This window comes from Ruminiclostridium papyrosolvens C7 (assembly GCF_000421965.1).
In the GTDB taxonomy this organism is placed as follows: Bacteria; Bacillota; Clostridia; order Acetivibrionales; family DSM-1351; genus Ruminiclostridium; species Ruminiclostridium papyrosolvens_A.
In genome coordinates this window covers 230,351-288,021 of sequence record NZ_ATAY01000088.1, presented here as the reverse complement: position 1 = coordinate 288,021, position 57,671 = coordinate 230,351, and the positions used below count along the sequence as shown (strand labels likewise).

At 38.3% G+C, this 57,671-nt stretch carries 56 protein-coding genes and 1 riboswitch (2 of these 57 running past the window's edge); of the genes, 55 read left to right on the top strand and 1 reads right to left on the bottom strand.

Going from position 1 to position 57,671, the window contains the following annotated elements; genetic code table 11:
• From L323_RS38070 to aspS, 47 genes are all read left to right on the top strand, one after another.
• Positions 1-408, top strand: partial view of an extracellular solute-binding protein gene (locus L323_RS38070; protein ID WP_020816923.1) — the end only. The gene continues 1,308 nt to the left of window position 1, outside the view; the window shows 408 of its 1,716 coding nt (coding positions 1,309-1,716); its start codon lies beyond the left edge, outside the window; its stop codon occupies positions 406-408.
• 132 nt (positions 409-540) lie between these two features.
• Positions 541-1,443, top strand: a complete 903-nt coding sequence (locus L323_RS38065; RefSeq protein WP_020816922.1) for an ABC transporter permease — start codon at positions 541-543, stop codon at positions 1,441-1,443.
• Between the two features lie 13 nt (positions 1,444-1,456).
• The gene (locus L323_RS38060; protein ID WP_020816921.1) at positions 1,457-2,341 is read left to right on the top strand and encodes a carbohydrate ABC transporter permease; all 885 of its coding nucleotides are present in this window, start codon (positions 1,457-1,459) and stop codon (positions 2,339-2,341) included.
• A gap of 27 nt (positions 2,342-2,368) precedes the next feature.
• Positions 2,369-4,162: a family 43 glycosylhydrolase gene (locus L323_RS38055; protein WP_020816920.1), complete on the top strand. Its 1,794-nt coding sequence runs from the start codon at positions 2,369-2,371 to the stop codon at positions 4,160-4,162.
• 45 nt (positions 4,163-4,207) lie between these two features.
• Positions 4,208-5,686: an alpha-N-arabinofuranosidase gene (locus tag L323_RS38050; RefSeq protein WP_020816919.1), complete on the top strand. Its 1,479-nt coding sequence runs from the start codon at positions 4,208-4,210 to the stop codon at positions 5,684-5,686.
• Positions 5,687-5,782: 96 nt separating this feature from the next.
• Entirely contained in the window at positions 5,783-6,037 is a 255-nt protein-coding gene (locus L323_RS38045) for a DUF6171 family protein (protein ID WP_020816918.1), read from the top strand.
• Positions 6,038-6,085: 48 nt separating this feature from the next.
• A complete protein-coding gene (locus L323_RS38040) occupies positions 6,086-7,597 on the top strand; it encodes a glycoside hydrolase family 43 protein (RefSeq protein WP_020816917.1) in 1,512 nt (503 codons plus the stop codon).
• A gap of 115 nt (positions 7,598-7,712) precedes the next feature.
• The gene (locus L323_RS38035; protein WP_020816916.1) at positions 7,713-9,218 is read left to right on the top strand and encodes a GH39 family glycosyl hydrolase; all 1,506 of its coding nucleotides are present in this window, start codon (positions 7,713-7,715) and stop codon (positions 9,216-9,218) included.
• 46 nt (positions 9,219-9,264) lie between these two features.
• A complete protein-coding gene (locus L323_RS38030; protein WP_020816915.1) occupies positions 9,265-10,059 on the top strand; it encodes an alpha/beta hydrolase in 795 nt (264 codons plus the stop codon).
• 51 nt (positions 10,060-10,110) lie between these two features.
• The gene (locus L323_RS38025) at positions 10,111-12,309 is read left to right on the top strand and encodes a hypothetical protein (protein WP_020816914.1); all 2,199 of its coding nucleotides are present in this window, start codon (positions 10,111-10,113) and stop codon (positions 12,307-12,309) included.
• A gap of 38 nt (positions 12,310-12,347) precedes the next feature.
• A complete protein-coding gene (locus tag L323_RS38020) occupies positions 12,348-14,213 on the top strand; it encodes a sialate O-acetylesterase (RefSeq protein ID WP_020816913.1) in 1,866 nt (621 codons plus the stop codon).
• Positions 14,214-14,287: 74 nt separating this feature from the next.
• Positions 14,288-14,499, top strand: a riboswitch (cobalamin riboswitch).
• A 168-nt stretch (positions 14,500-14,667) separates the two neighbouring features.
• Positions 14,668-15,414, top strand: a complete 747-nt coding sequence (locus L323_RS38015) for an energy-coupling factor ABC transporter permease (RefSeq protein WP_020816912.1) — start codon at positions 14,668-14,670, stop codon at positions 15,412-15,414.
• Positions 15,415-15,428: 14 nt separating this feature from the next.
• A complete protein-coding gene (locus L323_RS38010) occupies positions 15,429-15,722 on the top strand; it encodes an energy-coupling factor ABC transporter substrate-binding protein (RefSeq protein ID WP_020816911.1) in 294 nt (97 codons plus the stop codon).
• Positions 15,719-16,498: a cobalt ECF transporter T component CbiQ gene (gene cbiQ / locus L323_RS38005; protein ID WP_020816910.1), complete on the top strand. Its 780-nt coding sequence runs from the start codon at positions 15,719-15,721 to the stop codon at positions 16,496-16,498. The genes L323_RS38010 and cbiQ overlap by 4 nt, the downstream gene beginning before the upstream one ends.
• A gap of 12 nt (positions 16,499-16,510) precedes the next feature.
• Positions 16,511-17,350: an ATP-binding cassette domain-containing protein gene (locus tag L323_RS38000; protein WP_020816909.1), complete on the top strand. Its 840-nt coding sequence runs from the start codon at positions 16,511-16,513 to the stop codon at positions 17,348-17,350.
• Between the two features lie 10 nt (positions 17,351-17,360).
• Positions 17,361-18,515, top strand: a complete 1,155-nt coding sequence (gene cbiD / locus L323_RS37995) for a cobalt-precorrin-5B (C(1))-methyltransferase CbiD (RefSeq protein ID WP_020816908.1) — start codon at positions 17,361-17,363, stop codon at positions 18,513-18,515.
• Positions 18,516-18,519: 4 nt separating this feature from the next.
• On the top strand, positions 18,520-19,200 hold the full coding sequence (cobI, locus tag L323_RS37990) for a precorrin-2 C(20)-methyltransferase (protein WP_020816907.1): 681 nt from the start codon (positions 18,520-18,522) through the stop codon (positions 19,198-19,200).
• A gap of 2 nt (positions 19,201-19,202) precedes the next feature.
• Positions 19,203-19,958 (top strand): precorrin-4 C(11)-methyltransferase, encoded by a 756-nt coding sequence (cobM, locus tag L323_RS37985; RefSeq protein WP_020816906.1) that lies wholly within the window; start codon positions 19,203-19,205, stop codon positions 19,956-19,958.
• Position 19,959: 1 nt separating this feature from the next.
• Entirely contained in the window at positions 19,960-20,982 is a 1,023-nt protein-coding gene (locus L323_RS37980; protein WP_020816905.1) for a cobalt-precorrin 5A hydrolase, read from the top strand.
• Positions 20,979-22,013, top strand: coding sequence for a glutamyl-tRNA reductase (gene hemA / locus L323_RS37975; RefSeq protein WP_020816904.1), 1,035 nt, complete (start codon positions 20,979-20,981; stop codon positions 22,011-22,013). The genes L323_RS37980 and hemA overlap by 4 nt, the downstream gene beginning before the upstream one ends.
• An 18-nt stretch (positions 22,014-22,031) precedes the next feature.
• Positions 22,032-22,766 carry a precorrin-3B C(17)-methyltransferase gene (gene cobJ / locus L323_RS37970; RefSeq protein ID WP_020816903.1) on the top strand — a complete coding sequence of 245 codons (735 nt, stop codon included), beginning with the start codon at positions 22,032-22,034 and terminating at the stop codon, positions 22,764-22,766.
• A 30-nt stretch (positions 22,767-22,796) separates the two neighbouring features.
• The gene (gene cobK, locus L323_RS37965) at positions 22,797-24,005 is read left to right on the top strand and encodes a precorrin-6A reductase (protein ID WP_242835330.1); all 1,209 of its coding nucleotides are present in this window, start codon (positions 22,797-22,799) and stop codon (positions 24,003-24,005) included.
• Positions 24,002-24,871, top strand: coding sequence for a hydroxymethylbilane synthase (gene hemC / locus L323_RS0121160; protein WP_031342457.1), 870 nt, complete (start codon positions 24,002-24,004; stop codon positions 24,869-24,871). The genes cobK and hemC overlap by 4 nt, the downstream gene beginning before the upstream one ends.
• A gap of 22 nt (positions 24,872-24,893) precedes the next feature.
• Positions 24,894-26,408 (top strand): uroporphyrinogen-III C-methyltransferase, encoded by a 1,515-nt coding sequence (gene cobA / locus L323_RS37960; RefSeq protein WP_020816901.1) that lies wholly within the window; start codon positions 24,894-24,896, stop codon positions 26,406-26,408.
• The gene (hemB, locus tag L323_RS37955; protein WP_020816900.1) at positions 26,401-27,378 is read left to right on the top strand and encodes a porphobilinogen synthase; all 978 of its coding nucleotides are present in this window, start codon (positions 26,401-26,403) and stop codon (positions 27,376-27,378) included. Before cobA ends, hemB begins: the two co-directional genes overlap by 8 nt.
• Entirely contained in the window at positions 27,375-28,679 is a 1,305-nt protein-coding gene (gene hemL / locus L323_RS37950; protein WP_020816899.1) for a glutamate-1-semialdehyde 2,1-aminomutase, read from the top strand. The genes hemB and hemL overlap by 4 nt, the downstream gene beginning before the upstream one ends.
• The gene (locus tag L323_RS37945; protein WP_020816898.1) at positions 28,676-29,038 is read left to right on the top strand and encodes a sirohydrochlorin chelatase; all 363 of its coding nucleotides are present in this window, start codon (positions 28,676-28,678) and stop codon (positions 29,036-29,038) included. The genes hemL and L323_RS37945 overlap by 4 nt, the downstream gene beginning before the upstream one ends.
• On the top strand, positions 29,035-30,243 hold the full coding sequence (locus L323_RS37940; RefSeq protein WP_020816897.1) for a bifunctional cobalt-precorrin-7 (C(5))-methyltransferase/cobalt-precorrin-6B (C(15))-methyltransferase: 1,209 nt from the start codon (positions 29,035-29,037) through the stop codon (positions 30,241-30,243). The genes L323_RS37945 and L323_RS37940 overlap by 4 nt, the downstream gene beginning before the upstream one ends.
• A gap of 4 nt (positions 30,244-30,247) precedes the next feature.
• Positions 30,248-31,624 (top strand): cobyrinate a,c-diamide synthase, encoded by a 1,377-nt coding sequence (locus L323_RS37935; protein WP_038276149.1) that lies wholly within the window; start codon positions 30,248-30,250, stop codon positions 31,622-31,624.
• A 12-nt stretch (positions 31,625-31,636) separates the two neighbouring features.
• Entirely contained in the window at positions 31,637-33,154 is a 1,518-nt protein-coding gene (locus L323_RS37930) for a cobyric acid synthase (protein WP_020816895.1), read from the top strand.
• 3 nt (positions 33,155-33,157) lie between these two features.
• Complete coding sequence (locus tag L323_RS37925; protein WP_020816894.1) at positions 33,158-33,784, top strand: precorrin-8X methylmutase; 627 nt, start codon at positions 33,158-33,160, stop codon at positions 33,782-33,784.
• Positions 33,785-33,792: 8 nt separating this feature from the next.
• Positions 33,793-34,755: an adenosylcobinamide-phosphate synthase CbiB gene (cbiB, locus tag L323_RS37920; protein WP_020816893.1), complete on the top strand. Its 963-nt coding sequence runs from the start codon at positions 33,793-33,795 to the stop codon at positions 34,753-34,755.
• Between the two features lie 20 nt (positions 34,756-34,775).
• Positions 34,776-35,846: a pyridoxal phosphate-dependent aminotransferase gene (locus L323_RS37915; RefSeq protein ID WP_020816892.1), complete on the top strand. Its 1,071-nt coding sequence runs from the start codon at positions 34,776-34,778 to the stop codon at positions 35,844-35,846.
• Between the two features lie 71 nt (positions 35,847-35,917).
• Complete coding sequence (mtnK, locus tag L323_RS37910) at positions 35,918-37,147, top strand: S-methyl-5-thioribose kinase (protein ID WP_020816891.1); 1,230 nt, start codon at positions 35,918-35,920, stop codon at positions 37,145-37,147.
• Positions 37,148-37,160: 13 nt separating this feature from the next.
• On the top strand, positions 37,161-38,249 hold the full coding sequence (gene mtnA, locus L323_RS37905; RefSeq protein WP_020816890.1) for an S-methyl-5-thioribose-1-phosphate isomerase: 1,089 nt from the start codon (positions 37,161-37,163) through the stop codon (positions 38,247-38,249).
• Positions 38,249-39,043: a class II aldolase/adducin family protein gene (locus L323_RS37900; RefSeq protein ID WP_020816889.1), complete on the top strand. Its 795-nt coding sequence runs from the start codon at positions 38,249-38,251 to the stop codon at positions 39,041-39,043. The genes mtnA and L323_RS37900 overlap by 1 nt, the downstream gene beginning before the upstream one ends.
• Positions 39,044-39,075: 32 nt before the next feature.
• The gene (locus tag L323_RS37895; protein ID WP_020816888.1) at positions 39,076-39,564 is read left to right on the top strand and encodes a VanZ family protein; all 489 of its coding nucleotides are present in this window, start codon (positions 39,076-39,078) and stop codon (positions 39,562-39,564) included.
• Between the two features lie 51 nt (positions 39,565-39,615).
• Positions 39,616-39,984, top strand: coding sequence for a nuclear transport factor 2 family protein (locus L323_RS37890; protein WP_020816887.1), 369 nt, complete (start codon positions 39,616-39,618; stop codon positions 39,982-39,984).
• 234 nt (positions 39,985-40,218) lie between these two features.
• Positions 40,219-40,335, top strand: coding sequence for an aminoglycoside 6-adenylyltransferase (locus tag L323_RS42175; protein WP_431602538.1), 117 nt, complete (start codon positions 40,219-40,221; stop codon positions 40,333-40,335).
• Entirely contained in the window at positions 40,298-41,083 is a 786-nt protein-coding gene (locus L323_RS37885; protein WP_242835329.1) for an aminoglycoside 6-adenylyltransferase, read from the top strand. Before L323_RS42175 ends, L323_RS37885 begins: the two co-directional genes overlap by 38 nt.
• Before the next feature lie 47 nt (positions 41,084-41,130).
• Entirely contained in the window at positions 41,131-41,682 is a 552-nt protein-coding gene (locus tag L323_RS37880; protein ID WP_020816886.1) for a class I SAM-dependent methyltransferase, read from the top strand.
• 306 nt (positions 41,683-41,988) lie between these two features.
• Entirely contained in the window at positions 41,989-42,354 is a 366-nt protein-coding gene (locus L323_RS37870) for a YkvA family protein (protein WP_020816884.1), read from the top strand.
• Between the two features lie 429 nt (positions 42,355-42,783).
• The gene (locus L323_RS37860; protein WP_020816882.1) at positions 42,784-43,356 is read left to right on the top strand and encodes a DUF6144 family protein; all 573 of its coding nucleotides are present in this window, start codon (positions 42,784-42,786) and stop codon (positions 43,354-43,356) included.
• 275 nt (positions 43,357-43,631) lie between these two features.
• Complete coding sequence (locus L323_RS37855) at positions 43,632-44,144, top strand: GNAT family N-acetyltransferase (RefSeq protein WP_020816881.1); 513 nt, start codon at positions 43,632-43,634, stop codon at positions 44,142-44,144.
• 631 nt (positions 44,145-44,775) lie between these two features.
• The gene (locus tag L323_RS37850; RefSeq protein WP_020816879.1) at positions 44,776-46,212 is read left to right on the top strand and encodes a glycosyl hydrolase family 8; all 1,437 of its coding nucleotides are present in this window, start codon (positions 44,776-44,778) and stop codon (positions 46,210-46,212) included.
• Between the two features lie 154 nt (positions 46,213-46,366).
• Positions 46,367-46,723: a BlaI/MecI/CopY family transcriptional regulator gene (locus tag L323_RS37845; RefSeq protein WP_020816878.1), complete on the top strand. Its 357-nt coding sequence runs from the start codon at positions 46,367-46,369 to the stop codon at positions 46,721-46,723.
• Positions 46,724-47,352: 629 nt separating this feature from the next.
• A complete protein-coding gene (gene aspS / locus L323_RS37840; RefSeq protein ID WP_020816877.1) occupies positions 47,353-49,101 on the top strand; it encodes an aspartate--tRNA ligase in 1,749 nt (582 codons plus the stop codon).
• A gap of 89 nt (positions 49,102-49,190) precedes the next feature.
• Here the strand turns inward: aspS and L323_RS37835 are convergent, their stop codons facing one another.
• Positions 49,191-49,733, bottom strand: coding sequence for a TetR/AcrR family transcriptional regulator C-terminal domain-containing protein (locus tag L323_RS37835; RefSeq protein WP_020816876.1), 543 nt, complete (start codon positions 49,731-49,733; stop codon positions 49,191-49,193).
• 100 nt (positions 49,734-49,833) lie between these two features.
• Between L323_RS37835 and L323_RS37830 the strand changes: the two genes are divergently transcribed.
• The 8 genes from L323_RS37830 to L323_RS37795 all read left to right on the top strand — a co-directional run.
• Positions 49,834-51,816, top strand: coding sequence for a CotH kinase family protein (locus tag L323_RS37830; protein WP_020816875.1), 1,983 nt, complete (start codon positions 49,834-49,836; stop codon positions 51,814-51,816).
• Complete coding sequence (locus tag L323_RS37825; RefSeq protein WP_020816874.1) at positions 51,800-52,474, top strand: polyphosphate polymerase domain-containing protein; 675 nt, start codon at positions 51,800-51,802, stop codon at positions 52,472-52,474. Before L323_RS37830 ends, L323_RS37825 begins: the two co-directional genes overlap by 17 nt.
• 23 nt (positions 52,475-52,497) lie before the next feature.
• A complete protein-coding gene (locus tag L323_RS37820; RefSeq protein WP_020816873.1) occupies positions 52,498-53,163 on the top strand; it encodes a DUF4956 domain-containing protein in 666 nt (221 codons plus the stop codon).
• 48 nt (positions 53,164-53,211) lie between these two features.
• Entirely contained in the window at positions 53,212-53,871 is a 660-nt protein-coding gene (locus tag L323_RS37815; RefSeq protein WP_038276146.1) for a phosphatase PAP2 family protein, read from the top strand.
• A 204-nt stretch (positions 53,872-54,075) separates the two neighbouring features.
• Entirely contained in the window at positions 54,076-55,041 is a 966-nt protein-coding gene (locus L323_RS37810) for a glycosyltransferase family 2 protein (protein ID WP_020816871.1), read from the top strand.
• The gene (locus L323_RS37805) at positions 55,038-56,477 is read left to right on the top strand and encodes a glycosyltransferase family 39 protein (protein ID WP_020816870.1); all 1,440 of its coding nucleotides are present in this window, start codon (positions 55,038-55,040) and stop codon (positions 56,475-56,477) included. The genes L323_RS37810 and L323_RS37805 overlap by 4 nt, the downstream gene beginning before the upstream one ends.
• Positions 56,478-56,558: 81 nt before the next feature.
• Positions 56,559-57,353, top strand: coding sequence for a thymidylate synthase (locus L323_RS37800; protein WP_020816869.1), 795 nt, complete (start codon positions 56,559-56,561; stop codon positions 57,351-57,353).
• On the top strand, positions 57,350-57,671 hold the 5' portion of the coding sequence (locus tag L323_RS37795) for a dihydrofolate reductase (protein ID WP_020816868.1). It continues 164 nt past the right edge of the window; only the first 322 of its 486 coding nucleotides appear in the window; its start codon is at positions 57,350-57,352; the stop codon falls past the right edge of the window. The genes L323_RS37800 and L323_RS37795 overlap by 4 nt, the downstream gene beginning before the upstream one ends.

Genomic DNA, 57,671 nt, shown 5'->3' with positions numbered 1-57,671 from the left:
CTTGAAGCATTTGTAGCAATCGATGATGCAAGAAAGAGCAATGACTTCAGCAAATTGAAAGACGAGCCTAAGATTATACAAGGTAATATCGATGCTTATGCAAAAGGCGATAAATCACAATGGGGATGGGAAAAGATTTACGGTAAAGACGGTGCATTCCGTAATATGGTTGAATACAAGAAGAATGATCAGCTGTTAAAAGAAAAGTTTGTTGGAGCTCCAACAGTAACAATGGCTGAAAAGAAAACAACACTTGAAAAAATGGAAAAAGAAGTATTCATAAAAATTATAATGGGTGCTGCTCCTATCAGCGATTTTGATAAATTCGTAAGTGATTGGAATAAACTAGGCGGTGCTGATATGACAAAGGAAGTTAACGAATGGTATGATTCCGTTAAATCCAAGTAATATTAACTAGTTAACAGAGAAGGAAAGGATACAGCCGTTTCATATCCTTTCCTTCTCGTTTCTAGGCCTAAATTTTTTACTTACAGTTTTATTCTATTTTTATCTATACACCTTAAAAGGGGAGGAATAAGCTTGAAAAATCTAAATATAAAAAAACAACTACCCTTGCACCTAATGATCCTTCCGGGTTTCATAACTTTATTGTTATTCAGTTATCTGCCAATGGCGGGTATTGTAATTGCCTTTCAAAAATTTATTCCCGCAAAGGGCCTGTTTGGTCATCAGAAATGGGTAGGTCTTAAAAACTTTAAATATGTTTTAGATATGCCTAATTTTAACAGCATAATGTGGAATACAATATCCATATCTATGGCGAAAATTATACTGGGACTTGTTGTTCCAATAATATTTGCAATTTTAATTAATGAAGTCACAAATAACGCTTTAAAAAGAGGTATTCAGACACTAATATATCTTCCTCACTTTTTATCCTGGGTTGTATTGGGAGGAATATTGATTGATATACTTTCTCCGTCCGGCGGAATATTAAATTCTCTAATAAAATCACTTGGTTTTAATCCCATATTTTTTCTGGGAGACAATAAGTGGTTTCCTTCCACAATGGTATTGACAGAAACATGGAAAGAATTCGGCTATGGTACCATAATCTATCTGGCGGCAATCACCGGGATTGATCCAAGTTTGTACGAAGCTGCCCATATGGATGGAGCCAACAGATGGAAACAAACCTTACACATAACTCTTCCTGGAATGAAGATGGTTATTGTGCTTCTGATGGTATTAAGTCTCGGTAATGTTTTAAATGCCGGATTTGACCAGATCTTTAATTTATATAGTCCCCCTGTTTATCAAAGCGGAGACATTATCGACACCTTTGTTTATAGAATAGGCCTGCTGGAAGCCCAATACGGAGTTGCCACAGCGGTAGGACTGTTTAAATCAGTAGTCTCTTTCACACTTATTTCAGTATCTTACTTCTTTGCCTATAAATTTGCAGATTACAGAATTTTTTAAGGGGGTTTATTAAATGAAACGTAGAAAACTAAAGAAAGTCAGTGTGTTTACAATAGTAAATAACTGTTTTCTGGTGTTAGCGGCATTACTTTGTATCATACCGCTAATTCACATATTAGCCGTGTCATTCAGCTCCAGTTCGGCTGCTGCAGCCGGTAAGGTTGTATTCTGGCCGGTTGAGTTTTCATTAAATTCATATGCTTACGTTGCAAAAAGAGCTGCATTCTGGCACTCTATGTTGATTTCAGTTGAAAGAATCGCACTGGGTGGATTTGTTAACCTGGTACTTACTATATTATGTGCTTATCCATTATCAAAGGAAAAGAAAGAATTTCGTTTCCGTACATTTTACGCATGGGCGTTTTTTATAACTATGTTGTTTAACGGAGGCTTGATTCCGTGGTATATTGTAATTAAGCAAATGGGATTGCTGGATAAGATATGGGCTTTGGTTCTTCCGGGAGCCGTTCCTGTTTTCAGCGTAATATTATTGCTTAACTTCTTCAGAGAAATACCAAAAGAATTAAATGAAGCTGCCTTTATTGACGGAGCAGGACACTGGACCACACTGTGGAGAGTAATAGTACCTGTGTCAACCCCGGCTTTGGCTACAATAACTCTTTTCTCATTGGTAGGCCACTGGAATAACTGGTTTGATGGTATGATACTTATGAATAAGGCAGAAAATTATCCGCTTCAGAGCTATATTCAGACTATTGTAGTGCAGAGATCATACAGTATGCTTTCAAGACAGGAAATTTCCGAGTTGGCAACTATTTCAGACAGGACATTAAGGGCATCTCAGATTTTCCTTGGAACATTGCCTATAGTTTTGGTATATCCTTTCCTTCAGAAGTATTTTGTAAAGGGAATAGTTCTCGGTGGAGTAAAGGGATAAATCAAAAATAGAGAGGTGATAGTCTTAATGAAGGAAAAATATCTCTTGTGCTATACGAGGGAACCTCAGGATGAAATGGTATATTCTGGAAAGCTTGCTTACAGTATGCATTTGGCATATTGTGAAGACGAACAGAACTTTGAAGCGCTAAATCATAATTCTGGAGTTCTGTTCGCTAAAGCAACGGATAATGCAAATAAAACAATGAATGCAAAGTGCCTGAAGAGCCCGTACATTTTTACTTTGGCAGACGATTCTTTTGGAATCGTTGCCATTCGTACTGAGGCTGAAGGCGAAAATGATCCGGAAAGTAAAGGGAAAATTTTATTTTTTGAAACAAAGGACTTTATTCAATATACTGAAGTGGGATTAATAAACCTTCATTCAGACAACTTTATTCAAGACGTTGTATGCAGCTTAGATAATACTAAAGGGACATACACAATTTGCTGGAGTGAAGAAGGAAAGTGGTTTAAAGCAGAAACAGAAAATCTCCATCTGCTGGAAATAAGCTCTACGCCTGTTGCTGTTGAACCTGTTAAATTACAGAGTATTAATACTGATATCGAAGGAATAATTCCTCGTAATATCATCTCTGTTTCCGAAAAGATTGGAAACAGGCTTAAATGTAGACTATCAACACCATTAAATATCGGAATGGAAGTACCGGAGGAAGTTGCGGTAAACTCATTTGAAGAACTTAAATCCATAAAAGCAAAAGCAGTGTATAATGACGGAACTACTTCTTTAAAAACAATTGATTGGGATACTACCGGAATAAATTGGAGTAGGCCGGGTAAATATGAAATTACGGGCACTGTTCATCAGGAGCATTTTGAATTTCCTATAGCTATAAACAGAGCTGATCCTTGCATTACAAAATGGAAGGACAAATATTACTTTATTGCAACAAATGACGCAGACGGAAATAATTCATTATATATCAGAGAAGCGGATTCAATACCTGAGTTGATTAATGCAGAGGAAAAATTGTTGCTGGATGCATACACTTATGATCATATTAAAGGTTTCCTTTGGGCACCAGAATTTCATCAAATAGGAGAAGACCTGTATATTTTTCATGCTGCCACATCAAGTGAATTTTTGTTTATTGAATCACATGTTATGAAACTCAAAAGAGGCGGAAATCCATCAAAAAAAGAAGACTGGTCCATGCCTCAACGTGTTCTGAAAAAGGATGGGACATTTTTGTGTGAATCAGGAAAAGTTATTTCCCTTGACATGACTGTCATCCCATGGAATGGCGAATACTATGCTGCGTGGTCGGAAAGACAGTTTGTTCCGGTTGATTTGGGAGCGTGGATATATATTGCTAAAATCAATCCTGAAGAGCCTTGGAAATTGATTTCGGATCCGGTTATTCTAACAAAACCTGATTACGGTTGGGCGAACAATCATGTTTTCGTTGACGAAGGTCCGTATGCAATAATAACGGATAAAAAACTATTCCTTACTTTTTCCAGTGCTCTTGTTGATTCCACCTATGTAGTAGGACTGTTGACGGCTGAACACGGTGCAGATCTTCTTGAACCTAAGAACTGGACAAAAGGAAACTATCCGTTACTAACCAGCAGGAGTGTACCAGGAGAGTTCGGACCCGGGCATAATTCATATGTTACGGATAATGAAGGTGTAGTTTGGAATGCATACCATGCAAGGCCGGGAATAGAGGCACCAAGAAGCTCCGGCCTGCGTCGTGTTCATTTTGATATAGACGGATATCCTGTACTCGACCTTACCGAAGAAAGAGATTTAGACCCTTATTTAAGGAATGTAAAAACTAATTTAATGGTAAAATAATACTTAAAAATAAAATGTTTCGGTTTAAGGAGAGTGATTTATTAAATGGTAAAAATGGTACTAAATGCCGATATAAAAAGAGGCAGAATAAATAAAAACATATACGGACACTTTTCAGAGCACCTCGGAAGGTGCATATACGAAGGGCTGTGGGTTGGAGAAAACTCTGAAATACCAAACATAAACGGATTCCGTACAGATGTTGTGGATGCCCTGAAAAAAATGAAGATACCTGTTCTGAGATGGCCGGGAGGCTGCTTTGCAGATGAATATCACTGGGTGGACGGAATAGGACCAAAAGAAAACAGACCTTGCATGGTAAATACCCATTGGGGCGGAGTTGTAGAAAATAACCATTTTGGAACCCATGAATTTCTTGAGCTGTGTGAAATGCTGGGCGCAGAACCGTATATATGCGGTAATGTGGGAAGCGGCACAGTACATGAAATGCAGCAGTGGGTTGAATACATGACCTTTGATGGAAAATCTCCCATGGCTGATTTAAGAAGTGCAAACGGTAAGGACGAGCCATGGCAGGTTAAGTATTTCGGTGTCGGAAATGAAAACTGGGGCTGCGGCGGAAACATGACTGCTGAGTTTTACGCAAATCAATATAAAAGGTATGCAACATATGTAAGAAACTTCGGTGAAAACAAAATCTACAAAATAGCAGGCGGTGCATCGGTAGATGACTATCATTGGACCGAGGTACTTATGAGAGATGCAGGAAAGCAAATGGATGGTCTCAGCATCCACTATTATACAAGAATTTCAAAAGATTGGTCTGAACAAGGGTCAGCAACTGAATTTGATGAAAATCACTGGTTTTCAGTAATGCAGAATGCTTTGTTTACGGAAGAATTAGTGGTACGTCATTCAAACATTATGGATAAGTATGACCCTGAGAAAAAAGTAGGCATGATTGTTGATGAATGGGGTACATGGTTTGCAGTTGAACCCGGAACAAATCCGGGATTTCTGTACCAGCAAAACACCATGAGGGATGCCCTTGTTGCCGGAATTCACCTGAATATTTTCAATAACCACTGCGACAGGGTTCAGATGGCAAACATAGCACAAATGGTAAATGTCCTTCAGGCAGTTATTTTAACTGAAGGTAAAAAGATGATTCTGACGCCTACTTACCATGTATTTGATATGTACAAGGTTCATCAGGATGCAGAGTTGCTTTCACTTGATTTTGAAAGCCCTGAATACAACTATAATGGAGAAAAGGTACCTCAGCTGAGTGCATCTTGTTCTATAGATAGCGAAGGAAAAATTCATGTAACCATTTGCAACCTCAACCCGTCAGAGGATATGGATATTGATATTGATCTTCGAGGTATAGCAGCAAAGAGCAGTACAGGTGAAATAATTACTTCCAATGCTATGAATGCAAAAAATACATTTGAAGAAACAAATAACGTAACTATTAAGAATTTTGAAGGTATACGCCTTGAAAATAACCATATATCAGGTATAATACCTTCAAAATCAGTTGTAATGATAGAAATTGTATAAACAAAAATATGTGAAAATAGAATATATAATCAGACTTAAATGTCCCGGCAGAATATAATTAATGCCGGGATATTTAGCAGTTAAAGGAGGGTGGCGGTGAAGGATAAATGCATTAAATGTCATAGAAATATCCATATTACTGATATTGATATTGAAATGGAAGTAAATAGAGTAATTCAATCAGGAGTGCCATTGACAGGTAATGAACAATATGAAAAGAGATTGGAAGCCTGTAAAAACTGCAAGCATTTAACAGACGGAATCACTTGTATGATTTGTGGGTGCATTGTAAAGGCAAGGGCTATGAATGCTTTGCGTATTTGTCCCCACCCTTCCGGAAGCAAGTGGTAATGTCTTAAAGTCGTAAATCAAAATCCTAATAAAAAAAGAGGACTTTACATGAAAATTCAGAACCCTATTATATGGGCGGATATGCCGGACCCGGACGTTATACGTACAGGTGACACTTATTATATGGTATCTACAACCATGTTTGTAATGCCTGGAGCTCCTATATTAAAATCAAAGGATTTATGCCATTGGGAATTGGTATCGTATGTTTTCAATACTATTGAAGATAATGACATATATCAGCTTAAAAATGGCAAAAACGCATATGGCAAGGGACAATGGGCAACTAGTCTGAAATTTTACAACGGTCTGTACTATGCATGCTTTGTGTGCCATGATATGCAAAAGACATATATTTATTATACGGACAATATAGAAAAAAGCGGTTGGAATCGTTATATCATTAATGATGTTTTCCATGATATGTCTTTTTTGCTTGATAACGGTAGGCCCTATTTGATATATGGCAACGGAGATATTAAAATAGTGGAACTAAAAGAGGATTTATCGGGAGTAAAAGATGCAGGAATCAACCAACGCCTGTTCAGTACCCCTTCTGAAAATATAAGGCTTCGTTGTGAGGGCTGCAGAGCCTATAAAATTTACGGCTATTATTATTTGCTTTTCATTGAATGGCCCGATGACGGTAATAGTCGGAGACGTGTTGTGTGTTACAGATCAAAAGAGTTGGTGGGAGAATACGAGAGAAAAATACTTCTTGATGATGATATGGGATACCAGAATCAGGGGATTGCTCAGGGGGCTCTAATTGATACACTTGAAGGAGAATGGTATTCTATTCTGTTTCAGGACCATGGAGCAGTAGGAAGAATTCCATATTTACTTCCTGTTTCATGGGAAGCAGGCTGGCCTAATTTGGGGATTAACGGAAAGGTGCCGGAAGAGTTTGAGATTCCTTTAAAAGAGTATGATGCCAAACCATTAATAACATGTGACAGCTTTAACCATAATGAAAATGAGCTGGATTTAAGATGGGAATGGAATCACAATCCTGAGGAGGAGTGTTGGACATTCACCGAACATCCGGGCTATTTGAGATTGCGTACTAAATCTTTGGCAAAAAATCTTTTAACCGCCAGGAATACATTAACCCAAAGAACAAGCGGTCCTAGATGTGCATTTTCAGTAGAGCTTAAGACTGAGGGAATGAAAGCAGGGGACTATGCCGGACTTATTGCGTTACAGGGTGATTATGGAGCTATAGGAATAAGAGCCGACGAGAATAATTTGAAAAGAATTATTGTTACTAAAAAAGCCAGTGACGGAAGACAGAAAGAGGAAGAATATAGGCTATTTACCGACAATAGCATATTTTTGAGAATCGAATTTGATTTTAAAAACAGCAGGGATATTGCAGAATTTTATTATTCCCAAGATAGTATTAATTGGGTAAAATTGGGAAGTGATTTGCATATGACATATACCCTTGACCTTTTTATAGGTTATCGAGTTGGTATATTCTATTATTCCCAGAAAACAGCAGGAGGGTTTGCTGATTTCAGAGATTTTATATATGAATCAATATTAAAGGTGTTCTAATGGGTGAAGTTTCGGTTAAGCATTTATAAAAGTATTTTGAAATATATAGAATCTTATAATAAAATATACAAAACAGGAATTTTAATTTTTCGTACATAAATTAAAGGAGGATTATATGAACAAAATAAAGATCTCAGATAAGGTGACAGGAACTTTCAGGGATAACTGGAATTTCTGTGTAGGCACAGAACGTATGGGAATCGCTCTTCAAAAGGAATATCAGGATACTCTTGAATTTGTTCAGAAGGCAATTAATTTCAAATATATAAGAGGACATGGTCTGTTCCATGATGACACTGCCATCTATAGGGAATATGAAATAGACGGAGAAATGAAACCTTTCTATAACTTTACGTACATAGACAAGATTTTTGATTCATTTCTTGAAAGGGGTCTCAAACCTTTTGTTGAGCTGGGCTTTATGCCATCACAGCTGGCATCGGGAGAGCAGACTGTTTTTTATTGGAAAGGAAATGTAACTCCTCCTAAGGATTATAGTAAATGGAAGGAGCTTATACAAGCTTTAATTAAACACTTTATAAGCAGATATGGAATTGAAGAAGTTCTCCAGTGGCCATTTGAAGTCTGGAACGAGCCAAATTTGAAGGCGTTCTGGAAGGATGCCGATGAGACAGAATACTTTAAGCTTTATAAGGTATCGGCTATGGCAATTAAGGAAATTAATAAGGATTTACAGGTTGGTGGCCCTGCTATATGCGGAGGAGCCGATTACTGGATAAAAGATTTTCTTGAGTTCTGTAAAAAGGAAAATGCGACCGTCGACTTCGTCTCCCGTCATTTATATTCAGCACATTTGCCAAAAATTCAGACACATGAATTTTGTTATCAGGATCTCAAGGAACCTGAAGAAATGCTTAAAGAATTGCAGACAGTAAGGCAAATGATTGATAATTCACCATTTCCACACCTGCCATTCCATATAACAGAATACAACACTTCATACAATCCTTTGAATCCTGTACACGATACATGCCTCAATGCTGCATATCTGGCGCGGATTATAAGTGAGGCTGGAGATATTGTAGATTCATTTTCATATTGGACCTTCAGCGATATATTTGAGGAGGCAGATGTTCCAAGAGCTCAGTTCCACGGAGGGTTTGGTCTTGTTGCTCTTAACAATATTCCAAAGCCGACTTTCCATATGTTCAGCTTTTTTGAACAAATGGGAAAGGATATCTTGTACAGAGACGAGAATATGCTGGCAACAAGAAAAACTGACGGTACAGTGACAATAACCGCATGGAATCCGGTAATGGAGAAGGGTGAACATTTTGATAAGCATTTCTCACTGGAGCTAAATTTGCCAAAAGGTGAATACTTTATTAATAGAACTATTGTAAATGAGGCTTATGGTAACCCATGGAAAACGTGGATACAAATGGGGCGACCTAGATTCACAAGTAAAAAGCAGGTTGAAATACTGAGAAATGCAGCACGACCTCTGGTAATATCCGATAGGGCAAGCTGTGTTGAGGATATTCTGCTGCTTGAGTTTACCCAAAGCAAAAACGAAGTATCTTTTTTTGAAATCATTCCTGTAACAGATGAGACTGACACCTACTATAAACTTGATGACAGTATGATTCCGGGGTATTAAAATATATTATGTATTTAAATACAAATTTTTTAAAAGGAGAATTATTATGGCAATTTTTCAAGTAAACTTTTTCGCTAAAACAATGAAAAGACCTGTATGTTTCAATGCTTTGATACCAAATGATAAATATGAGGCACCCGGACAGGAATCTCAAGGGCCAATAGAACCTTTAAAGTCCATTTATCTCTTGCACGGTTATTCAGGCAATCATATGGATTGGTTGACTTTCACAAAAATACAGGAGGTTTCTCTGAAATACAATATTGCGGTGTTTATGCCATCCGGGGAAAATTACTTCTATTTAGATGACGAAGATGTTGGAGCATATTACGGCGAACTAATCGGAAATGAGCTGGTTGACTATACACGTAAGACATTCCATTTATCAGATAAAAGAGAGGACACATTCATTGGAGGACTATCCATGGGTGGTTATGGTGCAATAAGAAACGGCTTGAAATACTCTGAAAGGTTCGGCAGGATTATTGCGTTGTCTTCAGCACTTATTACCAATCAGATTGCCGGGATTACTCCTGATTTCAAAGGCCCTGTTGCAGATTATCCATATTACAGAAGAGTCTTTGGGGATCTTGACCAGCTTTTGGGAAGTGACAAAGACCCGGAGGCACTAATACGAGGCCTTAAGGAGAGAAAAGTAGATATACCCAAGATATACATGGCTTGCGGAACAGAAGATTTTCTTATAAAGGAAAACAGAGGCTTGCATGAATTCCTTGTTTCAGAAAACGTAGAGCATACCTATGTAGAAGACGTTGGTGTTCACGATTGGAAATTCTGGAACGAGTATATAGACAAGGGGCTGGCTTGGGCTACTGAATAATGATCAGATGACGAAACCGGAATTTACATAAATACCAAGGGGGAAATTACCATGAAGCTGGAATGCGGCGAATACACACTTATATTTAAAGACGGAGGTCTGGAGGTTCAAAAAAACCATAAGACCATATATTTCAACAAACGCCCCATGTTTGTTACTATTAAGACAGCAATGGCTATAAACGAATTTTATGACAAGGCCTACACCGAGGTAGATGTTTTCGGTAATAGTATAATTGCAAAGGGTACCCTGACTGTAAACTCCGGTTCTGAGTTTTCCTTCTCAGATGTATATGAAGCGGGAGCTTCGGGGTTCAAGGTAAGCAGAAATGTCAAGGTATTAAAGGCCGGGGATGACCTTGGCTTTTCAACTAAAATATCTTTTACAATGACTGAATCAAATGATACCCATGATTATAATTGTTTTGCACCGGGTGTATGGTACAGACAAAACCAATTTGCACCTGATTTTGCATTTGGAAAGGACTTGGATTGCGAATACTTCTGGCAAATGGAAACACGGTATGCTATGCCTTTATTCGCCATGCAGAATATAGAATCCGGAGAAACAGCGGCTATATCCCGTTGGGCCCCGGATGTAACTATGCGGTCTTTGGATATTTTGCAATCTGAAAATAATATAGATGCAAAATTTACAATCGGCTCAATAGGTATGAGCAAACCGCAAAATAAGACCATGAACTATATGTATTATGGCTTTGAGGTACGAAAAGAAATCGAAACAAAAACCGACGGGCTTTCAATAGATTATGTTTATCCCGGCTGTGACGGACAAATGCCCGGAGTTAACCACTATGGAGGACTTGACTACAACGGAACAATAAAAACCTTTCAACGTATTAATCACCCTGTAGAACCGGGCTTTCAGCAAAATTATTCTGTTGCCGTGAATTTTGGTAAATACGACGGCTTTCGGCTTATGATGAGAGATATCTGGAGATTGACTTATGACAGACTGAGAGACAAGTTATTTAATGTGGACAATGAACTCTTTTTCCATAACTGCATGAAGATACTTGACAGGTATACACGGCAATATGGTGATTCCTTCGGGCTTCCCTTTGCCTGCCAGCTTCCCCATATGGATATAAATTGCGTATCCTTTCAATTCGGTTTTGTAGGGCAGCAGCCGGGAATAGGCTATCAGCTGTTGAGGTACGGCGACAAGGAAAACATGCCCGAAACCTTTAATAAAGGTGTGAACCTGATTGATTTCTGGGTCAGAACGTCTATGACGGAATCTGGACTACCAAATATGTGCTACAATCCGGGTATAAGTACTTTTGAACCGTATCCGTATTATATAAGAATGCTTGCAGACGGCATTGAGGCAATTTTGGACGCATACCTTTATATGAAAAAGAAGGGGGACGAGCGGTCTACATGGAGAGAATTCTGCCAAAAAACAGCTGATTGGCTTATTAGTATTCAAAATGAGGACGGCAGCTTTTACCGTGCATACAATACAGATGGCTCTGTAAGGATGAAATCTAAGTCAAACACTCCAAGCGTAATACGTTTTCTGGTTCAGTTTTACCTAGTGACAGGTGACGAAAGGTATAAAAAAGCAGCCTTAAAGGCCGGAGACTGGTCTTATGAAAATGCTTACCTGAACATGGAGTACAGAGGCGGTACATGCGACAACACCGATATACAAGATAAAGAAGCAGGCATTTATGCAATGTTTGGCTTTCTTGCTCTGTATGATTTGACAGAAGAAAAGAAATGGCTTGAAGGTGCCGTAGGTGCTGCAGATTACACTGAGACCTGGACCTATGCATGGAAATTTCCTGTACGTGCTCCAATGGAGAAGCATCCCTTCAACAGGTATTCCATAAGTGGGCAGAGTATTATAACAATCGGTGGTGCAGCAGATGTATATATGGCCGCTTGTTCCTACACATACTACAGATTGTACGTTATAACCGGGGATGAGCATTATCTGGATTTTGCCGAGTTTATTCACAAAAATACCAGACAATCCAGTGATATAGACGGAAGCATAGGTTATATAATGCCGGGGTTGGGCCATGAAAGCGGAGACTTTACGAGGCAAACTCTACAAAGTCAGTACCATTGGCTTCCATGGTGTACTTTTGTGGAAGTTGACCCTTCATCCAGACTTTATGATACTTTTGGGGGCTATGAGATTGCTGATGCTCAAAAACTCAGTCCTGAGGAACGCATCAGGAGAAACCGAATATATGATAATTATGTTGATAGTTTATAAATAAAGTAGTTAATATTAGATTGAAAGTAGGAATTATATTGGACTATACTGGTTCTAAAATAATTTTGCCTCGGATTATCAGCGACGGCATGGTGTTACAGAGAAACACAGATGTAAAGGTTTGGGGATGGGCGTCAGCGGGTGAAGCTGTTATTGTCCGCTTTATGGGCAAAGTCTACCATGCTTCGGCAAATGATAGTGGAGAGTGGTTTGTTAAACTTGAATCCGCAGAAGCGGGTGGGCCATATGATATGGTTATTGAGTCGGAAGAGTCTATTGAAAAGATAACTGTAAAGAATATTCTTCTGGGCGATGTCTGGCTATGTTCAGGACAATCAAATATGGAAATGAAAATGGATTCTTTGAAGGATACATATCCTGAAGAAATCGCCCGTTGCTGCAATGATTATATAAGACATTTCTGTGTTCCCGTGAAATATGACTTTGAAAGACCTGAAATTGATTTTGAAGCAGGAAGTTGGGAGGCTGCCAATCCTGAAAGGGTCTTGGATTTTACTGCTGCTGGCTATTTCTTTGCTTTAAAGCTGTTTGATAAGTACCGTATTCCAATAGGCTTGATTAATGCTAGTTTGGGAGGCTCACCTGCAGAAGCATGGCTTAGTGAAAATGCATTAAAGGAGTTTCCGGAACATTATGAATCAGCAAAAAAACTAAGTAACCGGGATTATCTGGATAAAGTTTTAAGAGAGGATGAGGCTACCACCGAAGCTTGGTACTCTGCTCTAAATCAAGACGATAAGGGTATAGAAAACAATACTGCCTCCTGGCAGAATATAAAAGTACCTTCATATTGGGAAGACGAGGGCTTGGGCAGCTTCAACGGTGTCGTCTGGTTCAGGAAGGAAATCGAGATTCCCTGCACGCTTGCAGATAAACCTGCAAGGCTTGTACTTGGAAACATTGTTGATGAAGATACGGTCTTTATTAACGGTATAGAGACAGGAACAACACCAAACCAGTATATTCCGAGAAAATACAGTATTCGAAAGGGCTTACTCAAGGAAGGTAAAAATACAATCCTGCTCAGAGTAGTAAATACGTCCGGTAAAGGGGGATTTTACAAAGAAAAGCCCTACCAACTGGAAATCGGAGATAGTATTATTGATTTAATCGGTGAATGGCAGTATGTGATTGGTGCAAAAAGAAGTCCGATGCCTGAACCTGCCTTTGTTCAGTGGCGGCCCTTAGGTTTGTACAACGGAATGATTGCTCCTGTTACAGATTATGCAATCAAAGGTTTTATATGGTATCAGGGCGAATCCAACACCAAGAATCCCGGAGAGTATGAAAATCTCCTAAAGGCATTGGTTTCAGACTGGAGACAGAAATGGAAAATGGGAAATCTGCCGTTTTTGTATGTTCAGCTGCCGAACTTTATGGAGGCCTCAGAAATACCTATGAAAAGCAACTGGGCGGAATTGAGGGAAGCCCAGCGAAGGGTACTTTCCGTACCGGGTACGGCAATGGCTATTGCAATTGACCTTGGGGAATGGAATGATATTCATCCTGTAAATAAAAAAGATGTGGGAACCCGCTTGGCACTTGCAGCCATGAGAACTGTCTATGGAGACAAAACCATTGTCGGATACGGGCCAATGTATAAGTCATACAGAATAGACGGAAACAAAATAATATTATCCTTCACTGATACAGGAAGCGGTTTGGTTGTTAAAAAGGGAGAACGGCCAGGAGCTTTTGCTATAGCAGGTGCAGACAGAATATTTGTCCGTGCTGATGCAGAACTTACAGGGAATGATGTGGCAGTCTGGAGTGAAAAGGTTTCTCATCCGGTTTACGTAAGGTACGCATGGGCCGATAATCCTATGGATGCCAACCTGTATAACAGTGAGGGTTTACCTGCGTCGCCTTTTACAACGGAATAGCTTGTTATGCTGTTAGAATATGTAGTAAAAGGGTAATTGACGTTATAATTTAAATGGTATATAATGTAAACAATTTAATAATTAACAATACTGGTTTGCTCAAAATTATGAGTAACTAAGAGGGAATCAGGTGAAAATCCTGAACAGTCCTGCTGCCGTAAGATGGAGCGGTTCTCTAAAGCATGAATTTTTCTGCTTATGTATACCACTGGGTATCAGTCCCGGGAAGGCGAGAACTTTGCAATGATGTCTGAGTCGGAAGACCTACCAGTATTTCTGCAGATGCCAAAAATGCAGAGTACTATGACTTCACAGTGTATGAAGTGTGTAGTTTGTCAAAAGAGAAAAACGGTATAAAACTATATATTCTTTTTTACAAATAAAACCTTTATTGCTAAAAATATGAAGGTTTTATTTTTTTGGCAATTATTATTAATTCGGAGGTTCATTATATATGAAAAGTGTAAAGGTTAAAAATTTTCTTGTTTGTCTTTCAATTGTGGTTTGTGCTATTTTTGTTTTTTCTGAAAATGCTTCAGCAATGCATATTATGGAAGGATACCTTGCACCCGGCTGGTGTATTAGCTGGGGAGTACTTTGTATGCCATTTCTCGTCATAGGATTCTTCTCAATAAAAAAGAAAACCGAAATATCCTCAAAAAACCTGACTCTGCTGGCAATGTGCGGTGCTTTTGCCTTTGTTCTCTCAGCACTCAAGATGCCGTCAGTTACCGGGAGTTGTTCACATCCAACAGGAGTGGGACTGGGTGCTGTTTTGTTCGGGCCAACCGCCATGTCTGTCATAGGAGCTATAATTTTATTGTTTCAGGCTATTTTACTGGCACATGGAGGTATTACAACCCTGGGAGCTAATATATATTCCATGGCTATAGTAGGGCCTTTGATTTCCTTCGGAGTGTTCAAGCTATCTAAAAGATTGGGTGCAAAAGCAGGGCTCGCAGTATTTTTTGCGGCATTTTTCGGGGATTTGATGACATATGTAACAACCTCTGTGGAGCTTGCCATGGCCCATCCTGATGCTACAGGCGGATTTATAGTCTCTCTTGGGAAGTTTATAAGTATTTTTGCTTTTACCCAATTTCCTCTTGCTGTTTGTGAAGGACTGCTTACAGTGGTTATTTATAATGTTCTTGCAAAATACAGTACCAAAGAGCTGAAGGCACTGTCGGCAATTTATTAAAAGGAGAGAATGTAATGAAATTATGGAAAAAGAATTTAATTTTGATTGCAGCGGTAATTATAATTCTTGCTGCACCACCCATTTTCATAAAGAATGCTGAATTTACCGGCTCAGATGGTCTGGCGGAAGAACAGATAGCTAAAATAGACCCTGACTACAAGCCATGGTTTGAATCCCTGCTTGTACCAAAAAGCGGAGAAATAGAGTCACTGCTTTTTGCATTACAAGCCGCAATTGGTGCAGGAGTGGTGGGTTTTGTACTTGGAAGAATGACTTCTGTTAAAGCAAAATCCGGAGCAGAAACATGATATTGATAGATAAGTATGCTTACGATTCTAAACTTGCCTGTGTCAGCCCAAAGGCAAAATTAATTTACACAATGTTACCGTTATTATTGTGCATTTCCCTTAACTCACTTGTTGTAAGTTTAGTGACCATAATTGTCATGGCAGTGACTACGGTAGGGGTCGGTAAAATTAAGCTTACAGCATATGTAAAGTTGCTTTTTATTCCTTTTGGCTTTTTAATGGTTGGAACAATAACAATACTGATAAACCGTTTTGCTCCAAATCATATTTATTTGCTGGGGGTTAAAATCGGTAAATATGCTTACGGTATCGACTGGGGAACTCTTACAAATAGTTTAAAACTGGTGCTCAAAGCACTGGGGGGAGTGAGTTGTATGTATTGCCTGTCTTTGAGTACTCCTATGACTGACCTGTTTCAGGTTCTGAGAAGAACAAAAATACCAACTGTTATTGTTACACTTATGGAGCTGATATACAGGTATATATTTGTGCTGTTGGATGAAGTAGAGAGAATGAACATAGCAAAAAATTCAAGGCTGGGGAACCATAATTTCAGAACTTCTTTAAAATCGACGAGTGAATTGATAAGTATGCTGTTCATACGTGCATACAACCGTTCCGACAGGGTTTATGCAGCTCTTGAATCCAGAGGCTACAACGGACAATTTGTTACGCTGGATGAAGAATACGTACATGGTAAAAAGATGTATATGCTTTCAATCCTGTTATGCCTGTTGCTTTTAAGTGCAGGAATTGCAGAAAGGTATTTATTGTAGGGGGTAGTTCTATTGTACATAATTGAAACGAAGAATCTGAGTTATTCATATGACGGCGAACACCAAGCTCTGGAAAACGTCAGTATATCAATAAAAAAGGGCAAAACTACAGCAGTTTTGGGGGGCAACGGTGCAGGAAAGTCAACACTGTTTTTGAACCTTAATGGTGTTTTAACACCCGACAGAGGAAAAGTTTTTTTTGACGGCAAAGAGGTGGAATACAACAAAAAAGGTATAACTGAAATGAGAAAAAGGGTGGGTATAGTATTTCAGGACCCAAATGATCAATTATTTTCCTCCAGTGTTAAAAAGGATATTTCCTTTGGGGCTATAAATCTTGGACTTGGTGTTGAGGAAGTCAGGGAAAGAGTTGAAAAGGCGGTTGTTCAAACCGGGATTGGGGAATATGTAGACAAGCCTACACATGCATTAAGCTTCGGACAGAAAAAAAGAGTTGCCATAGCCGGGGTTTTAGCTATGGAGCCTGATGTGATTATTCTGGATGAACCTACTGCGGGACTTGACTCAAAAGGGGCAAGCGAAATTCTTAATCTGTTGACAAAGATAAAAGAAGAAACGGGAGTATCGGTTATATTGGCAACACATGAAATGGATATCGTCCCTGTATATTGCGATGATGTATTTATCATGGACCATGGGAAAGTGGTATTGGGGGGGAACGTAAGAGAAGTAATTTCAAAGCCCGGGATTCTGAGGGAACACTCATTAAGGCTCCCTAGAATGGCACACCTGATGGAAATATTAAGTCAACGGGACAAGCTGAATGTTGACAGGACGGCAGCTACAATATCTGAAGCAAGGGCATCCATTTTAAGTCTGATGGACGGTTGAGGGCAAACGTATGGATGAATTTATTGTAAAAAATGGGAAGAGACTGAAGTGCGGATACACAACCGGAAGCTGTGCCGCAGCGGCAGTAAAGGCATGTACGTTAATGCTTTTAGGAAACACAACCATTGATGAGGTTATAATTACTACACCGAAGGGTATCCGGTTAACTTTGCAAATCGATGATATTGTTAAACAGAAGGAATGGGTCAGTTGTTCAGTAGAAAAAGATGCAGGGGACGATCCTGATGTTACAAATGGTATAAAAATTTTTGCAAAGGTTCAAAAACTGGAAAAAGAAATATTAATTGAAGGTGGCAGTGGTATTGGACGGATTACAAAATCAGGACTGCAATGTGCAGTTGGTGAGGCAGCCATAAATCCCGTACCCAGGCGGATGATACATGAGGTGTTAAGAGAGGTGTCCCAAACATACGGGTATAAAGGAGGATTTTCTGTTGTAATATCAGCAGAAGACGGAGAAGAAATTGCAAAAAAAACCTTTAACCCACGGCTTGGAATAATCGGAGGTATATCAATACTGGGGACAAGCGGGATAGTTGAGCCTATGAGCGAAAAGGCTTTGATAGAAACTATTCATAAGGAGATAGATATAAGAACTGCTCAAAACAGAGAATATTTTCTTATAAGCCCCGGTAACTTTGGAAGGGATTTTGCACTGAAAAGATTTGGATTGGACATAGACAGAGGTTTAAAGTGCTCCAATTATATAGGGGAAACTATTGATTATGCAGTTTATAAAAATATCAAAAATATTTTACTTATAGGGCATACAGGTAAACTGTGCAAAATTGCCGGCGGTATTATGAATACCCATTCAAGGACAGCAGATTGCAGATGTGAAATATTTGCGGCTTATTCAGCACTTTGTGGTGCTTCCAAAGAGTGTATAAGTAAAATAATGCAGGCTATGACTACGGACGAAATAAACGGCATACTACGAGAGGAAGGCCTAGAGGAAGTTGTTAATATGAGTATTCTTGAAAAAATAAAAATTCATCTTAATCAAAGAGCAAACTTTAAATGCGGTATAGAGGTTGTCATGTTTACCGATTTAAACAGGCAACTGGAAGACAGAGTCTATTATCAGACCTCAGGTGCTGAAGACATGATTAAAGAACTGTGTAAGGAATCAGATAAGGGGTAAATATATGAATGGAGTTTTATATGGAGTTGGTGTAGGGCCGGGCGATCCTAAAATGTTGACGCTTCAGGCGGTTGAAGTTCTGCAAATGGCAGATGTAATAGCTGTACCCGATACAAAAGGTGAAAAAACTGCTATGAAAGTAGTTGGGGAATACATAAAGGACAAGGCGGTGGTATATTGTCCTATGCCCATGACCCGAGATTCGGATTTACTTGAAAAAAGTCATGGCATAAGCTGCAGTTTGATAGAGCAGGAATTGTTAAAGGGTAATAATGTAGCCTTCATTACATTAGGTGACCCCACAATTTATTCTACCTATATGAACATTCAGCGGATTATGGATAATAAGGGCTATATTACCCGGACAATACCCGGGGTTACCTCCTTCTGTGCGTCTGCGGGTGCACTGAATATTTCTCTGTGTGACAGGGAGGAAGCTCTGCACATCATACCTGCATCCTACGATGAGACTGAAAAACTTCTGGAATTAAAGGGTACAAAAGTATTAATGAAAAGCGGAAAAAGTCTGACTGATATAAAGGTTGCTTTGAAGAGGAAGGGGCTGTTTCAGTTTTCCCGGATGGTAGAATGCTGCGGTATGGAAAGTCAGAGAGTTTACAAAAGTCTTGATGAGGTATCTGATGATTCAAGCTATTTTTCAATAATAATAGTAAAGGATAAATAAATATGGTGACATTTATTGGAGCAGGGCCCGGAGCCATTGACCTGATTACGGTGAGGGGAAAAACGTTGCTGGAGACAGCTGATATCGTTATTTATGCAGGCTCACTGGTGAATCCGGGCTTGCTGGATTACACAAAAACAACATGTGAAATATTTAATAGCGCGGAAATGACATTGGAACAAGTGATAGCTGTTATGGAACGTGGGGAAAGAGAGAAAAAAACCACCGTAAGACTGCATACCGGCGATCCAAGTATATATGGTGCAATTCGTGAGCAGATGGATATGTTGACAGAACGGGGGATTGAATATACCGTAGTTCCGGGAGTCAGCTCCTTTTGCGGTGCGGCTGCTGCCTTAAAAACAGAATACACACTGCCTGATGTAAGCCAGACGCTGATACTCACCAGAATGGAGGGACGCACCCCCGTTCCTGAAAAAGAAGAAATATCAAAGCTAGCCTCACATAAATCCTCAATGGCTTTGTTCCTGAGTTCCTCATTATTGGAGGAATTGAGCCGCAGGCTTATATCCGGAGGGTATGAAGCAAATACACCGGCAGCCATTGTGTATAAGGCAACCTGGCCCGACGAAAAAATTGTACGGACATGCGTAGGAGAACTTTATACAGCAGCAAAAGAGAATAATATCAACAAGACTGCATTGATCCTTGTAGGAGATTTCCTTGGCACCGGGTATTCAAGGTCAAAGCTCTATGACCCTGCCTTTTCTCACGAATTCAGAGAGGCAGTCAAGTAGTATGAAGATAACTTTGGCTGCATTTACAAAACAGGGCGGTAAGCTTTGCCAGAATCTGCAACAAAAGCTCAACACTCAGGGGTATGATGCCAAGGGTTACAGTAAGTATCAGATTGACGGAGCCGGAGCTTTGGAAGACAGCTTGGATGAGTTTACCCGGAATGCGTTTGGCGTAAGTGATGCTATAGTTTTTATAGGGGCTGCCGGGATTGCTGTCAGGGCAATTGCCCCGTTTATAAGCTCCAAGGACTGTGACCCTGCGGTACTGGTTATTGACGAAAGAGGCAGGTATGTTATTCCCATTTTGTCAGGCCATATAGGTGGGGCAAACGAATTAGCGAAGATTATTGCAAAAATACTGGACGCACAGGCAGTGATTACAACGGCAACAGATATAAATGAAAAGTTTGCAGTTGATTCATGGGCAGTAAATGCAGGCTGCCATATAATGAATATTGATATGGTTAAAAAAGTGTCAGCTGCAATATTAAACGGGGAACAGGTTGGAGTTCATTCCGATTATCCGGTTGAAGGCAGTCTGCCTGATAATGTGATTATTTCAGACAGTACGAAGGTAGGAATTTGCATATCAGACAGCTTCAAGCCGATTTTTTCAGAGACACTTCATCTTATGCCCCGACAATATGCTTTAGGTATTGGATGCAGAAAAAATACAAGGTATGCTGAACTTTTAAATTTTGTCAATTTTATTCTTGATATAAACGGAATTTCACCCCATGAAATAGAGGCAATAGCTTCAATTGACTTAAAGATAGGTGAATCTGCGATACGTTCTTTGAGCATGGATTGGAGAGTCCCGTTTCATACATATTCGGCAAATGAGCTTGCACAGATTCCGGGGGATTTTTCAAAATCGGATTTTGTAAAGGAGATTACCGGGGTTGACAATGTTTGTGAACGGGCAGCAGTGAAGGCTAACAATGGAAGGCTTGTAGTTCCCAAATGCAGTTGGGACGGCATAACAGCAGCATTATCAAAAAAAGATTGGAGATGCAGATTTTGAGTATTATATCAACAAGTTTGGACTATAAATCAGCTGCCATCGATGTCCGGGAAAGATTCAGCTATACATCCACGAGAATCAGAGAAATACTTAGAAGTATAAAAGCTGCTGACGGCGTTTCAGGGGCTGTACTCCTGTGTACCTGCAACAGAACCGAACTTTACATTTCGGGAGAGAACATTGAAAATCTGAATCCTGCCCTGCTTTTGTGCCAGTTATCCGGGGTGGGAGACCACAATTTGTTAATGCCTTTATTTAGTATAAGATATGACTCAGAGGCAATATTCCATTTGATGGAAGTAGCTTGCGGACTTCAGTCCATGGTGTTTTTCGAGGATCAGATAATTACACAGGTAAAATATGCGGCTGCTATTGCCCGGGAGGAGAAAACCATTGATTCAACGCTGGAGACACTGTTCAGACTGGGTATTACAGCGGCAAAGAAAGCCAAAACCGAAATTAAAATAAAGGCGGTTCCTACTTCGGCAGCAGAAAGCGCAATTACAGAATTATCAAAAAAATACTGTTTTTCTGAAAAAAGAGTCCTTGTAATCGGTAACGGTGAAATAGGGCGGTTATGCTGCAAAAAACTCATTGAGCTGGGGGCAGATGTAACAATTACACTCAGAAAGTATAAACACGGAGATATAATTGTTCCTATTGGCTGCAGTACAATTTCATATGATGAAAGGGAAGAGTTTCTTTCCAGTTCAGATGTAGTTATAAGTGCAACTACAAGTCCTCACTTCACCATAACCTGTGATATGGTTGAAAAACTTGAAAGAAGGCCTGAGCTATTTGTTGATCTGGCACTGCCCAGGGATATTGAGCCGGGCATTTCACAAATTCCCGGAGTGGAAAGCTATAATCTGGACAGGTTTTACACCGATTTTTCTGTACTTAATCAAAAGGAAGTAAGTGAAATAAAGGAGATAATACACCACTATAATTTACAGTTTGAAAAGTGGAAAAATTATCATAGGAAAGCAAGACTGGTAAACAACATGAACAGGATAAATGTAAATTACTAGAGGTTGAAGGAGGTTAACTTGAAACTATATGTTGTGGGCATAGGGCCGGGAGAAGATTGCCAGCTTACGGGAAAGGCAATCAGGGCTATTGAGGAAAGTCAGCTGGTGGTGGGATATGACGTTTATATTGATTTAATAAGGCATCTGTTGCCTGACAAGGAGATATTAACAACCCCCATGAAAAGAGAGGTCGACAGGTGTAAATTGGCTGTAGAAGCCGCTATGGCAGGGAAAAAAGTGGCGGTAATATCCTCTGGGGATGCAGGCATTTACGGTATGGCGGGTCTCATATATGAGGTGCTGGGGGAATATGAAACAACTACCATACAGGTTGAGGTTATACCGGGAATCACAGCGGCTTCGTCTGCTGCAGCAGTACTTGGAGCTCCGTTGACTCATGATTTTGCGGTTATATCCCTCAGTGATCTTCTGACACCATGGGAGGTTATTGAGAACAGGCTGAGACTTGCGGTTGAAGCAGGCTTTGCAATTTGCATATACAACCCGTCCAGCAAAAAGCGTAGTGATTATCTCAAAAAAGCTTGCGAGATAATTTTGGCGGTGGCAGACAGGGATACCCCCTGTGGGTATGTACGCAATATAGGACGCGAGGGGCAGACCTCCAAAATATTGACTCTGGCGGAACTATCCCAAGAGCAAGTGGACATGTTTACAACAGTTATTATTGGAAACAAAAATACCCGGGTAATAAATAACAGACTTGTAACTTCAAGAGGCTACAAAGGAATATGAAATCATTGAAAGGCGGAAAACTGTTTGCATATGAAGGTGCTTGTTTTTTCAGGAACAACGGAAGGCAGAGAGATATCACAATTTCTGGCAGATAAAGGAGTATCCGTTACTGTCTGCGTTGCAACCGAATACGGAAATATGGTAATGCCGGCTGACAGTCGGATAGAAGTAAGAACGGGAAGGCTGTCGGAAGAACAGATGGCCCAAATGGTTCCGGATTATTCATTTGTGATTGATGCGACCCATCCATATGCAGAGCTCGTAACTAAAAATATTAGATCTGCATGCAACAGCGAAGGCGTGGAATATATACGGCTGCTGAGACCGTCAATATCAGCCGGAAAAGTAATAGAGGTAAATGATACCGACGAAGCAGTAAAGTATTTGAATACAGTAGGAGGCAATATTCTTGTTACTACAGGCAGCAAGGAACTGGATGCCTTTACAGGTGTGTCAGATTATGGCACCAGAATATTTGCAAGGGTACTTCCTACCACTGAGGTTGTAGATAAGTGCACTAAACTGGGCTTTAAAGGTAAAAACCTTATCTGTATGCAGGGGCCGTTTTCATATGAGATGAATATTGCCACTTTAAAGCAGACAAATGCAAGATACCTTGTAACCAAGGACACAGGCTCGGCAGGAGGCTTCAAGGAAAAAATATCTGCCGCGGAAGCACTTGGAGTGACAGTAGTTCTTATATCCCGTACAGTTGAAAGTGATGGACTTACAATATCTCATTTAAAGACAGTGATTATGAATAAACTTGGTTTATGTAACCACCCTCAATATGGAAGATTCCCTCTATTTATTGAATTAACCGGGAAAAAGGTTCTTGTTGCGGGAGGTGGAGAGATTGCAGCCCGGAGAGTAAAAACACTGCTCAAATTCGGAGCGGATATTTATCTGGTATCTCCAAACCTTACCCCGGAGCTTCAAGAAATGTTAAATCGTAAGCTGTTTACTTACAGAGAAGGATATTATGAATCATGGGACATTCAAAATAAGTTTCTGGCGGTTGCCGCTACAGATGACAGAGAGACTAACCATAAGATATATCTGGATGCCAGGCAAAAGGGCATACAAATGAGTATAGCGGATTGCAGAGAAGAGTGCAGCTTTTACTTTCCTGCAATTTTCGAATTTGACGGTATAGTCGGGGGGCTGGTTTCCAAGAACGGAGATAATCACAGTCTTGTAAAATCCGTTGCTGAAAGGATACGGTGGAATTTTATATGAAAAAAATCAGAATAGGCAGTAGGGACAGCAAGCTTGCAATTATACAATCTGAGATGGTAATGGCTGCAATCAGAGAGTATGACCCTGATATAGAGCTGGAATTAATTACAATGAAAACTACCGGAGACAGGATTCTGGACAAAACCCTTGACAAAGTGGGGGGAAAGGGCCTGTTTGTCAAGGAATTAGATAATGCATTGTACAATAATGAGGTGGATATCACCGTACACAGTTATAAGGATATGCCTCTGGAAGAAAACCCTGAACTGCCTGTGGTAGCACTGTCAAAACGTGAAGACCCCAGAGATGCCTTTATTTTGCCTCATAATGGTGAAAATGGAGAACCTATAGGAAGTTCAAGTCTGAGAAGGCAACTCCAGTTGAAAGAATTGTTTCCGGGTTGTAAAACAGCCCCCATCCGAGGAAATGTGCAAACCCGGCTTAAAAAACTTGACAGCGGTGAGTTTTCAGCCATAGTACTTGCTGCTGCCGGCATTAAGAGGCTTGGTCTTGAAAGTCGTATCAGCAGATATTTTTCAATTGATGAAATTCTTCCTGCGGCAAGTCAGGGCATTATAGCAGTGCAGGGCAGAGCCGGAGAAAAATTTGATTTTCTAAAGCTGTTCCATAGTGAGGAATCCCTTTGTATTTCACTGGCAGAAAGAACCTTTGTAAGAGAAATGAACGGAGGCTGCAGCACCCCAATAGCAGCTTATGCAACAATTCAGGGAAGTGACATTATTCTAAAGGGCTTATACTGCAATGAAACAACAGGAGAGTCAAGGAAGGAATGTGTTTCCGGAAGCAGGCATAATCCTGTGGAATTAGGCTATGGACTGGTTAAAAGATGGAAAGCTGCAGAATGATTTAAGTGTGGAGGTAAAGGTTATGAAGGATGGATTTGTGGCCTTAGTTGGTGCAGGACCGGGAGATAAGGGGCTTATTACATTAAGGGGAGCGGAACTTCTCTCCCAGGCTGATGTGGTAGTGTATGACAGACTGGTATCGGAAGAAATTATTAAAATGATTCCACCTGAGGCAGAAAAGATAGATGTGGGAAAAGAGAATAAATTCCACCCTGTTAAACAGGAAGAAATTAACCGTATACTCCTAAAAAAGTCACTGGAAGGAAACACGGTTATAAGGCTTAAAGGAGGAGACCCTTTCGTATTTGGCAGGGGAGGAGAAGAACTTGAACTGCTGTATGAAAATAATATTCCATTTGAGGTTGTTCCCGGGATAACTTCGGCAGTTGCAGCATTGTGCTACGGGGGGATACCGGCTACCCACAGGGATTTTTGTTCTTCGCTGCATATTATTACCGGGCATGCCAGAGAAGGAGGACAGCTTTCTATTCCATTTCAAGAATTAAAGGAATTAAATGGAACCCTTGTTTTTCTGATGGGATTATCCTCACTATCATATTTGATGAAGGGGCTTATAAATGCGGGTATGGATAAGGACATGCCTGCTGCCATAGTTGAGAACGGAACAAGGCCAAACCAGAGAAAACTGGTTGCCACCGTGGGTACACTGGAACAAAAGGCTTTGGAGATGGGAATAAAATCTCCTGCCATTATTGCTGTAGGAAAGGTTTGCACTCTCTCTGAAAAATTCAGTTGGTTTATGAAAAAGCCTCTCTTCGGTACAAAAATACTTGTTACAAGACCTAAGGCATCTTCGGGTACACTTGTGGAAAAACTTCGCCAACTGGGTGCGGAGCCTGTGGAGTATCCTTGTATAGAGGTGGTACCTATACCGGAGAATGAAGAGCTTTACCGTGCATGTGAAAATCTCAGTGAATATGGCTGGATTTTATTTACCAGTAAAAATGGTATACAGATATTTTTTGATTACTTAAATTCCAAAGGACTTGATGCAAGATTTCTTGCAAATATAAAGATTGGTACGGTTGGAAGTCAGACAGCGAGAGCTTTAAAGGAAGTAGGGCTGATTTCTGATTTTACTCCTGAAATCTTTGACGGTAGTCATCTTGCACAAGGAATTGCCGAGATTATCGGAAAAAATGAAAAGGTTCTGATTTGCGATGCAGCAATAGCAAGTGACGACATTGTTAACATTTTGAAAAGCAATAATATTAAATTTGACCGGGTTCCCTTGTACCATACGAATTATATAAATGAAAACAGTGATGAGATCAGAAAACTGATAGTCGATGGTGAACTTAATTACATAACTTTTACAAGTGCATCAACAGTAGAGGGATTTATAACATCTATGAAAGATACTCCTTTGGAAAGTCTGACGGCTGTTTGCATCGGAAATCAGACGGCGGATGCGGCTGACAAGTATAACTTGAGATATGTAGTAGCTGAAAAATCAACAATTGATTCTATGATAGACAAGCTATTGAAAATGGGAGGCGGCATTATTGATGATTAACAGACCAAGAAGATTGAGAACCGGTGAAGTGCTACGAAAAACAGTCAGGGAAACCAGATTGTCAACTGATTCACTTATTCAGCCTCTTTTTATAATAGAGGGTAAAAACATAAAGAAGGAAATCAGCTCCCTGCCCGGACAGTATCATTATAGCCCTGATATGGTAGGGGAAGCGATTGAAAATGCCCTAAAAGCAGATGTAAAATCCGTAATACTCTTTGGACTCCCGGAGCATAAGGATGAAAAAGGCTCTGAGGCATACAATGAAAACGGAGTATTGCAGCAGGGGATACGTGAAATAAAGCGGAGGTATCCACAGATGCAGGTAATAACCGATATTTGCATGTGTGAATACACATCTCACGGTCACTGCGGGATTTTGGAGGGTGAAAGGGTCAATAATGACAGAACCCTGCCCTATCTTGAAAAGATAGCTTTATCCCATGCAATGGCAGGAGCGGACATGGTCGCTCCGTCTGATATGATGGACGGCAGAATATATGCACTTAGAACGGCTCTGGACAAAAACGGGTTTACAGACATTCCTGTCATGTCATATGCCGTAAAGTATGCCTCGTCATTTTACGGACCATTCCGTGAGGCAGCAGGCTCGGCACCTGCATTTGGAGACCGAAAAAGCTATCAGATGGATTATCATAACAGACGTGAAGCTGTAAAGGAGGCACTTCTTGATGTTGAGGAAGGTGCGGATATATTGATGGTTAAGCCTGCACTAGCGTATCTGGATGTTATAAAGGAGGTCAGGGAAAAAATTCAGCTGCCTCTGGCAGCCTACAGTGTCAGCGGTGAATATGCCATGATAAAGGCTGCTGCTGCTCAGGGACTGATTGATGAATACGGTGTAATGTGTGAAAGTACAGTCAGCATTTTCAGGGCCGGTGCAGATATACTTATAACCTATTTTGCAGGAGAAATTTCCGAAGCAATAAAGAAAGGGGATATAGGATGAAATTAAGTTCAGATTTGTTTGAAAGGGCAAAAAAAATAATTCCCGGTGGTGTTAACAGCCCGGTAAGAGCATTTCGTGCAGTGGACTCAAACCCTTTATTCATAAGCCGTGCAAAAGGTTCAAAGATTTATGATGTAGAGGAAAGAGAGTACATCGATTATGTATGTTCATGGGGTCCCATGATTTTAGGCCATAGTAATGAACTTATACTGAAAAGTGTTGAAAAGGTAATGCATAACGGACTTAGCTTTGGAGCCCCTGTTGAAGCCGAGGTACAAATAGCAGAGATGATAGTTTCCATGGTGTCCGGGGTTGAAATGGTCAGAATGGTGAACAGTGGAACAGAAGCGGTTATGAGCGCTATCCGGCTGGCGAGGGGCTTTACAAAGAGGGACAGGATTATAAAATTTGAGGGCTGTTATCACGGACACAGTGACAGTATGCTTGTAAAGGCAGGCTCAGGTGTACTGACTGCCGGAGTCCCTGACAGTCTGGGAGTACCACGGAACGTAGCGGGAGATACATTAACTGCAGTTTATAATAATATTTCCAGTGTTGAGCGGTTATTTGAAGAAAATAAGAATCAAATAGCAGCTGTAATTATAGAGCCTGTTGCAGCAAATATGGGAGTTATTCCTCCCCAAGAAGGTTTTTTGAAGGAGTTGGCCTGTATTTGCCGTCAAAACTCTACATTGCTTATTTTTGACGAAGTTATTACAGGTTTTCGTCTTGGGGCAGGAGGAGCACAGGAGTATTTTGGAGTTGAAGCTGACATTGTGACCTTCGGAAAAATAATAGGCGGTGGTATGCCTGTGGGTGCCTACGCAGGAAGAAAAGAATTAATGGAATACGTGGCACCTTGCGGAGGAGTTTATCAGGCAGGAACACTTTCAGGGAATCCAGTTGCAATGGCGGCAGGACTTGCACAGCTTGAAATTTTGAACAGCAGTCCCGGAATATATGAGGATATTAATAACAAGGCTGAAGTATTGAGTTACGGATTGGAAAAGATAGTAAAAAAATATAAGGCGCCAGTTACATTGAACAGAGTTGGTTCTTTGCTTTGTATGTTTTTCTCTCAAAACCCAGTTACCAACTATCAGGAGGCTAAACAAAGCAATACCAAGTGTTATGCAGCCTTTTTCAAGAGTATGCTAAGCAAAGGAATTTATCTCGCACCGTCGCAGTTTGAGGCCATGTTTGTAAGCGCCGCACATACTTGTGAGGATATTGACGCTACCTTGAAAGCTGCTGAAGAAAGCTTGGTTGAAAATATAGCTTTAATGGAGGAACTATTATGAAGGCAATACTGATTCTTGCTCATGGAAGCCGTGAAAGAAAAACTCTGGAAACTTTGCATAAGATAACAGATATGACTAAAGCACAGCTCCCCGGAGTTATGATTGAGACTGCATATATGGAATTTTGTGACATAAATCTGGAAAAGGGACTTGATATGCTTATTAAAAAGGGTGCTGACAATATAACAGTAGTACCGTATTTTCTTTTTGAAGGAATACATATCAGAGAGGATATACCCGGGGAGATAAAGGAATACATTGAAAAACATCCCGGGATTAAGGTGACTTTAGGAAATACTCTGGGAGCTGACCCAAGACTTGCAGATGTTCTGGCAGACCGAATCAGAGAGGCTTTATGAAAAAGAAACTGTATATAATCGGTGCAGGAACGGGCGCGGAGGATTTTCTCACCCAGAGAGCTTTGAAACTGATGGAAAGCTGTGATGTTATATACAGTACTGCACACAGATTTTTATCGGATTCCAGGAGGAAGGTTATAGAGTGTCCTGTAACAGAAATACCAAAGTTGATTGAGGTTTCAGAAGGTCAGAATATAGCATTGCTGGTTTCAGGTGATACCGGGTTTTTCAGTATTGCAGGAAGCTTGTCAGATAAACTGGAGAATAAAGTTGATATTGAAGTGGTATGTGGTATAAGCAGCCTGCAATATTTTTGTTCAAAAACAGGAAACAGTTATGAGAATATAAAGGTGGTCAGCCTCCATGGACGGGAAAAAAACATACTGGGGCAAATCTCATACAATCCAAAGGTGTTCGTGCTTACCGGAGGAGAAAATAGAGCACATACAATATGCAAAAGCCTGTCTGACGGTGGGTTGACAGAAATAAAAGCAATCATCGGAGAAAATTTGTCAATGCCGGAGGAACGGATAATAAGTGGAACAGTGAAAGAATTAGCCGGGTATACCTTTGATAATCTTGCAGTTATGCTGCTGGAAAACCCGAATTATGTTAACTGTCATATTCCACTCAGGGATGAGGATTTTCAACGTGGCAAGGTTCCAATGACCAAGGAAGAGATACGTGCCATCACTCTTGCAAAGCTGGCAATTGAACCTAGTGATATTGTGTTTGATATTGGAGCAGGAACCGGCTCGGTTGCAGTTGAAATGGCAAGAAGAGCATTTGACGGCAGTGTTTATGCCATAGAAAAGAATCCGGAGGCTATGGAGCTAATATATAAAAACAGAGTAAAGCTGGGTGCATATAATGTCAAGGTAGTTTCAGGAACTGCACCGGATATATTTGAAGAACTTCCCGTACCTGACAGAGCATTTATAGGTGGGAGCAGCGGAAATATGGCTGATATAGTCGGACGCCTCACGGAGATAAATCCCGGAATTCATATTGTGGCCAACACAATTACGTTAGAAAGTCTCAATGATGCTATTAATTCATTCCAAGAAAATGGATTTGAAACAGAAGTGGTATGTATTAATTCGTCTGTTTCCAAAAAGGTTGGAAGATACCATATGATGAATGCAAATAATCCAGTATATATTATTACAGGCAAAAAAGTACATAAAGAGGATAAAATCCTTTAGGGGGGTGGCTATAATCAAGACATGCAAAACTGCCAGAATTATGATTGCAGGAACAGGAAGCGGATGCGGTAAAACTACGGTTACCTGCGGAATACTTAATGCACTGGTCAACAGGGGGATAAGAACCTCTGCTTTCAAGTGCGGGCCTGACTACATCGACCCCATGTTTCACACGGAAATAACAGGTATCAAGTCCCGGAATCTGGACACATTTCTTTTGGGAGAAAATAACCTAAAGCATCTTCTGGACAAAAATTCTGATGGAAATGACATAGCTGTTATAGAAGGGGTTATGGGGTTTTATGACGGACTCGGAAATGATGGCAGACATTCGTCTTATTCAATTAGCCGTCTTACAAGGACACCTGTGGTATTGGTGGTTGACCCCAAGGGGATGGCTCTTTCCATATCCGCAGTAATAAACGGATTCAGGGATTTCATGCCTGAAAACAATATTAAGGGTGTTATTATAAATTCGGTTTCACCCGGACTTTATCAGATGTACAAGCCAATGATAGAGGAAAAGACCGGAATCCGGGTATTGGGTTTTTTACCGTCTATGCCGGAGGCTGTCATTGAAAGTAGACATCTGGGACTTGTCACAGCCGATGAAATAAAAGATATCCGAAAAAAGCTGAATATAATGGCAAAAAATGCAGAGGAGTTCATTGATATTGACGGGCTTGTGAGGTTGGCACAAACAGCCGGAGCTATGGAATATGACCCTGTTTCTGTTGAGAATAAATATAGCTGTAATATTGCTGTGGCAAAGGACAGGGCATTTTGCTTCTACTATGAGGATAGCCTTGAGCTGCTGAGGGAAATGGGAGCAGAGCTTACATATTTTTCACCTCTTGAAGATAAAAGACTACCCGGTAATATACACGGACTAATATTGGGGGGCGGCTATCCCGAGTTGTATGCAGGAAAATTAAGTTCGAATAAAACCATGCTAAAGAGCATAAAGGAGACCGTTTTAAAAGGGTTGCCGACATATGCCGAGTGCGGAGGCTTTATGTATATTCAGCAATCAATCTCAGATAAGCAAAACAACAAATATTCCATGTCGGGGGTTCTTGACGGAAACAGCACAATGAGTGAGAGGCTGTCCCGATTCGGTTATACAACTCTTATTGCGAAAGAGGATAATCTGTTCTGTAAAAAAGGTGAGAGTATTAATGCTCACGAATTTCATTACAGTGACAGTGACAACAATGGAAACAGTTTTGAGTCAGTAAAGCCGGAGGGCAGAAGAAAATGGGAATGCATTTTTGCATCCGATACACTGTTTGCAGGTTATCCTCACATACATTTCTATGGCAATATTAAGTTTGCAGAAGGTTTTTTGCAAAAATGCTGTAATTTTAGTAAATACATTTAGGAGATGATTTCTATGGCAAAACCAATTATGATTCAGGGAACAATGTCAAATGCAGGCAAGAGCTTACTGACAGCAGGGTTGTGCCGCATATTTGCACAGGATGGTTATAGAGTAGCACCTTTCAAATCACAGAACATGGCCCTGAACTCATACATTACGGCTGACGGCTCAGAAATGGGGCGGGCACAGGTAGTACAGGCGGAAGCGGCAGGAAAGGCTCCTGACGTAAGAATGAATCCCATTTTGTTAAAGCCTACAAGTGAAAAGGGTTCACAGGTGATTTTGGAGGGGCAGCCAATAGGAAACATGACGGCTACGGAGTATTATGCATACAAGCATAATCTGCTGCCCCATATAAACAGGGCTTATGAAAGCCTTTCAGAGGAAAATGATATTATAGTTATTGAAGGAGCAGGCAGTCCTGCTGAGATAAATTTAAAGCGGGATGATTTTGTAAACATGGGACTGGCAAAGATGTTGAAAGCTCCTGTACTAATTGCAGGGGATATAGACAGGGGAGGTGTTTTTGCATCTTTATACGGAACAGTTATGCTGTTTGACGAAGATGAGAGGAAACATGTCAAGGGAACAATAATCAATAAATTCAGAGGAGATGTAGAAATTTTAAAACCGGGTCTTGATATGCTTTGTGAACTTATACATGTTCCGGTTGTTGGTGTTGTACCATATCTTCAGGTTGATATTGACGATGAAGACAGCCTCACTGAAAGGTTTTCCAAACAGGGGTCTTCTTTAGGCCTAATTGATATTGCCGTAATCAAATTGCCCAGAATTTCTAATTTTACTGATTTTAATGCACTTGAACATATTGAATATGCAAGTGTGAGATATGTATCAGGTGTCAATGAGTTGAAAAATCCTGATTTGATAATTATTCCGGGCAGTAAGAATACCATGGGTGATTTGAAATGGATGAGAGAAAACGGACTGGAAGCATGTATTCTAAAGCACGCAGCTGAAAATAAGCCTGTATTCGGAGTCTGCGGGGGTTATCAAATGCTGTGTGAAACACTCAAAGACCCGTATGGAGTTGAACATGGCGGAGAAATGAAGGGGATGGGTCTGTTAAAATCCGGCACTGTATTTGAAAAAGAAAAAACGCGTACAAGAGTTACAGGTGCTTTTAGTAAAGTGGGAGGAATATTCAAGGGGCTTAGCGGAAAAATATTTGAAGGCTATGAAATACATATGGGTTATACTGCTTCGGAGGCAGGAAACGAAGGTGGTTCATCCCTTAGTAATCTGACCGAAATCAATGGGAATGAAAAGCCTGACGGTATGCAAAACGGGAATATATACGGCACATATGTCCACGGAGTTTTTGACAGTGAGGAAATACTTTCAGAGATTGCAGCGGCATTGATGAAGGAAAAAGGTCTTGAATATGAGAAACATACCTCCTTTAATCTTAAGGAATATAAGGAAAAGCAGTATGACCTGTTGGCCGACGCTTTAAGAGAATCTCTGGATTTAGAATATATTTACAAAGTTATCGAGGAAGGAATCTGACTAATGAGACCAATGGAAATTGAAAATAAAAGCTTTGAGATTATTAGCCGTGAGCTTGGAGACAGGGTTCTTGACAAGCATTGTGAGCCTGTAATTAAGAGAGTTATTCACACCACTGCTGATTTTGAATATGCAGACAATCTTGCGTTTTCAGAGGGTGTTATTGAAAAGTCTGTGGAAATCTTAAAAGCAGGTGCCTGTATTGTCACAGACACTCAAATGGCCATGGCAGGAATAAATAAGGCGGCTGCTGCACGCTGCGGCTGTGAGGTCATGTGCTTTATGTCCTATAAGGAAGTAGCGGATAAGGCGTTGGCAGAGGGAACAACCAGAGCTGCCATATCCATGAGAAAGGCCGCCGGGATAGAAAAACCCCTTGTTATAGTAGTAGGAAATGCACCTACTGCATTAATTGAGCTTAATAGTTTGATAAATGAAGGTAAGGTTGAGCCTAAACTCATTGTTGGTGTTCCTGTAGGCTTTGTAAACGTTGTTGAATCAAAGGAAATGATAATGAAGCAAAATATTCCTTTTATAGTAGCCAGAGGCCGGAAGGGCGGAAGTAATGTGGCAGCGGCAATAGTTAATGCCTTGCTGTATATGGTTTCTCCTAGAGACATAAATCCATAGGAGGCTATATGAAAATATTAATTGAAGTTGCCATTGGCTTTATACTGGACTTGATTTTGGGTGACCCCTCGTGGCTGCCTCATCCCATAAGACTGATAGGGTGGTTTATTTCAAAGGGTGAGAAGCTGATAAGAAAGGCCTTTCCCAAATCAAACAAAGGTGAGTTTGTGGCAGGAGCTGTTCTTGCCATAATAATTACGGCATTCTCATTAATTATACCGTTTTTGCTACTGCATTTTCTAAGCAGGTTAAGTATATGCCTTGAAGTGGCTGTTGCATCCCTGTTCTGTTATCAGATACTTGCAACAAAAAGCTTAAAGACCGAGAGCATGAGGGTTTATTATCATCTCAAAAACCATGACCTTACAAATGCAAGAAAGTATTTATCATGGATAGTCGGACGTGATACACAAAATCTGACTAAAGAGGGGATAACCAAAGCTGCAGTTGAAACGGTTGCTGAAAATACATCCGATGGAGTAATTGCACCTTTAATATTTCTGGTGATTGGCGGAGCACCTCTCGGCTTTTTATACAAGGCTGTTAATACAATGGATTCAATGATAGGTTACAAGAACGACAAGTACCTTTATTTTGGCAGGTTTGCAGCAAAGCTTGACGATGTTTTGAATTTTATTCCTGCCGTTCTATCTGCGTATATAATGGTAGGGGCTAGTTTTATCTGTAGATTGGATTATAAAAATGCATTCAGGATATACAAGAGGGATAAAAGGAATCATTCCAGTCCAAACAGTGCAAAGACAGAAGCTGTATGTGCAGGAGCACTGAATGTACAGCTCGCCGGAGACGCATATTATTTTGGAAAACTTGTTGAGAAAAAAACCATTGGCGATAATAACAGAAACATAAAAATTGATGATATAAAAACAGCCAATAAGCTAATGTACACAACCGCACATATAGCACTTATTATTCTATGCGGGCTCAGGTTGGTTATTTTAAATATATGATTTTTATGCAGGAGGGATTAATGAAAAAGCTTGTTCATGGGGGAGACATTTATAGTAAAAGAAATTTACCGGAAAATTTAAAGCTCATTGATTTTTCTGCCAATATTAATCCTTTGGGATTACCGGAAGGTGTAAAAAAGGCCATTGTCGATGGCATAGACGATTTTTGTAACTATCCTGATCCCTTATGCAGACAATTGAAAAAGGAAATCTCTGCATATGTTAAGGTACCGGAAGAGTATTTATTCTGTGGCAACGGAGCAGCTGATGTAGTATATAGAATTGCTTTTGCAATAAGGCCGGAGAAAGTGCTTCTTACTGCACCTACATTTTCCGAGTATGAGGAGGCAGCAAGATTATTTGGCAGCGATGTTGAGTATTACTATCTGCTGAAGGAAAAGGATTTTAAGATTGATATTGAAATACTTGATAAAATAACTTCTGATATCAAGCTAATGTTTTTATGCAACCCCAATAATCCCACAGGTGTTTTGACAGATAAGGAAACGGTTCTGAAAATCGCTGAAAAGTGTAAGTCAACAAAGACCATTCTGGTAATTGACGAATGTTTTATGGACTTTTTGGATAATCCGCAGGAGTATAGTGTTATGGACAGTCTTGACACTTATGAAAATATAATTGTCCTGAAAGCATTTACAAAGATATATGCAATGGCTGGAATTCGCTTAGGCTATGGAATATGTTCCGATGTAAATGTCATAGAAGCCCTGCATCGGGCAGGTCAGCCTTGGAATGTATCGGTAGCTGCTCAGAAGTGTGGGATTGCCGCTCTCAAAGAAACAGATTATGTTAACCGAACAAGGAAACTAATTAAATATAACAGAACCTTTTTGGAAAATAGCCTTATAAAGCTTGGATTTGAAGTTGTAAATTCACAAGCAAATTATATTTTATTCAGAACAGAGATAAAATCACTTCCTAATGAACTAGAAAAATTCGGCATATTGATACGCTCCTGTTGCAATTATAGAGGACTGGATGAAACTTATTTCAGGATTGCTGTAAAATCAAAAAAAGATAATGAATATCTTGTAAATTGTATAAAGAAAATCCTGTCGCCTTTACACTAATTATCATAATGTGGTAAAATTTAGTAAAGGCATTACTTTATCTTACTTTTTTCAAAAGGAGAAAATTACATATGTCGAAATTTGATAAGTATTTTTTAATGAGTCCATCGGATGCAGCTGATTATGCAGCGGAAAAGCTCAGTATATTTTGCTGCGATTCTGAGCTTGACAGCAAAGAAATAGGTGATGGAAATCTGAATTATGTTTTTCGGGTATGGGACAAAAAATCTGATAAATCAGTGATAATAAAACAAGCGGGATATACTGCAAGAATTTCTGACGATTTCAAGCTTTCCCCGGATCGCAACAGAATTGAGGCAGAAACTCTTAGATTTCAGGGCGATTTAGCACCGGGCCTTGTACCGGTAGTATATAAATATGACGATATTATGAGCTGTTGCTCCATGGAGGACTTGTCCGATTATACAATCATGAGACAAGCACTTCTTCAACATAAGATTTTTCCGAATTTTGCGGAACATATCACAACATTTATGGTCAATACTTTACTCTTAACTTCAGACGTCTTTTTAAACCATCAGGAAAAAAAATCACTTGTAAAAAGCTATACAAACCCGGAACTTTGCGAAATAACAGAGGATCTGGTGTACACGGAGCCATTTAATGACTATAAGCATCGTAATGATGTATTTCCACCGAACCTTGATTGGGTAAAAAAAGAGCTTTATAGCGATAATGAGCTAAAGTTGGAGGTTGCAAAATTAAAGTTTGAATTTCTGACAAACGCACAGGCCTTAATTCATGGAGACTTGCACACCGGTTCTATATTTGTTAATGCAAATTCAACTAAGGTTATAGACCCCGAATTTGCATTTTATGGGCCTATGGGTTATGACGTTGGTAACATCATCGCAAATATGATATTTTCCTGGATAAACGCAGATGCTACAATGGATAATGAGGAAGATTGTATTAACTTCAAAAATTGGGTTGAGAATATCATTTGTGAAATTATTGATAAATTCAAAGCAAAATTTCTGAAAGTATGGAAGGAAGAAGCCAAAGAAATTCTGGCAAAAACCCCTGACTTTGCGCAGTGGTATTTAAGTCAGGTAATACATGACACTGCAGCGGTTGCAGGGCTTGAACTATGCAGGCGTATTGTTGGTATGGCACATGTTAAGGACATTACTTCCATAGAAAATGAAAGTGCAAGATTACGTGCAGAACGTATTTGCATAACTGTTGCAAAACGATACATAAAGAACCGTAAAAGCTATATATTTGGGGAACAGTTTGTAAATACCTTAAAAGAGGTGGAAACCGAATTTCTGGGATAGGAGAGGTAACAAAATGGCAAATACCACAAAGAATGTTTACGATATGGAAACTGTTATACTGGATGATGCCAATAGTGAATTGATAATAATTGACCAGACCTTGTTACCTTCTGAAACTGTCTTTTTAAATTTAAAAACTCAGGAAGAAGTCTGGGAAGCCATATATAAGCTAAGGGTAAGAGGGGCTCCTGCAATCGGGATTGCGGCGGCATACGGGATTTACCTTGGTGCCAAGGCCATAAAGGCCCAAGAGTATGAAGGGTTTTATTCCGAATTTATCAGGCTCAAGAAATATCTTACATCCTCCAGACCCACGGCTGTTAATCTGTTCTGGGCACTTGACAGAATGGATGAATGTGTTAAAAAAAACAAGGAAAAAGCAGTGTATGATATAAAGGCTGAGCTGCTCAAGGAGTCTCACAAAATAAAAGAAGAGGATACATGGGTGTGCAGAAGTATAGGCGAATACGGACTTGAACTGATAAAGCCGGATATGGGGATTCTTACACATTGCAATGCCGGGCAACTTGCCACATCCAAATACGGAACTGCACTGGCACCTATATACGTAGGTCAGGAAAAGGGCTATAACCTGAAGGTTTTTGCCGATGAAACCCGACCCCTGCTTCAGGGAGCCAGATTAACCGCTTATGAATTAAATAAGGCGGGTGTGGATGTAACACTTATTTGTGATAACATGGCTTCAGCAGTTATGAAAAACGGATGGGTTCAAGCTGTTTTTGTGGGGTGCGACAGAGTTGCGGCTAACGGGGATACTGCAAATAAGATAGGAACCTCTGGGGTAGCCATATTAGCAAAAAACTATAATATTCCCTTCTATGTCTGTGCTCCAACGTCAACAATAGATTTGAATTGTGCTTCGGGGAGGGATATATGCATAGAGGAGCGTAATGCCGAAGAGGTTACTGAAATGTGGTATCAAAAAAGAATGGCGCCAAAGGATATAAAGGTTTATAATCCTGCTTTTGACGTTACAGATGAAAAGTTCATTACCGGAATAATAACTGAATATGGTATAGCAAAAGCTCCATATAATGAATCACTAAAAGAAATATTTAAACGTAAAAGAGGTATGGTGTAATGGTAGAGAAAAACAGCTCTAAATATCTTACTGATGAGGAAGCCGCACATGCCATAATTGAAGTTGGAAAGAGAATGTATTTGAAAGGCTTTGTAGCTTCCAATGACGGTAATATAAGTATTAAGACAGGTGGAAATGAAATATTGACAACTCCTACAGGTGTTTCAAAGGGATACATGACTCCTGAAATGATGGTGAAGGTGGATTTGAACGGACAGGTTGTATCCGGCAACACCAAACCCTCATCAGAATTGAAAATGCACTTGCGTGTATATAGTGAAAATCCTGAAGTAATGGCTGTAACCCATGCACATCCTCCGGTAGCCACTTCTTTTGCAATTGCGGGGATTGAACTGGACAGGGCCATATTGCCAGAAGCAGTAGTTAATTTGGGTACTGTACCTATAGCTCCCTATGCTACCCCGGGCAGTCAAGCTGTTCCGGACTCAATAGCACCCTATTGCCGGGATTACAATGCGGTACTTCTTGCAAACCATGGAGCTGTGACGTGGGGCAAGGATGTATTTGAAGCATATCACCGCCTTGAGTCGCTGGAGTACTATGCCACGGTATTAATGTACACCGGAAATATAATCGGAAAAGCCAATGAACTTAATTCCAAGCAGATTTCACAGTTGGTAGAAATCCGCCGGAAACTTGGAATTAATACAGGCGGTACGCCAAAGGGAAAGGATTTGGAATACAATACAGGTGATAATCTACCTGATGAATTTTTAATCCGTGATATTGTTGAGCAAGTAACAAGTACTGTGCTGAAGAAGTATAAAATCTGATATTATGAATTACTTATTTAATAGAGGAGATAATGCCGAATAAAAAATTGATATTAATAAGTTTGAGGTTTATATTTTGGGGGTTATTTATACTATATTTACTAATTATTGTTAATGTAATTGTCTTCAAGGATGGAAAAGCACTTATTATGGCTGAATTTGGCAGACAAATACCTCTTTCTCAAAGAATAACTTCTATAAACTATATCCCTTTTATAAATACGATAATTCCATATTTGAAAGGTGAACCTTCTACTCGGATTGCAATGGAGAACATATTAGGAAATACAGTTGCCTTTAGTCCTTTTGGTTTTTTCTTACCAGTACTATTCAGATTTTGCAAGAGATTTACAGCTACTATTTTACTATCTATTTGTTTTAGCCTGCTTATTGAGCTGGTGCAATTTATATTTTGTTTAGGCTCTTGCGATATAGATGACATAATCTTAAATGTGCTTGGTTCTCTTCTGGGATACGGAGTATACCGTTTATTTAGAAGTTTATATTTTAATACCCTATAGGTTGTCTAATAATTGAAAAAGGTCATCAATAAGTTTAAAGGAGTATGGATTATGGATAATCTGTCATTACAAGAAAAAGTAATCAGTATGGAAAAGAAGATGTGGGAAGCTTTTGCGACAGGTGATTCGACTTCATTTGGAGAGATAGTTTCCACAGATGCAATAATGATATGCGGAGGATTTAAAGAAAGTGGCTCAGAATATACTAAGATTGTAAAACACGTAAACCTAAGTAATTATGAGCTTAGTGAATTTGATGTAAAAGTTATTAACCAAAATGTGGTTTTAACTAACTACGTTGTGAGAGTTGGCTGTCAAGATTATACTTTGGCAGGGACATTTAGGGTTTCTTCACTTTGGATAAACGATAATGGTAATTGGAAAGTAGTATTCAATCAGGATTCAAAAGTAATACTGTAATAACACGTATCAATTTGTACCGCAAATTCAGTAGTGACCTGAACTGCGGTTTTTTCATGTCTGTTTTGAGTAGCAAAGAAGAATATATTGAGTTGGAAAAGTTGTGGATTTTAACAACTAGTTTAATGCGATGTAACTTGACTAAATGGTACATCTAGTCATATCATTACATGTAAATGATGTATTAGAAATTCTTGTAAATAGAATATTAGAAATATTTACCGGGGTGGAAACATGCGAACAGAACAGGAAATGTTTGATTTAATATTAGATGTTGCGAAAGCTGATGAGCGTATCCGAGCAGTTTATATGAATGGTTCACGTGCGAATCCGAATAATAAAAAAAGATAAATATCAGGATTATGATATTGTTTATGTTGTAACTGAAACAGAATCCTTCTTGATAAACAAGAGTTGGATTTCGGTTTTTGGGGAAATCGCAATGGTACAGGAACCTGATTCCAACGACTTTGGATGGGGAGAAAATACAGACTATAGTTGTTCGTATTGTTGGTTAATGCTTTTCAAAGATGGTAACCGTATTGATTTACATATACAAATTAGAGAAGTAATGCTTGAAGAATACACAACAGACAGTTTAACAGTTCCACTTTTGGATAAGGATAATATTTTACCACATATACCACCAGCAAATGATAAAGACTATTGGATACAAAAACCTAACAAATCCAAATATGACGCCTGCTGCAATGAATTTTGGTGGTGTCTTAACAATGTTGTAAAAGGTATTGTACGAGACCAATTTCCCTATGCCATGAGAATGTATAACGAAATAGTACACAAAGAGCTTGATAGAATGATTGAGTGGTATATCGGGACAGAAACAGAATTTTCTGTTTCTGTTGGGATGTGGGGGAAATATTTTAATAAGTATCTGCCTGCAGATTTTTACCAGTTATATACAAAAACCTATTCAAATTTTGAAATGCTTTGGATGGCAATTTTTGCAGCATGTGAACTTTTTCGTACTGTTGCTTCTGAGGTCGGAAGACACTTTGGATATTCATATAACCATAGCGACGATGATAATATGATGAAATATTTCATTAAAATGCAAAGTAAAGAATCTGAATTTTAATATCTGATATAGAGACTATGCATTGAAATTATTATAGAGGTGTAAAGTTGAAAGTTATAATAGGTGCTGGACAAATAAGATATGAAGGTTGGATACCAACTCAGGAAAATGAGTTAAATTTACTTTCTATTACTGATTGGAATAAGTTATTCTCAGTAGAAAGTATAGATGCTATATTGGCAGAACATGTTTGGGAACACTTAACATACGAAGAGGGTGTATTAGCAGCAATAAATTGTTATAAATATTTAAAACCAGGTGGGTATATTCGTTGTGCTGTTCCCGATATAAACTTTCGTAATGATTGGTATCAGAATATGGTTCAAGTGGGTGGACCGGGACCTATCGAACATCCTGCTGCTACTCATAAAATAGTTTACGATTATCAAACTTTAGAGAATGTATTTAAAAGTGCAGGTTTTATAGTTTCATTGCTTGAATACTGTGATGAAAATGGAGATTTTCATTATACATATTGGAACGAAAGCGATGGAAAGGTTGGACGCTCTTTTAGATTTGACACAAGAAATTCTCTAGAAAAGCTTGGTATGGTATCAATTATTATTGATGCAAGGAAACCGCTTATTATAAAGGTTTAATTTAATATTACAAACACAATAATGGTACAACAATATTCATTATATTTTTACAAAATATAATAAATATTTGAGGTGGTAATAATGTTTAAATTAGGAAGTATATTACTATTTATTACGTTCGCCCAAATAATAGGTGTAACGATATGTATGCAATTTTATTTAAATAAAAGTGACGAATTATTTATACATACTCCGGGATTGATAGTATTAATAATATTAGTTGAGCTGATTTATTCAATTCGTTTAATTTTAAAAGGGTACGGAACACTTAAGAATAAAAGATAGACTTTTTTTTGAGGGCTTTTTATGAAAATTAGAGAGAGAGCACAGCGACTAAAAAAAGATATTCCAGCAGTTTTTTTGGCATTGAAAAGAAAAGAAACACCCTGGTTAGCAAGGATTTTAGGAATTATAACAATAGGATATGCTTTGTCTCCAATTGACTTGATTCCTGATTTCATTCCTGTTCTTGGATATCTTGATGATATAATAATATTACCATTACTGATATCTGCAACAGTTAAGGCGATACCAAGAGAGTTAATTGAACAATGCCGTCTTGAATCAGAGCAGTTATGGAAAGATGAAAAACCTAAAAGATGGTATTGTGCAATACCAATAATTCTAATATGGGTAATAATGGTTGCTTTAATTATTAAAGCATTATTATAATTGAAAATTAACATTAATAATAAGGATTTTATCTTACCGACATTCAGTAAAATGATGCGTTTTTAATTACACCAAAATACAACGTAATTTGATGCTATAAAGGTTTGTAAATAAGCGTTAATTTAGATATAGAATATTTGGTTATTAAGCATTTAAATAAAGCAAAAGCATTTACGAGGTTATATATAATGGAGAATGATAGGTTTTTACAGTAGAACTACCTTACAATGGAAACATCCAATATACAAGAAATATACAAAGTAAACTATAATAAAATTTCTAAGATTCAGCAAAGTAAGAACTATATTGTAATCATTTTCGAGGAAGATGAAGTAAACAGGACAATTCCACTGAGAAAACATAACATAGATAATTTGAAGGATTTTAAAAATTTTATGATGGCCAAACTTTAGGATTTGGAGATTGAGCATGACAAAACAAAAACACAGTGAAGCGAGAAAACTTTATGATAATATATTAAAGTTCAGCACTCACGAGATTGCTGAAAAAATTTCTTATGGTACGGGTATAATAACATCATCAAACAACAGTGAAAAATCAGAATGGGTAAAATACGTTTCTTCTGAACTTGAGAAACATTTTGAGGAACAAACAATAAAGAATATACGAATGGGTTGTTACTGCAATGAAAATGGAAAATTGGACGAATCAAAAGAATTCATTAGAAATATATATAAATCCTCAAATACTATGGCGGATTTTGTTGATAAAATGAATGAATACGGGGCAGGGTGGTACATAGAAGATGGATGTTTATTCACCAAATATTTTTCTTGCCCATGTCCTATGCTTGAAAGTGTTGATGTTTTGCCCACAAAAACTTGGTGTTATTGCACAGTTGGATATAATAAACAAATCTTTGAATATGTTTTTGATTGTGAAGTTGAAATTGAATTATTGGAGAGCATTAAAACAGGAAGTAAGCAATGCCTTATGAAAGTTGTCACACTTAATAAGGATATTATTACATTAAATAAATAGAGGTAAAAGAATTATTTGTTTATACAAATATTACTGAGTTTAGCCATAAAAGTTTAGATGGGAGAGAGTAAACAGCTTGGAATGGAATAGAGAGACTGCAATTTTCATTTTGTTCATTTATATAGTAATTCCAGCATTGGTAATTGGAGCGGTTATTATCGGATTAATTTTATTAATAAGGGGTTTAATAAAATCCAGAAATAGGAAATGACCCCTGAACCAATATTACTAAAGTCACAACTATTTTATAATATATTTTAAGGGGAAAAGGAATCATGGTAGTACACAATATTGTAACAGATAGACTTATCATTATACCTATGACATATTCAATGGTATGTACTGTTTTAAGCGGTAGCACTGAGGAATATAAAAAGCTGGGTGTTAATTTTAATGGCAAGTGGCCGCTTCAAGATACTTTAGATATTTTACATTTCATAAAAGATAAAATGAAAAAAACTGATGCTGACGGATTTGATGTATGGATGGTCGCAAAAAAAGAAGACATGACTGTTATAGGAGACGCCGGCTTTAAAGGTGCTCCAAATGAAAATGGAGAAATTGAAATAGGGTTTGGTTTAATAAAAGAAGAGCAGCAAAAGGGTTATGGGTACGAAGTTGCAAGTTCTCTAATGGAATGGGCTTCACAAAAAAACATAGTAAAGGTTATTAAAGCCGATTGTTTAATTGATAATATACCTTCGATTAAACTATTGAAAAAGTGTGGAATGAATGAAATTAAAAGAGATAATGAGTTTATATATTGGGAAAAATTTACAATATATTAATTAATTTTGAAGGATTATAAATAGCATGGTAAAGATATTAAGCTTGAATATTGATGAAGACATTTTAAAAAACGATAAAATTAATGTTTTCATTGACGGAGGGCCTGTAATTCAACCTTAGCATTAAAGTTCAAGGATAACAAAAATATTATTCCTGTAGGGAGAAAATATTTAAAGGAATTAAAGGAGGCATTAAGCTGGTAACCAGCAGCTTATTTTTTTATACCCTTTTATAATTGCAAAATTAATTTCACAATTAAGTTTTTTCAGTTCATTTTACATTTGGTCATTGTAACTTTGGCCTCAATGGGTGCATATAAAGCGACTTTTAGAAAGTTGATGAAAAGAGTAGACAATAAAAAAACGAATTCTATTATATTAAGTCTCTTGTAACAGTTATTAACTGTATGCAGGAGATTTTATTTTTTCACAATAACCATTATGTAAACAAGTTCAAAATTTATCATAAATTGACAGTATAGGTTTTATATGCTAAACTTAGGACGGGTTTAATCGGTTAAACCATAATCTATTTATAAAATGCTTTTCAAAAAGGTATTAAGGTTGGTTTGGGCTAAACCCCGGATTAAACTTTAAATACAAAATCATTCTATTAAGGGAGGAAAGTAAAATGAAAAAGTTTTTTGCTTGCTTGCTTGTTTTGGCTATGATTGTTTCAATTATACCAATAAATATCGCAAGTGCAGAGACAGGTGGATATTACGCCACCGGAAACTACAGGAACGTCTTCGTTGAGACAGGAAAGACAGAGGCTCAGGTGCAAGATAAGCTGGCTACTATGTTCGATAAGTTTTTCAAAGGAGACACTAACAATCAAAGGCTATTTTATGAATCAGGAACCGACGAGGCATACATAAGAGATACCGGAAACGGTGATGTACGTTCGGAAGGTATGTCATACGGTATGATGGTTTGTGTACAAATGGACAAAAAGAAGGAATTTGATATGCTGTGGAAATGGGCTAGAAACCACATGTATCAAACCTCCGGTCAATTTAAGGGATTTTTTGCATGGCAGTGTAACTATAGTGGCGGTATAATAGATAGTACTCCTGCTTCTGATGGTGATGAATACTTTGCTATGGCTCTTCTTTTTGCTGCACGCAGATGGGGGAACGGAACAGGTATTTACAACTACGAAGCAGAAGCACAGACTATATTGGACGCAATGCTTCACCAGTCAGATGACGGTGTTGGATATAATTTGATTAATAAAAACCAGAATCAGGTTGTTTTCTGCCCAAGTGCAGGAAATTATGATTTTACAGATCCGTCCTATCATCTTCCTGCATTCTATGAATTATGGGCATTGTGGGGACCTGAAAGAGACAGGGCTACATGGAGTACTGTAGCTGCTAAGAGCAGAGAATTCTTCAAAAAGTCTACTAATTCAACAACAGGACTGAACCCTGACTATGCAAATTTCGATGGTTCAGCAAAGGAAGTTTCATGGAGTTCAGGTCATGGAGATTTCAGATTTGACGCATGGAGAGTTATTCAAAATTCCTGCGTGGATTATGCTTGGTGGCAAAAAGACAGCTGGCCTGCAACTACTTTCGCGCCTAAAATACAGGCTTTCTTCAAAAACCAAGGTTTATCCTCTTATGGTAACCAGTATACATTATCAGGTTCAAAGCTGAGCAGTGATCATTCTCCAGGATTGGTAGCTATGAATGCCGTAACATCACTGGCACAAGATGCAACAACTGCTAAGCCTTTTGTTGATGAATTATGGAATACTGCTGTTCCATCAGGACAATACCGTTATTACGATGGAATGCTTTATATGCTTGGAATGCTTCATGTAAGCGGAAATTTCAAGATTTGGGGTGCAGTAACTCAAGAACCACCGGTAACACGTGGTGATATTAACGATGATGGTACTATAGATTCTGTTGACTTTGCATTGCTGAAGTCTTACCTTCTGGGTAAGACAACTACATTGCCCAATTTGGAAGCAGCAGACACTAATGGTGATGGTACTGTTGATGCAATGGATTTTGCTGTATTAAAGCAATATCTTTTAGGTATAGTTAAAACTCTATAACACCTTAACGTATTATTTTTATACAGGGCAGACCCGTCTTGGGTCTGCCCTGTAATTTTTGTGTGAAAACAGCTTATTTGACAGACTTGTTGTAGTAAATTAAACTAAAAACTAGATCTGGATTTAGTTTAATTCACTACACCGAGGTAATATAATGGATGAAATTAAAATATTTGATGCAGAATTACGATTTATGAACATTATCTGGAACAACGAACCTATAAAAAGCACCGAGTTGGTTAGTATTGCAAGTGAGGAACTGGGATGGAAAAAATCAACTACATATACAGTCATAAGAAGGCTTTGCGAGAGAGGTATAATAAAAAATAAAAACACAAAAATCCAATCACTGGTAAAGCGAGAGCAGGTAATGAGGTCTGAAACACAGGAGCATATAGAGAAGATTTATTCCGGCTCATTAAAGCTATTTTTTACTACTTTTTTAAAAAGAAAAAAATTAAGCAAGGATGAAGTAGATGAGCTGAGAAAAATAGTTGATGAAAATAGTTAAAAACAATTTTTCCATTGACATTTAGCACTTTAGCATGGTACACTAAATTATTATAAATTTAAAAAAGGCAGGAGCTAATATGTTGAATTTTCAGTTTATAAAACTGAATAATGGGTACAATATTTAGCACTTGTGGCTATGAGAAAAAATCATAGGTGCAAGTGCTAAGACTTGTACCTATGTGATACTGTAATAGTAAGAATCACATTGGTAGATTTTAGTTAAATTTACATGTGGTTCTTTTTTTATACAGAAAGGGTGTGATAATATTTGGCATAAAGACAATGCCTGCTTAAAAACACAAGAATTATAATTGAGTTTAATGGCGATGACGAAGAGAAGTAACGCAACTTATCGTTCTCAGTGAGTGGGAGATAGTGAGAACCCCATAAAGTGAATTTGCGTGAATAACACTTTAGCAGCTGCAATCTGAACATCGTACGAGTAATATTGTGTGATAAGTAGGAGAGCCGTAGGCTGTGCGAAAAACAGCAAGGTTTTTTGAACCGTTGAGTGACTGTTAGTCAGTAATTCAGGTGGTACCGCGGACATTATGTGTTCGTCCTGGACTTTTTAGTTTTGGATGAGCATTTTTTTATGCTCAAATATTGATTATAAGGAGAAAACTTATGAACACATCAAACATATATCGGAACAGGACCTTGGATAAAATCAGCGAAGGCGATGTTGGCTGGGGATTAAAAATAGCAGGATGGGTTGAGAACATCAGGGATCACGGAGGAGTTTCCTTTATAGATCTCAGAGATATGTACGGCGTAATGCAGGTTGTAATGCGAGACAAAAACCTTTTAGCCGGAATCAACAAAGAAGACTGTATATGCGTTGAGGGTAAAATTGAAATACGTGACGAAGAAACATATAATCCTAAAATCCCTACGGGAACAATTGAAATGGAAGCACAATCCGTTGAAATACTTGGCAAGGTATACAAACAGTTGCCTTTTGAAATAATGACGTCAAAGGAAATACGAGAAGATTTGCGTCTTAAATACCGTTATCTTGACCTGCGAAATAAGAAAGTCAAAGACAATATAATTTTCAGATCTGAAGTTATCAGCTTTTTAAGACAAAAGATGACTGAAATGGGCTTTCTGGAAATCCAGACTCCTATTCTCTGTGCTTCATCACCTGAGGGTGCGAGAGATTATATAGTTCCATCCCGTAAATATAAAGGAAAGTTCTACGCACTTCCACAGGCCCCCCAGCAATACAAGCAGCTTTTAATGGTATCCGGTTTTGACAAGTATTTTCAGATAGCACCATGCTTCCGTGACGAGGATGCACGTGCCGACCGCTCTCCGGGCGAATTTTATCAGTTGGATTTTGAAATGAGCTTTGCCACGCAGGAAGATGTATTCCGTGCAGGTGAAGAAGTGCTGACAGCTACATTTAAAAAATTCGCCCCTGAAGGCAGTGTGGTAACAGAGGCACCGTATCCGGTAATAAGCTATAAGCAGGCGATGCTTGAATTCGGAACTGATAAACCGGATTTGAGGAATCCTCTAAAAATAGTAGATGTAACTGATTTCTTCCAGAGATGTACCTTCAAACCTTTTCACAACAAAACAGTTCGTGCAATCAAGGTACATGCTGACATGTCAAAAGGGTTTCATGAAAAGTTGTTGGAATTTGCTATTTCAATCGGCATGGGTGGTCTGGGTTATCTCGAAGTAAATGACGACATGACATATAAGGGGCCTATAGATAAATTCATTCCCGATGACATGAAGGGCGAGATTGCACAAATTGCAGGGCTAAATCCGGGTGATACAATTTTCCTTATAGCAGATACAGAAGAACGTGCAGCACTTTTGGCAGGTCAGATTCGCACAGAACTTGGCACCCGTCTTGATATTTGTGAAAAAAATGCATACCGCTTTTGCTTTGTTAACGATTTCCCTATGTTTGAGTATGACAAAGAAGAAGAGAAGATTATATTTACACATAATCCGTTCTCAATGCCTCAAGGCGGACTGGAAGCACTTAATAGCAAAAACCCGTTGGAAATTCTCGCATATCAGTATGATATAGTCTGTAACGGCATTGAACTGTCCTCAGGTGCGGTTAGAAACCATAATTTAGATATAATGGTGAGAGCCTTTGAAATTGCAGGTTATACAGAGGAAGACCTTCAGCAGAAATTCGGCGCATTGTATAATGCATTTCAGTATGGTGCTCCTCCTCACGCCGGAATGGCTCCGGGTGTTGACCGAATGATTATGCTGCTGAGAAACGAGGAAAATATCAGAGAGGTTATTCCATTCCCGCTGAACGGTAACGCTCAGGATATGATGTGCTGTGCTCCAAATGAAGTAACAGAAAAACAACTTCGTGAAGTCCATATAAAAATCAGATAGTAGAATTTTAAATAATTGGATAAAGGTATAACATTAATAAATGGGTGTTTCTTTTTACCCCGTTTATTAATGTTATATACTTATCTTACTTAATCTACTTTAATAATAGGGCATATTACGTAGAGAAAAGCTTTAAGGGACGTTTTAAAGTCACTTTTAAACCACATTCTGAGAGCACCTACAAGGCCTGAAGTATAAAATTCTAGCACGTATATGTTGGTGAAGTTTGTTGGACTAGATGAGTATTTTGTCAGTAGACTTTTAATGAAATTCTGCAGCTTTTTTTCAAAACCTGTATTGCTGCTGTCACTGAAAAATCTTTCGAGAAAGTCCTGGTACTCTTCGAACAAAGATACTACTTTTTCGAGAAAAGTGTCGTTAGTAGTACTTGCTGACTCACCAATCAGTATATGTAATTTATATTCAATATCAGACAATATTTTATTTTCAAGACAATCAAGAGCATCATATATATCTTGAAAGTAATCATAAAAGGTAATTCTATTATATCCGGCTGTGTCTGTAATTTTTTTAATCGTAATTTTTTCTATATCATGATTTCTATATAATTTCCAGAATGCATCCAACAAAATTCCTAGGGTAAATTGTCTACTTTTTGACATATTAATCATAGTTTACCTCAAAAACATACATTTGGTACTTTATTGTATGTTGAAAAAGCACGCAACTGTTTTATTCTATTTATATAACATATTATGAGGGATTTGTAAAATGGAAACAAAAAGGTATAAAAATGGAATATGTATAATTTTTGCCGCTTGCCTACTTTGCATGTTATTTTTCTTAATGTCTATGGCAGACAGTAACAGCGTTCCTGCAAATAGCGGTTTAAGTTCCAAGGATTTATCCGTTAATGCTATAAAGTACCCGAAAACACTTTTTGATGATTCCGAAGTACATACTATAGATATTCAAGTTGATGATCGTATCTGGGGTAATATGATAGAAAATGCCCAGTATGAACAATATATTCCTTGTACGATGATTATAGATGGTGTCAGGATTAATGAAGTTGGGATAAGGCCAAAAGGCGATACATCTTTAAAACAGGTAATGGACATGAATTCTCAAAACTTCTGTTTCAAGGTTGAGTTTGACCACTATAAAAATCAGAGCTTTGACGGACTTGATAAAATGATACTAAATAGCTGCTCACAGGATACCACTTATATAAAGGATTATTTGGCACAGCATATGATGAACTATATGGGAATAGCGGCTCCGTTATCAAGCTATGTAAATATAACATTGAATGGAAAGGATTTTGGCTTTTATCTGGCTATGGAAGCCGTAGAAAAATCTTTTTGTGTTAGGAATTACGGTGTCATTGACGCAAAACTATATAAGCCTGATGCACTAGAGTTACCAAAATATGATTATATAAAAATTATGGGCTACGAGACGGAAGACGGTCAATCCGCAGTTGAGTATCTTGCAAATGCTATGTCCGGCAGTGCCTATAAAGACTTTAACAGCGGCACAAGGGTCGACATGCTTGGGGATATGGCAAAAGTACTTATAGACTCAAACGAAATTAACACAGATGTTACAGGTCTGACATATATTGATAATAATCCTAAGAGCTATAAAGCTATTTTGAATTCAGGAGTTTTTTCTGTAGATGAAAGTGACGAAGGAAGACTGATTAATTCAATAAAAAAGCTGAACAGCGGTGAAGATTTGGATAATACAGTGGACGTTGACTCTGTAATAAAGTACTTCGTAGTCCATAACTTTGTGGATAATTACGATGGGTATACTAGTATTTTTTCACATAACTATTATCTCTGTGAACGTGGCGGTAAATTATCAATGATACCTTGGGACTATAATCTGGCTTTTGGTTCCTTTGCAGTTGATCCCGGAAATTCATCTTCAAATCTGTTCGGCAATTATATAAAAACATCAGAGGCCCGGTATGGTATGAGTTCTACTAAAAGTATGGTGAATTATCCTATTAATACACCTGTATTTAAAGCTGAATTGGAAAAAAGACCAATGATAAATCAAATACTTAAAAACAGTAAGTACTCAGATAAGTATCATCAGTATTTTGAGAAATTTATTAATGACTATTTTAACAGCGGTTACTTTGACAAATTTTATGAATCAACTGTTGATATTATATCTCCATATATCAAAAATGATAAAAAGGGATTTTTTACATACAATCAATTTGTGGAGGGGGCCAAAGAACTAAATAAATTCTGCAAGCTAAGAGCAAAAAGTGTTCAGGGACAGTTAACCGATACTGTACCGTCAACATTAAACGGACAAAAAGAACACCCTGAAACACTCATTGACACACAGGATCTGGATATGACCAAAACAATTACAATGTACTCGATATTGGGGATTTCCAATAAAGACATGGATGGGGTATTGAAAATACTTATGAATTACCTTCCCGAAGAATATAAAACAGACGGTAAAATAGATATGTCCAAATTTAAATCGTCTGAAGATATTACTTATCTAAAAAAAATCTTCGGAGTAATGGGGCCAATCGCTTTTGAGGTCTCAAAAAGTACCAAGGCATCAGATAATAAAGAAATAGATACAGAGTTATCAAAAATTCTATTAATTTTGTCATTAATTGCAATAATCATATTTACCATATTACTAAGCAAGTATTCACGTGTAAAGTATAAAAAAAGAAGGGTAAGGAGGGGAAGTTTTGAAATTACGTCATGAATACAAGATATTTCTTAATTATTCAGACTATCTTACCGTTCGATCACGATTAAGAGCAGTAATACCGCACGATAATCACGTTGATGAAACAGGTGAATACAAAATAAGAAGTCTGTATTTTGACAACATATACAACAAGGCATTATATGAAAAGATAAGTGGGGTCAGTATACGTGAGAAATTCAGAATTCGTTGCTACAATGATAATTATGACTTCATAAAACTTGAAAAGAAAAGCAAAATAAACGGAATGTGCAACAAGGTATCGGAAACGGTTACAAAAGAGGAAGTGAGGCGGATAATTGATGGTGACATAAATTGGATGCTTGATTCTGACAGGAAGCTTGTTTCCGAGTTGTATGCAAAAATGAAAACAGAACAACTAAGACCTAAAGTAATTGTGGATTATAACCGTGAACCCTTTGTATACTCCGCCGGTAATGTGAGAATTACATTGGACAGGAATGTAAGGACAAGTATAAATAGTGTGGATATGCTTAATCCAGATGTTCCAACAGTTTTGGCAGAGGGGCGGACAATAATTTTAGAGGTCAAATATGATAATTACAAACCTACCATGATTTCAGATATAGTCATGGTTCAGGACAGGCTCATATCGTCCTTTTCAAAATATGTAGCCTGCAGGAAATTCGGATAAATACTACTAGGGGGTAAAATAAAGTGGACAATATCTTAAATTCAAGTTTTATTAAGAATGCTACAGCAGTAAGTGGTTTTGATATGTTTGTGGGAATTATAGTTTCATTCATAATAGGCTTTTTCATTTTTATGGTTTATAAAAAGACATTTTCAGGGGTTATGTTTTCATCAAATTTCGGGTTATCATTGATAGGAATGGCAATGATAACCTGTGCAGTTATACTGGCAGTTTCCAGTAATGTAGTACTTTCTCTCGGCATGCTCGGTACACTTTCCATAGTGAGATTCAGGACGGCACTAAAGGACCCCTTTGATATTGTCTTTTTATTTTGGGCAATTACATCGGGAATAATCGTTGGTGCCGGAATGATCCCACTTGCAGTTGTAACAAGTCTTCTAATGGGTATCGTAATGACTGTTTTTGTAAATAGGAAAAGCAGAACTACACCCTACATAATCGTAATAAATTGTGAAAACTCAGATGTTGAAGACGGCGTAATGAATCTAATAGAAACAAAATCGGCAAAGTCGACTGTTAAAGGCAAGACGGTGTCCAAAACAGGCATGGAGCTTACGGTTGAAGTTCAACTAAAAGATGGATATAGTAAATTTGTTAATGATATAATTGATATTGAAGGTGTTGTAAATGCCGTTATGGTCAGCTACAACGGAGAATACATGGGGTAAACGAATATTTTTTATGGAAAGGGGATTCAATCATTGGTGAACAATATTATGACTGAATCAAATATAAAAAACAAATATAATAGGATTTTTGTTAGTACTATATTTCTTATATTATTGGGTCTTGTATTCGGAGGACTAATTCTACTGATTAAATCAGGGGGAATAGATGGTTTTGACAGTACCATTTACGATTCTTTGAGAAGCCTTAAATCACATACTACAAAACAATTTGTTAAATTCCTCGGAAGCATTGGTGATCCACAAGTAAACCTGTATTTGGGGTTGGTAATAGCAGCACTTGGAATTGTAGTTTTCGCTAACAAGGAAGGATATTTTAAGTATATTTCATATGCCGGGGCAATACTTGTTGTATCGTTTTTAAATCCTTTGCTAAAGGACGTTTTCCAACGCCCTCACCCGGATGTGGAAGAGGACAAATTCTCCTTTCCAAGCAGCCATGCAGCAATGGCCTTTATATTTTATCTGGTACTTTATCTTGTAATTAATAAACGTATTAAAATAAAAGCAGGAAGAATTGCACTTGCTGTATTCTGTATAATAATGCCGCTGCTTATCGGCTTTAGCCGTGTTTATCTTCAAAACCATTATGCAAGCGATATCATTGGAGGGTATCTGGAGGCGGGAATAATATTTACAATTGCAATACTGGTAAATAATATATGTGAGCGTTTTTCAGCAAAAAAATAATTTTAGTAAAATTTATAAAATTCTTCTTTACGTTAAAATTGTAAAGAAGAATTTTTTTGTGTATCAATATTACATAAATATGAACTTTTTCTTAATATTTAACGTCAAAATTGATAATAATTACTAGTGTGTTATAATTGTTTAAAGAAAAAATAGGAAAAAGCTGCTATATTATACTCGGCTGAAAGCGAGGAGAAATACTAAATGTCAAAGAAGTTATTATCAATAGTCGTACCGGTTTATAATGAACAGGAAGTAATAGAAGAAACCTTTAAAAGGCTTTCCGGAGTGTTTGAAAACTATTTTATGGATGTTGAATATATTTTTATAAATGACGGAAGTAAAGACAATACATATTTAAAGCTCAGGGAAATTGCCTTGGCAAACTCATGCGTACGGGTTATAAATTTTGCAAGAAATTTCGGACATCAGATAGCTATTACGGCGGGCATGGACTATGCAAAGGGTGACGCTGTAGTAATAATAGATGCAGACTTGCAGGACCCGCCGGAAGTTATTCTTCAAATGGTGGAACAATGGGAACAGGGATATGAAGTGGTTTATGGCAAGAGACTTCAAAGAGAGGGAGAAACCTTCTTTAAAAAGTTTACGGCCAAAATGTTCTACCGATTTCTTGACAGTATGACGGATGTCAAACTACCTGTAGATGTAGGCGATTTCAGGCTTATTGACAGAAAAGTCTGTGATGCTATGAAATGTCTCCCGGAGCGTTCAAGATATGTAAGAGGCTTGGTGAGTTGGGTAGGGTTCAAGCAGACAAGCGTAGAGTACAGACGTGAAAAGAGATTTGCTGGAGAAACAAAGTACCCTCTTAAAAAAATGCTCAAGCTGGCAGGAGACGGAATATTCTCATTTTCGTATAAGCCCTTGAAGCTTGCAACGTTTGCCGGAATGCTTGTTTCAATAATAAGCTTTATATATCTGATTGTTGTTTTGATACAGAGATTTGTAAAAAACGATATTGCCTCAGGCTGGGCTTCATCAATGGCGGTATCCCTGTTCTTTAACGGTGTGATGCTTATAGTTATAGGGATTATGGGGGAATATGTTGGTAGGATATACGAAGAGGTAAAAGCCCGCCCATTATATATTGTAGGAGAATTATTAGGATTTCAGGATGGGGCTGAGAGGAAAAACGACATTAAATGAGTTCAATAAACAGAGATGCATTAAACAAGACAATAATAATTCTACTGACAGCATTTACAGCATATTTACTGTATCTTAACTTTTTGTACTCTGCATATAATAATGCATTCATATACGCACTGTTGGTAATCCCGGTAGTACTGATTGTTTACCTGGTCTCCTACAAGTTAAATATATCTCCTTTGGCGTTTTTTACGGTAATATTCCTGCTGGCATTTGTAGCTAAAGGTTTAGTCGCGATTACGACTGATACCCAACCTATATCGGATTTTAGTACATTTTATAATTGTGCGGTAAAACTCAATAACGGAGACAAGTCCTTCGGACATAAATTTTACTTTACGTCATTTGCATATCAAACAGGGCCGGTTATTTACTATTCCATGATTATGAAATTATTCGGTACGGGACTTCTTCCATTAAAGCTTGTAAATTGCTTTTTCATGGCAGGGTCCAATTCCCTTATTTATCTTATTGCAAGAAAAATCTCAAATGACTATACGGCAAGGTTTGTCTCTTTATTGTATCTTTTATATCCAGCACCCTATTTTCTGACCCCGGTACTTACAAATCAGCATTTCGCTGCATGTATGTTTATGCTTTCCATATACCTGCTCCTTGAAACCCGTATAAATATTGCAATAAGGAGCGTGGCGGCAGGCATATTTCTTTGTTTTGGTAATGCGGTTAGACCCCTTGGTGTGGTTATACTCGGAGGTGTTGTGATTTGGGCAGTTGCACAATCCATCCGGGAGAAAAAGCTTGTTCGTATTGGGGCTACAGTGGTTATGATTGCAGCATATTTCCTTTTGAGTTTTACTTTTTCAACGATAGTAAAAAAGGCAGATATAAACCCGGAAGGCTTGAGCAATAACTATCCCTTGTGGAAATTTGTCGTGGGTTTCAATTATGAAACCAAGGGAACATTCTCTTATCCTGACCAGAACGAAATATTTTATATAAAGGATTTTAATAAGAGAAATCAAATATCAAAGAAGGTAATAAAAGAACGTATATCCATAAGCCCAGGGAAAATGTTTGATTTGATTAATACAAAACAAAAGATTATGTGGAGCTACTTTGATACCATGAAGTGGGGATTCTATGACAAAGTGAACAATCACCTCGTGCCCTCGGAAAGCCTGAAAAAATATGAACTCCCTATTCTGAAAATAGAAAAAATGTATTACATCCTTGTATTTATACTCATGTTTGCAGGGTTATGTTTATCAATTTCACGAAAAAAAGCCGGTACAGGGATAGTATTGATAGCTTCAATTCTCGGATGCTATTTTGCAGCTCATGCTTTGATTGAAATACAGGTCAGGTACAGGTACTTTGCCATAATGCTTGTGTTCGTGCTTGCAGCCAAGGGAAGTGAGCTGTTGATGACAGGTTTTTATGAATACAGAAAAAAATACAGACTGTCAGCCTGACAAAAACAGCAATTCATTATATAATAAAAATAAAGCATTATAAAAATACGTAATAATATATCGGAAATGGGGATATAACAAATGCAACAGTACCTTGATTTATGTAAACATATACTAAATAACGGTATTAAAAAAGAAGACAGAACAGGAACGGGAACAATAAGCACTTTCGGTTATCAGATGAGGTTTGACCTTCAGAAAGGCTTTCCTTTATTAACAACTAAAAAGCTTCATTTGAAGTCAATAATACATGAACTGCTCTGGTTTATAGGCGGAGAAACAAACATAAAGTATTTAAAGGAAAACGGAGTTTCCATATGGGATGAGTGGGCGGACGAAAACGGTAACCTTGGCCCTGTCTACGGACATCAATGGAGGTCTTGGGGTACATCTGACGGAAGAAGCATTGACCAGCTCAAGGAAGTCATTGAGCAGATAAAAAATAATCCGGATTCCAGAAGACTCATAGTATGCTCCTGGAATGTCGGGGAAATAGAAAAAATGGCTTTGCCGCCATGTCACTGCTTTTATCAGTTTTATGTGGTTAACGGGACACTGTCCTGTATGTTATACCAGAGAAGTGCTGACGTATTTATAGGTGTGCCATTTAATATAGCGTCATATGCATTGTTTACAATGATGGTAGCTCAAAGCTGCGGCCTCAAAGCCGGCGAGTTTGTCCATACACTGGGGGATGCACACATTTATCTCAACCACGTTGAACAGGTAAAGCTTCAATTGAGCCGTGACCCGAGGCCCTTGCCAAAAATGAATATTAACCCGGACATAAAGGATTTATTTGAATTTAAATACAGTGATTTTACATTAACGGATTATGACCCTCATCCACATATCAAAGGGGCGGTGGCTGTATGATTTCAATGATATGGGCTATGGGCCGGAACAATGCCCTTGGTTGTAAAAACAGAATGCCTTGGTACATACCGGCTGATTTTGCATACTTTAAAAAAGTTACTATGGGAAAAACGGTCATAATGGGAAGAAAAACCTTTGAATCACTGGGGAAACCGTTGGCAGGCAGAAAAAACATAGTAATTACAAGGGACACAGGCTATAATCCTGAGGGATGTATTGTAGTCAATTCTATAGAGAAAGCTATGGAGTACACAGGAGAAGAGGAAGTCTTTATAATAGGGGGAGCAGAAATATACAAAGAATTTCTTCCTATTGTAG

What these genes read in the sequence shown, in the direction of transcription:
- cbiQ (WP_020816910.1), top strand. Translation starts at nt 15,719, where the DNA reads ATGATATTGATAGATAAGTATGCTTACGATTCTAAACTTGCCTGTGTC.
- L323_RS38015 (WP_020816912.1), top strand. Translation starts at nt 14,668, where the DNA reads ATGAAAAGTGTAAAGGTTAAAAATTTTCTTGTTTGTCTTTCAATTGTG.
- mtnA (WP_020816890.1), top strand. Translation starts at nt 37,161, where the DNA reads ATGGCAAATACCACAAAGAATGTTTACGATATGGAAACTGTTATACTG.
- mtnK (WP_020816891.1), top strand. Translation starts at nt 35,918, where the DNA reads ATGTCGAAATTTGATAAGTATTTTTTAATGAGTCCATCGGATGCAGCT.
- L323_RS37945 (WP_020816898.1), top strand. Translation starts at nt 28,676, where the DNA reads ATGAAGGCAATACTGATTCTTGCTCATGGAAGCCGTGAAAGAAAAACT.
- L323_RS37815 (WP_038276146.1), top strand. Translation starts at nt 53,212, where the DNA reads ATGACTGAATCAAATATAAAAAACAAATATAATAGGATTTTTGTTAGT.
- L323_RS38035 (WP_020816916.1), top strand. Translation starts at nt 7,713, where the DNA reads ATGAACAAAATAAAGATCTCAGATAAGGTGACAGGAACTTTCAGGGAT.
- L323_RS37835 (WP_020816876.1), bottom strand. Translation starts at nt 49,733, where the DNA reads ATGATTAATATGTCAAAAAGTAGACAATTTACCCTAGGAATTTTGTTG.
- L323_RS37870 (WP_020816884.1), top strand. Translation starts at nt 41,989, where the DNA reads ATGAAAATTAGAGAGAGAGCACAGCGACTAAAAAAAGATATTCCAGCA.
- L323_RS38030 (WP_020816915.1), top strand. Translation starts at nt 9,265, where the DNA reads ATGGCAATTTTTCAAGTAAACTTTTTCGCTAAAACAATGAAAAGACCT.
- L323_RS37850 (WP_020816879.1), top strand. Translation starts at nt 44,776, where the DNA reads ATGAAAAAGTTTTTTGCTTGCTTGCTTGTTTTGGCTATGATTGTTTCA.
- cbiB (WP_020816893.1), top strand. Translation starts at nt 33,793, where the DNA reads ATGAAAATATTAATTGAAGTTGCCATTGGCTTTATACTGGACTTGATT.
- L323_RS38060 (WP_020816921.1), top strand. Translation starts at nt 1,457, where the DNA reads ATGAAACGTAGAAAACTAAAGAAAGTCAGTGTGTTTACAATAGTAAAT.
- L323_RS37805 (WP_020816870.1), top strand. Translation starts at nt 55,038, where the DNA reads ATGAGTTCAATAAACAGAGATGCATTAAACAAGACAATAATAATTCTA.
- L323_RS37925 (WP_020816894.1), top strand. Translation starts at nt 33,158, where the DNA reads ATGAGACCAATGGAAATTGAAAATAAAAGCTTTGAGATTATTAGCCGT.
- cobM (WP_020816906.1), top strand. Translation starts at nt 19,203, where the DNA reads ATGGTGACATTTATTGGAGCAGGGCCCGGAGCCATTGACCTGATTACG.
- cbiD (WP_020816908.1), top strand. Translation starts at nt 17,361, where the DNA reads ATGGATGAATTTATTGTAAAAAATGGGAAGAGACTGAAGTGCGGATAC.
- hemB (WP_020816900.1), top strand. Translation starts at nt 26,401, where the DNA reads ATGATTAACAGACCAAGAAGATTGAGAACCGGTGAAGTGCTACGAAAA.
- aspS (WP_020816877.1), top strand. Translation starts at nt 47,353, where the DNA reads ATGAACACATCAAACATATATCGGAACAGGACCTTGGATAAAATCAGC.
- L323_RS37915 (WP_020816892.1), top strand. Translation starts at nt 34,776, where the DNA reads ATGAAAAAGCTTGTTCATGGGGGAGACATTTATAGTAAAAGAAATTTA.
- L323_RS38055 (WP_020816920.1), top strand. Translation starts at nt 2,369, where the DNA reads ATGAAGGAAAAATATCTCTTGTGCTATACGAGGGAACCTCAGGATGAA.
- cobI (WP_020816907.1), top strand. Translation starts at nt 18,520, where the DNA reads ATGAATGGAGTTTTATATGGAGTTGGTGTAGGGCCGGGCGATCCTAAA.
- L323_RS37930 (WP_020816895.1), top strand. Translation starts at nt 31,637, where the DNA reads ATGGCAAAACCAATTATGATTCAGGGAACAATGTCAAATGCAGGCAAG.
- L323_RS37830 (WP_020816875.1), top strand. Translation starts at nt 49,834, where the DNA reads ATGGAAACAAAAAGGTATAAAAATGGAATATGTATAATTTTTGCCGCT.
- L323_RS37885 (WP_242835329.1), top strand. Translation starts at nt 40,298, where the DNA reads ATGGTTCACGTGCGAATCCGAATAATAAAAAAAGATAAATATCAGGAT.
- L323_RS37800 (WP_020816869.1), top strand. Translation starts at nt 56,559, where the DNA reads ATGCAACAGTACCTTGATTTATGTAAACATATACTAAATAACGGTATT.
- L323_RS37890 (WP_020816887.1), top strand. Translation starts at nt 39,616, where the DNA reads ATGGATAATCTGTCATTACAAGAAAAAGTAATCAGTATGGAAAAGAAG.
- L323_RS37860 (WP_020816882.1), top strand. Translation starts at nt 42,784, where the DNA reads ATGACAAAACAAAAACACAGTGAAGCGAGAAAACTTTATGATAATATA.
- L323_RS38025 (WP_020816914.1), top strand. Translation starts at nt 10,111, where the DNA reads ATGAAGCTGGAATGCGGCGAATACACACTTATATTTAAAGACGGAGGT.
- L323_RS37980 (WP_020816905.1), top strand. Translation starts at nt 19,960, where the DNA reads ATGAAGATAACTTTGGCTGCATTTACAAAACAGGGCGGTAAGCTTTGC.
- L323_RS38050 (WP_020816919.1), top strand. Translation starts at nt 4,208, where the DNA reads ATGGTAAAAATGGTACTAAATGCCGATATAAAAAGAGGCAGAATAAAT.
- L323_RS38010 (WP_020816911.1), top strand. Translation starts at nt 15,429, where the DNA reads ATGAAATTATGGAAAAAGAATTTAATTTTGATTGCAGCGGTAATTATA.
- L323_RS37845 (WP_020816878.1), top strand. Translation starts at nt 46,367, where the DNA reads ATGGATGAAATTAAAATATTTGATGCAGAATTACGATTTATGAACATT.
- hemL (WP_020816899.1), top strand. Translation starts at nt 27,375, where the DNA reads ATGAAATTAAGTTCAGATTTGTTTGAAAGGGCAAAAAAAATAATTCCC.
- L323_RS42175 (WP_431602538.1), top strand. Translation starts at nt 40,219, where the DNA reads ATGCGAACAGAACAGGAAATGTTTGATTTAATATTAGATGTTGCGAAA.
- cobA (WP_020816901.1), top strand. Translation starts at nt 24,894, where the DNA reads ATGAAGGATGGATTTGTGGCCTTAGTTGGTGCAGGACCGGGAGATAAG.
- L323_RS37895 (WP_020816888.1), top strand. Translation starts at nt 39,076, where the DNA reads ATGCCGAATAAAAAATTGATATTAATAAGTTTGAGGTTTATATTTTGG.
- L323_RS37940 (WP_020816897.1), top strand. Translation starts at nt 29,035, where the DNA reads ATGAAAAAGAAACTGTATATAATCGGTGCAGGAACGGGCGCGGAGGAT.
- L323_RS37900 (WP_020816889.1), top strand. Translation starts at nt 38,249, where the DNA reads ATGGTAGAGAAAAACAGCTCTAAATATCTTACTGATGAGGAAGCCGCA.
- L323_RS37855 (WP_020816881.1), top strand. Translation starts at nt 43,632, where the DNA reads ATGGTAGTACACAATATTGTAACAGATAGACTTATCATTATACCTATG.
- hemC (WP_031342457.1), top strand. Translation starts at nt 24,002, where the DNA reads ATGAAAAAAATCAGAATAGGCAGTAGGGACAGCAAGCTTGCAATTATA.
- L323_RS37810 (WP_020816871.1), top strand. Translation starts at nt 54,076, where the DNA reads ATGTCAAAGAAGTTATTATCAATAGTCGTACCGGTTTATAATGAACAG.
- L323_RS38040 (WP_020816917.1), top strand. Translation starts at nt 6,086, where the DNA reads ATGAAAATTCAGAACCCTATTATATGGGCGGATATGCCGGACCCGGAC.
- cobK (WP_242835330.1), top strand. Translation starts at nt 22,797, where the DNA reads ATGAAGGTGCTTGTTTTTTCAGGAACAACGGAAGGCAGAGAGATATCA.